Annotated in this window: 47 protein-coding genes (1 of these 47 running past the window's edge); 3 read left to right on the top strand and 44 right to left on the bottom strand. The window is 63.1% G+C overall.

Going from position 1 to position 57,671, the window contains the following annotated elements:
- Positions 1 to 125: 125 nt before the first annotated feature.
- Positions 126 to 1,166, bottom strand: coding sequence for an IS5 family transposase (locus IAE77_RS22575; protein ID WP_294231636.1), 1,041 nt, complete (start codon positions 1,164 to 1,166; stop codon positions 126 to 128).
- Between the two features lie 131 nt (positions 1,167 to 1,297).
- Here IAE77_RS22575 and IAE77_RS22580 point away from each other — a divergent pair, with 131 nt between their 5' ends.
- The gene (locus IAE77_RS22580; protein ID WP_294231638.1) at positions 1,298 to 2,542 is read left to right on the top strand and encodes a restriction endonuclease subunit S; all 1,245 of its coding nucleotides are present in this window, start codon (positions 1,298 to 1,300) and stop codon (positions 2,540 to 2,542) included.
- A gap of 39 nt (positions 2,543 to 2,581) precedes the next feature.
- Here the strand turns inward: IAE77_RS22580 and IAE77_RS22585 are convergent, their stop codons facing one another.
- The 11 genes from IAE77_RS22585 to IAE77_RS22635 all read right to left on the bottom strand — a co-directional run bounded on the left by IAE77_RS22585 (position 2,582) and on the right by IAE77_RS22635 (position 17,496).
- Positions 2,582 to 3,301 carry a hypothetical protein gene (locus IAE77_RS22585; RefSeq protein WP_294231641.1) on the bottom strand — a complete coding sequence of 240 codons (720 nt, stop codon included), beginning with the start codon at positions 3,299 to 3,301 and terminating at the stop codon, positions 2,582 to 2,584.
- Between the two features lie 29 nt (positions 3,302 to 3,330).
- On the bottom strand, positions 3,331 to 3,837 hold the full coding sequence (locus IAE77_RS22590; RefSeq protein ID WP_294231643.1) for a hypothetical protein: 507 nt from the start codon (positions 3,835 to 3,837) through the stop codon (positions 3,331 to 3,333).
- 528 nt (positions 3,838 to 4,365) lie between these two features.
- A complete protein-coding gene (locus tag IAE77_RS22595) occupies positions 4,366 to 5,451 on the bottom strand; it encodes an acyltransferase (protein WP_294231646.1) in 1,086 nt (361 codons plus the stop codon).
- Between the two features lie 99 nt (positions 5,452 to 5,550).
- Positions 5,551 to 6,876 (bottom strand): glycosyltransferase family 4 protein, encoded by a 1,326-nt coding sequence (locus IAE77_RS22600; protein ID WP_294231648.1) that lies wholly within the window; start codon positions 6,874 to 6,876, stop codon positions 5,551 to 5,553.
- Positions 6,876 to 7,940, bottom strand: coding sequence for a polysaccharide biosynthesis/export family protein (locus IAE77_RS22605; protein ID WP_294231651.1), 1,065 nt, complete (start codon positions 7,938 to 7,940; stop codon positions 6,876 to 6,878). Before IAE77_RS22605 ends, IAE77_RS22600 begins: the two co-directional genes overlap by 1 nt.
- Positions 7,941 to 8,195: 255 nt before the next feature.
- Complete coding sequence (locus IAE77_RS22610) at positions 8,196 to 8,879, bottom strand: response regulator transcription factor (RefSeq protein WP_294231653.1); 684 nt, start codon at positions 8,877 to 8,879, stop codon at positions 8,196 to 8,198.
- A 107-nt stretch (positions 8,880 to 8,986) separates the two neighbouring features.
- Positions 8,987 to 11,998: a polysaccharide biosynthesis/export family protein gene (locus IAE77_RS22615; RefSeq protein WP_294231655.1), complete on the bottom strand. Its 3,012-nt coding sequence runs from the start codon at positions 11,996 to 11,998 to the stop codon at positions 8,987 to 8,989.
- A gap of 55 nt (positions 11,999 to 12,053) precedes the next feature.
- Positions 12,054 to 13,184, bottom strand: coding sequence for a glycosyltransferase family 1 protein (locus IAE77_RS22620; protein WP_294231657.1), 1,131 nt, complete (start codon positions 13,182 to 13,184; stop codon positions 12,054 to 12,056).
- Positions 13,181 to 15,160, bottom strand: a complete 1,980-nt coding sequence (locus IAE77_RS22625) for a WecB/TagA/CpsF family glycosyltransferase (protein WP_294231659.1) — start codon at positions 15,158 to 15,160, stop codon at positions 13,181 to 13,183. Before IAE77_RS22625 ends, IAE77_RS22620 begins: the two co-directional genes overlap by 4 nt.
- A 60-nt stretch (positions 15,161 to 15,220) precedes the next feature.
- Positions 15,221 to 16,285 (bottom strand): hypothetical protein, encoded by a 1,065-nt coding sequence (locus IAE77_RS22630; RefSeq protein ID WP_294231661.1) that lies wholly within the window; start codon positions 16,283 to 16,285, stop codon positions 15,221 to 15,223.
- A complete protein-coding gene (locus tag IAE77_RS22635) occupies positions 16,282 to 17,496 on the bottom strand; it encodes a glycosyltransferase family 4 protein (protein ID WP_294231664.1) in 1,215 nt (404 codons plus the stop codon). The genes IAE77_RS22630 and IAE77_RS22635 overlap by 4 nt, the downstream gene beginning before the upstream one ends.
- Before the next feature lie 125 nt (positions 17,497 to 17,621).
- On the opposite strand from IAE77_RS22635, the gene IAE77_RS22640 reads away from it, so the two are divergent.
- Positions 17,622 to 19,445 (top strand): ATP-binding protein, encoded by a 1,824-nt coding sequence (locus IAE77_RS22640; protein WP_294231666.1) that lies wholly within the window; start codon positions 17,622 to 17,624, stop codon positions 19,443 to 19,445.
- Between the two features lie 389 nt (positions 19,446 to 19,834).
- Here the strand turns inward: IAE77_RS22640 and IAE77_RS22645 are convergent, their stop codons facing one another.
- The 32 genes from IAE77_RS22645 to IAE77_RS22800 form a co-directional block, all read right to left on the bottom strand.
- Entirely contained in the window at positions 19,835 to 20,683 is an 849-nt protein-coding gene (locus tag IAE77_RS22645) for a glycosyltransferase (protein ID WP_294231668.1), read from the bottom strand.
- A complete protein-coding gene (locus IAE77_RS22650; protein ID WP_294231670.1) occupies positions 20,680 to 21,969 on the bottom strand; it encodes a glycosyltransferase family 4 protein in 1,290 nt (429 codons plus the stop codon). The genes IAE77_RS22645 and IAE77_RS22650 overlap by 4 nt, the downstream gene beginning before the upstream one ends.
- Positions 21,970 to 21,976: 7 nt before the next feature.
- The gene (locus IAE77_RS22655) at positions 21,977 to 23,536 is read right to left on the bottom strand and encodes an oligosaccharide flippase family protein (protein ID WP_294231673.1); all 1,560 of its coding nucleotides are present in this window, start codon (positions 23,534 to 23,536) and stop codon (positions 21,977 to 21,979) included.
- Positions 23,537 to 23,673: 137 nt separating this feature from the next.
- Entirely contained in the window at positions 23,674 to 24,396 is a 723-nt protein-coding gene (locus IAE77_RS22660; RefSeq protein WP_294231675.1) for an FkbM family methyltransferase, read from the bottom strand.
- Between the two features lie 14 nt (positions 24,397 to 24,410).
- The gene (locus tag IAE77_RS22665; protein ID WP_294231677.1) at positions 24,411 to 25,598 is read right to left on the bottom strand and encodes an alkaline phosphatase family protein; all 1,188 of its coding nucleotides are present in this window, start codon (positions 25,596 to 25,598) and stop codon (positions 24,411 to 24,413) included.
- A gap of 20 nt (positions 25,599 to 25,618) precedes the next feature.
- Positions 25,619 to 26,005, bottom strand: coding sequence for a response regulator (locus tag IAE77_RS22670; RefSeq protein ID WP_294231679.1), 387 nt, complete (start codon positions 26,003 to 26,005; stop codon positions 25,619 to 25,621).
- Positions 25,992 to 27,755, bottom strand: coding sequence for a SpoIIE family protein phosphatase (locus IAE77_RS22675; RefSeq protein WP_294231681.1), 1,764 nt, complete (start codon positions 27,753 to 27,755; stop codon positions 25,992 to 25,994). The genes IAE77_RS22670 and IAE77_RS22675 overlap by 14 nt, the downstream gene beginning before the upstream one ends.
- A gap of 12 nt (positions 27,756 to 27,767) precedes the next feature.
- Positions 27,768 to 28,052 carry an STAS domain-containing protein gene (locus IAE77_RS22680; protein WP_294231683.1) on the bottom strand — a complete coding sequence of 95 codons (285 nt, stop codon included), beginning with the start codon at positions 28,050 to 28,052 and terminating at the stop codon, positions 27,768 to 27,770.
- A gap of 5 nt (positions 28,053 to 28,057) precedes the next feature.
- On the bottom strand, positions 28,058 to 29,362 hold the full coding sequence (locus tag IAE77_RS22685) for a sugar transferase (RefSeq protein ID WP_294231685.1): 1,305 nt from the start codon (positions 29,360 to 29,362) through the stop codon (positions 28,058 to 28,060).
- Between the two features lie 3 nt (positions 29,363 to 29,365).
- The gene (locus IAE77_RS22690; RefSeq protein WP_294231687.1) at positions 29,366 to 30,121 is read right to left on the bottom strand and encodes a sugar transferase; all 756 of its coding nucleotides are present in this window, start codon (positions 30,119 to 30,121) and stop codon (positions 29,366 to 29,368) included.
- 70 nt (positions 30,122 to 30,191) lie between these two features.
- The gene (locus IAE77_RS22695) at positions 30,192 to 31,439 is read right to left on the bottom strand and encodes a glycosyltransferase family 4 protein (protein ID WP_294231689.1); all 1,248 of its coding nucleotides are present in this window, start codon (positions 31,437 to 31,439) and stop codon (positions 30,192 to 30,194) included.
- Positions 31,440 to 31,504: 65 nt separating this feature from the next.
- Positions 31,505 to 34,468, bottom strand: a complete 2,964-nt coding sequence (locus tag IAE77_RS22700) for an ATP-binding protein (RefSeq protein ID WP_294231691.1) — start codon at positions 34,466 to 34,468, stop codon at positions 31,505 to 31,507.
- Complete coding sequence (locus tag IAE77_RS22705; RefSeq protein ID WP_294231693.1) at positions 34,465 to 35,022, bottom strand: heme NO-binding domain-containing protein; 558 nt, start codon at positions 35,020 to 35,022, stop codon at positions 34,465 to 34,467. The genes IAE77_RS22700 and IAE77_RS22705 overlap by 4 nt, the downstream gene beginning before the upstream one ends.
- A gap of 138 nt (positions 35,023 to 35,160) precedes the next feature.
- Positions 35,161 to 36,363, bottom strand: a complete 1,203-nt coding sequence (locus IAE77_RS22710) for a glycosyltransferase family 4 protein (protein WP_294231695.1) — start codon at positions 36,361 to 36,363, stop codon at positions 35,161 to 35,163.
- Positions 36,360 to 37,967 carry a VanZ family protein gene (locus tag IAE77_RS22715; protein ID WP_294231697.1) on the bottom strand — a complete coding sequence of 536 codons (1,608 nt, stop codon included), beginning with the start codon at positions 37,965 to 37,967 and terminating at the stop codon, positions 36,360 to 36,362. Before IAE77_RS22715 ends, IAE77_RS22710 begins: the two co-directional genes overlap by 4 nt.
- The gene (locus IAE77_RS22720; RefSeq protein ID WP_294231699.1) at positions 37,964 to 39,073 is read right to left on the bottom strand and encodes a glycosyltransferase family 4 protein; all 1,110 of its coding nucleotides are present in this window, start codon (positions 39,071 to 39,073) and stop codon (positions 37,964 to 37,966) included. Before IAE77_RS22720 ends, IAE77_RS22715 begins: the two co-directional genes overlap by 4 nt.
- A complete protein-coding gene (locus tag IAE77_RS22725; protein ID WP_294231700.1) occupies positions 39,070 to 39,528 on the bottom strand; it encodes a DapH/DapD/GlmU-related protein in 459 nt (152 codons plus the stop codon). Before IAE77_RS22725 ends, IAE77_RS22720 begins: the two co-directional genes overlap by 4 nt.
- Complete coding sequence (locus tag IAE77_RS22730; RefSeq protein WP_294231702.1) at positions 39,509 to 40,708, bottom strand: glycosyltransferase family 4 protein; 1,200 nt, start codon at positions 40,706 to 40,708, stop codon at positions 39,509 to 39,511. Before IAE77_RS22730 ends, IAE77_RS22725 begins: the two co-directional genes overlap by 20 nt.
- Positions 40,709 to 40,721: 13 nt before the next feature.
- The gene (locus IAE77_RS22735; protein WP_294231704.1) at positions 40,722 to 41,876 is read right to left on the bottom strand and encodes a glycosyltransferase family 4 protein; all 1,155 of its coding nucleotides are present in this window, start codon (positions 41,874 to 41,876) and stop codon (positions 40,722 to 40,724) included.
- Positions 41,873 to 43,228 carry an O-antigen ligase family protein gene (locus IAE77_RS22740; protein ID WP_294231706.1) on the bottom strand — a complete coding sequence of 452 codons (1,356 nt, stop codon included), beginning with the start codon at positions 43,226 to 43,228 and terminating at the stop codon, positions 41,873 to 41,875. Before IAE77_RS22740 ends, IAE77_RS22735 begins: the two co-directional genes overlap by 4 nt.
- A gap of 5 nt (positions 43,229 to 43,233) precedes the next feature.
- Positions 43,234 to 43,893: an acyltransferase gene (locus IAE77_RS30965; RefSeq protein ID WP_345781009.1), complete on the bottom strand. Its 660-nt coding sequence runs from the start codon at positions 43,891 to 43,893 to the stop codon at positions 43,234 to 43,236.
- 7 nt (positions 43,894 to 43,900) lie between these two features.
- On the bottom strand, positions 43,901 to 46,111 hold the full coding sequence (locus IAE77_RS22750; RefSeq protein ID WP_294231708.1) for a glycosyltransferase: 2,211 nt from the start codon (positions 46,109 to 46,111) through the stop codon (positions 43,901 to 43,903).
- Entirely contained in the window at positions 46,108 to 47,070 is a 963-nt protein-coding gene (locus IAE77_RS22755) for an ATP-grasp fold amidoligase family protein (protein ID WP_294231710.1), read from the bottom strand. Before IAE77_RS22755 ends, IAE77_RS22750 begins: the two co-directional genes overlap by 4 nt.
- A 13-nt stretch (positions 47,071 to 47,083) precedes the next feature.
- The gene (locus IAE77_RS22760; RefSeq protein WP_294231712.1) at positions 47,084 to 47,968 is read right to left on the bottom strand and encodes a hypothetical protein; all 885 of its coding nucleotides are present in this window, start codon (positions 47,966 to 47,968) and stop codon (positions 47,084 to 47,086) included.
- A gap of 20 nt (positions 47,969 to 47,988) precedes the next feature.
- The gene (locus IAE77_RS22765) at positions 47,989 to 48,921 is read right to left on the bottom strand and encodes a hypothetical protein (protein WP_294231714.1); all 933 of its coding nucleotides are present in this window, start codon (positions 48,919 to 48,921) and stop codon (positions 47,989 to 47,991) included.
- Between the two features lie 2 nt (positions 48,922 to 48,923).
- Positions 48,924 to 49,562, bottom strand: a complete 639-nt coding sequence (locus IAE77_RS22770; RefSeq protein ID WP_294231716.1) for an acyltransferase — start codon at positions 49,560 to 49,562, stop codon at positions 48,924 to 48,926.
- A 3-nt stretch (positions 49,563 to 49,565) separates the two neighbouring features.
- Positions 49,566 to 50,468 carry a glycosyltransferase gene (locus IAE77_RS22775; RefSeq protein ID WP_294231717.1) on the bottom strand — a complete coding sequence of 301 codons (903 nt, stop codon included), beginning with the start codon at positions 50,466 to 50,468 and terminating at the stop codon, positions 49,566 to 49,568.
- Between the two features lie 17 nt (positions 50,469 to 50,485).
- Positions 50,486 to 51,646, bottom strand: a complete 1,161-nt coding sequence (locus IAE77_RS22780) for a glycosyltransferase family 4 protein (RefSeq protein ID WP_294231719.1) — start codon at positions 51,644 to 51,646, stop codon at positions 50,486 to 50,488.
- Between the two features lie 20 nt (positions 51,647 to 51,666).
- Entirely contained in the window at positions 51,667 to 52,509 is an 843-nt protein-coding gene (locus IAE77_RS22785; protein ID WP_294231721.1) for a hypothetical protein, read from the bottom strand.
- 16 nt (positions 52,510 to 52,525) lie between these two features.
- On the bottom strand, positions 52,526 to 53,842 hold the full coding sequence (locus IAE77_RS22790) for a hypothetical protein (protein WP_294231724.1): 1,317 nt from the start codon (positions 53,840 to 53,842) through the stop codon (positions 52,526 to 52,528).
- Positions 53,843 to 53,886: 44 nt separating this feature from the next.
- A complete protein-coding gene (locus IAE77_RS22795; RefSeq protein ID WP_294231726.1) occupies positions 53,887 to 55,266 on the bottom strand; it encodes a UDP-glucose 6-dehydrogenase in 1,380 nt (459 codons plus the stop codon).
- 25 nt (positions 55,267 to 55,291) lie between these two features.
- Positions 55,292 to 56,284, bottom strand: coding sequence for a UDP-glucuronic acid decarboxylase family protein (locus IAE77_RS22800; RefSeq protein WP_294231728.1), 993 nt, complete (start codon positions 56,282 to 56,284; stop codon positions 55,292 to 55,294).
- Positions 56,285 to 56,532: 248 nt separating this feature from the next.
- On the opposite strand from IAE77_RS22800, the gene IAE77_RS22805 reads away from it, so the two are divergent.
- Positions 56,533 to 57,671: the 5' portion of an O-antigen ligase family protein gene (locus IAE77_RS22805; RefSeq protein WP_294231730.1), read on the top strand. The gene runs 319 nt beyond the window's last position; 1,139 of the gene's 1,458 nt are visible here — the first part of the coding sequence; its start codon is at positions 56,533 to 56,535; its stop codon lies beyond the right edge, outside the window.

The following is a 57,671-nucleotide window of genomic DNA, read 5'->3' on the forward strand; positions in this document are numbered from 1 at the left end:
TTGCTGACCATCTCTCGCTTCATTTGGCGGTTGGAGGCCTTTGTTGGTCAGCTTTTTTGGTGTGTGGGTGCCTTCAGGTGTGATCTTTGCACCTCTGGCGCGGCTTTTGAGCGTGCAGCCCGGCTTTAGCCAACCAGGCAGGCGTAGCGGTCCATGTTGTAAACCAGGTTGCTGAGGTGGTTGTGCTGCGTGGCTCGTTTCAACCCGATGCTCCGACACCAGTCGGCTCCCATGTGCGCGAGCCTCGCGAAGATGTGCTCCACCCGCACACGCATCCGGCTGATCGTGTGGTTGGTCTGTTGTTCGGCCTCACTCAGCGGGTGACCACGCGTGGCTTTGCGCATGAGGAACTCCTGCGCGTTGAGTTTGATGAGATGCTCTTCATGCTCGGCGCTGTGGTAGGCGCTGTCGGCGAGCACGGCTTGGTCCTTTTCGTCGAGCAGTTCCTCGAACACCTGGCTGTCATGCACGCTGGCGGGCGTGGTCTTGGACTTGAGGATGAGCTTGGTTTTCAAGTCGGCCTTCACGTGGTTCTTCCATCCAAAGTGGGCCTCGTTGTTCTTCTTGGTCCAGCGTGCCTCGCTGTCTTTCTGACGGCCGACGGCGGGGTTGGTGTCGAACTCTTCGGGGCGTTCGCCCTGCTTGATGCGCTGGTTTTGCCCGCGCTCGTTGCGCTGGCGCGGGGCTTCGGTGAAGCTGGCGTCGATGATGCTGCCTTCGTGCGCGACGATGCCTTTGCCTTCAAGCATCAGGCCAAAGGCGTCAAAGAGCTTGCGTCCGCCTTCGCGGCCATCGGCCTCGATGCGCTGTTTGAAGTCCCAGAGCGTCTTGGTGTCGGGAATGTCGTCGCCGATGCGCAGGCCGAGGAAGTTTTTAAAGCTGGTGCGGTCGAAGATTTGCTCCTCGGTGGCGTCGTCGCTGAGCCCGTGGAACTTCTGCAGCACGAGGACTTTGAACATGAGCACGGGGTCGAAGGGTGGCTTGCCGCCTTTCTTCCAGTCGCGTGTGGCATAGCCGGTGAGATCCTCCAGCAACGGGCGGAAGCTTTCCCAGGGGATGAGGTCGCGCAGCTTGAGGATGCCGCTGGTCCTGGCGGCAACGGCCTGCTCGTGTTCGATGGCGCTGAAGAGTCCGCCTCCTCGTTCGGTCTTGCGGTAGCGTGTCATGACTCTTTACATCGCTCACAATCCACCTTCTTCAAAGCGCTGCCTGGGAAGTTGAGGTTTCCAGAGGTGCCCTTAAATCCAAGACGATAGATCCATCCGACTATCCTGATGAGGTCTTTGAGCTGTATAGCGTGCCCACGTTTCCAACTCGCACCCCCGAGTTGCTAGCTGGGCGAGCTATCGGTTCTACCAAGCAAGTCGTTGAACCGGATGATGTGCTGATCTGCAAGATCAACCCGCGCATCAACCGCGTCTGGAAGGTGATGCCCAAGACCGATAAAAGGCAGATTGCTTCATCAGAGTGGATAGTGATGCGAGCCAATGGCATGAACTCCGAGTTCTTGCGCACCTACTTTTGCAGTCAGGAGTTTCGTGAGATTTTGTGCGAAGACCTCACGGGAGTCGGTGGTTCATTAACGCGTGCCCAACCCAAACGGGTTGCAAAGTTTCGAGTGCCCCTCGCTCCCCTCGCCGAGCAGAAGCGGATCGCGGACAAGCTGGAGGCGGTGCTGGGGCGGGTGGACGCCTGCCGCGCCCGCCTCGACCGCGTCCCCGACCTCCTCAAACGCTTTCGCCAATCCGTCCTCGCCGCCGCCACCTCCGGCCAGCTCACCGAGGATTGGAGGGAGCCATCACGAGGAAAACACGTTGTAAATGACCTTCCTGAAGGTTTCCCGGACATAGACGCATTGTGGCATTGGCAGAGGCTTGAAGATTTGTGCGACCACGTAGTGGACTGTCCTCATTCGACACCCAGTTGGACTGAAACTGGACGACTCTGCGTGAGGACCACAAACTTCCGGCCGGGCAGGTTAGATTTGTCTCAACGCCAATATGTATCGGACGAAACATTTCAGGCACGAATTGAACGGCTGAAACCAGAGCCCGGCGACATTCTCTACAGTAGAGAGGGCGGTATCCTTGGGATCGCATGCATGATCCCTCCGGGAGTCGATCTGTGTTTGGGGCAACGCATGATGTTGTTCCGCACTTCAACTCGCTATGAGTCTGCTTTATTAATGCACTGGCTGAATAGCCCATTCGTCCTCCAACGAGTTCGAGAACTCACGGGAGGAAGTGCGTCACCACACCTTAACGTTCGCGATATTCGCGCTCTGCCGGTTCCCGTTCCCCCACTCGCCGAACAAGCCGAAATCGTGCGCCGGGTGGAAGCGCTGTTCGCGCTGGCGGACCGGATCGAAGCGCGACTGGCGACCGCGCAGCGCCTGGTGGAGCGCCTCACCCCCGCCACCCTGAGCAAAGCCTTCCGCGGCGACCTCGTCCCCCAAGACCCCAACGACGAACCCGCCTCCAAACTGCTGGAGCATTTGCCTGCGGCATCTAGAAACGCCGCAAACCTCACGAAGCGACGTTAAGTCCAAGCACCGCGAGGCCAGCTCGCTCGGTTGATTCGATCACCAAAGGTTGAGTGCCTGCCTTAGGATATGAAGCCACCCTTTAGGGGCTGGCAGGCTGGACTCATTTCCCACATCCCGGTTCGCCGAGGTTTTAGTTCGCAAGGATTTGATTCCGAAACGAAAAAGGAGAGGTGCTATGACAAGTGCCGGTGGGAGAAATAACCAATACAAGTATCTGATTTGCTCTGGGCTAAAGGAGTGCAGGAACTCAAAAAGCGCCATCCAGCTATCCTTGCTCATGGCGGCTCCTCCGATGACCACCAGACACAGAAGCAAGATAACAAAACACAGGAGCACGATGACCCCGCGCAGGATCATATCAGAGTAGCAGACATGCTTTGCGACAGTGGCATTCATCCAGTTGATGCTGTTTTGGGTGTCGGACCTTTTGATGTCTTGCTGAGTGTCGCTGGTGCTTTTTTGATCCTCTCGAGCACTATTGGAGCGCTCGGTCTGAGCCTGGGATTCGGCAGCCATTTTTTCAATCGCCAGGCGCGCCGCCTCATTGGCTGATTTGGCGGCCATTCGGTCGCAGTATGCCCGCACAACCTGTTCCCGCATCGGCTCGGTGAGTTGAGCCAGGATGTCAGCCGAAGGGAGCCCGTCATCGCAGGGGGATGCGGTTTTGGTTTTGGCGGCCCGCTTTGACGGCTTGCACAACCTCTTTGAAGAGCCGCGTGGTGCGGCTCCATCCAGAGGTGGTGTGTTGGTGTCCATAATCTATGCAGGGTGATCCTTCGAATCGGTCATGGTGTTTTGGGTGGTGACTGAGCGAGGGCGGCATCGCGATAGGCCAAGGCCTCCTTTTTGCCTGCGGCGGTGAGACGGAAGAGGAGGCCGCTACGCCCCACGCTGGCGTCCAGCAGCTCAATGGCTGGCGGCGTGCGCTGCGCATGGTAGCGTACAAGCATCGAGGGATTCGAGAGGGTCAGATTGAGTTCGGCCAGAAGACTGGTGATCATGCCGACGCGGACATTGGCATGGCCTTCCTGCTCCAGCTGCCAGGTGGTGCAGAGGAGACGGATCGGGGCTGTCCATGCTGGCTCTGCAAGCCACAAGCGGTCTGCGTTAGGCGCCTTGAAGATGCTATCGAAGCCTCTGCTGGCAGCCTCCGCTTCGTAGAGACTGATGGCCTGCTCCACTTGCGCGTCGTTCAGCTTGCCAAATTCCAGGAAAGCCTCGCGCCCCTGGGGGTCAAGCGGCGAGTCCAGCCAGGCGCGTGGCTGGTCAACCAAGCCGATTCGCCAAAGCATGAGGGCGAATAGGACCTGCTTCTGGTTATGGGTCAGAGACAAGTACGCCACCAGGAACGACCAGGGGAGGTCGCGACCTGAAGATGGAGTCGAAGCCATGCGCTGCCCTTACCGAGCGGCAGTTTGTGCGCAACTAAATTTTGTGGAATTCAATGCAAGGCGTTTGGAGGAAATACAAACTAGGGTAGTCCGAGATTATTCGGATGAATCGGTTTGTCTATGAGAATTTCGAATAAAACTAAGGAAAATCGAAATGTTTGAGGAGGGAGCCGCAAAAAATGTACAAACGTTTTAATAAGATGCGAAAACAATGAAACATAAAAACAGGGCAGAATCAGGTTTGATTGAAGGGTTCTGCGAGGATGGCAGATAAAGAATGAACCTTTCACGCTTTGTGCCGTTCCAGCAGCCACAGATCGCTTCGATTGCTTGATTCAGGGAACAGACTGGGCTTCGAAAAGCGAAGATCTTTCCTGTCACCCGTCAGCTTTCAAAACGGCGTATCGCTTGGCCAAAGACGGCGGTTGCTCACTTCGCCGCAAACCGCTTCTTCAGCTTCGCGCAGGGCTTTTCGATTCCTTCGTGCATGAGCCAGGCGAGGAGGAGAGAGAGCACGAAGGCGGTGACGCCTTGGGCGAGCTTGGAAATCGGTGCGTGGGTCTTTAGGACGGCCAGGACGAGGGAGTGGACGAGGTAGAAGGCATAGGAGAGGACGCCGACTTTGCGGACCCAGGGCCAGTTGAGGAAGCGGAAGGGCAGCCAATCGGGATGGCGGATGACGGCGATGAAGACGGGGACGAGGGCGAGGCCTTGAACCGTGTAGCGCCAGGTCTCGCGGAAGGCGACATCGCGCAGGACGAAGCTGCCAAGCAGCACGACGAGGCTGAGGGGCAGCAGGACGAAGAGCAGGGGGCGACGCGGCAGGCCGCCGGGATCGAGCGCGGGATTTTGCCAGACGGCGAGGGCGCAGCCGAAGAGCAGGCCGTCGAAGCGGGTGTCCGTGCCATGGCAGGTGCGCGGATGATGGCTGCTGCCGTTGTGGAGGTCGATCACCTGCCAGTGATGCACGAGCAGCATCCGCCACGCGAGCACCAGCCCGGCGAGGCCCATGAGGACGATGAACTGATGCCTGCGATCCGGCAGAAGCTTTCGCAGCCCGAGGTAGAGCAGCGGGAAGAGCAAATAGAAGTGCTCCTCCACCGCGAGCGACCACATGACCTCCGTGCCCGCCGGCTGAAGCCCGCCGTTGATCTCCCAAAAATTGGAAATGAAGCCCGCCTGCGCCGCCATGGCCTGCCAACTGAAGCCGCCCTCCACCCAGCCCTTTGCCGCGAGCAGCGTGATGACCGCCAGCACGAGGTAGAACGGCGGAAAGATGCGCAGCGCCCGGCGCAGATAAAAATCCCGCAGGTTCACCCCGCCCGTGCGTTCGCACTCCATCCGCATCAGCGTGGTGATGAGGTAGCCGCTGAGGAAGAAGAACACCGTCACCCCAAACAACCCCGGCACGACATGCGACAGCCCCGCATGACTCAGGAACACGATCCCGATCGCGACCGCTCGCAAGCCGTCGAGGGAAGGGATTTTGAAGAGACTGGGAGACTTGGAGACCATGAGACTGGGAGACTGGGAGACTGGGAGAAGGGAGAGGTTCTCTGTTCGCTGTTCTCTGTTGGTGCTTCGCGTTGAGAACTGAGAACTGAGAACTGAGAACTAGGAACCGCTCCCCATCGGCGTGCCCCAGTCGGGCTTGGTGGGGCGGTGGCCGAGGAGCCAGTGATAGACTTCGACGATCTGTTTCGCCTTGGCGGGCCAGGTGTAGTAGGTGCGGACGTGGTCCTGGGCGCGGCGGCCGGTTTCGGCGAGCATGTCGCGCTGGGTTTGGACGTTGAGGAGGAGGTCTCGCAGGCGCGTGATGATGTCGTCACGCGTGGTCATGGGCAGGACGAAGCCGGTGCCGGGCGGGACGAGCTCGGGCGGGCCGCCGTGATCGAGCACGACGGGCGGCACACCGAGCGCCATGGCCTCCAGCACCGCGCCGCCGCCGAACTCGCGGATGCTGGGGAAGACAAACAGATCGCTCTCGCGCAGTCGCGGACCGAGCTTCGCATGATCGATCCAGCCTTCCATGCGCACGGAGGCCGTGAGGCCGAGCGATTCGATCATCGACTGCAAGCGGCCGCGCTCGGGTCCATCGCCAATGATGTCGAGCGTGGCTCCACCGGCCTTCAGCAAGGGCGCGGCGGCTTCGAGTAGCATGTCCACGCCCTTCAGCGCGACGAGTCGGCCGACGAAGGAAAGGCGCAGCGGCTGCTCACTGCTCAAATCGGGGGCGTCACGCGGCGTGAGCGGGAACTTGGCGAGATCGACGGCATTCTCGGGGATGAAGACGCAGCGGTCGCGCACGTTTTCCGGCATCTCCCGCAGGGTGGTGCGTGAGGCGGTGAGGATGGCGCTGGCGCATTCACGCGTGGCGGTGATGCCGGGCGTGAGTTTGTAAAGCGCCCGCAGCTTGCCGGCGGCATCGCGTTCATTGCGGCGCAGCTCGTCAAAGCCCTTCGGCCAAGGCACGCCGCCATTGAGCGGGCCGAGGGCAAAGGGCATGCCGATCTTCTTGAGCCGCGGCGCGATCCAGCTCGGTGTGGTGGGTGAGAGGGGCAGGATGCGGTGGACGAGATCAAACTCGCCCGCTTTGAAGCGCGGCTCGAACTCGCGCCACAGCGTGCGCTCGAAGAAGGGATAGACGAGATTCGAGAGCAGCGCGTAGAGGCTCCAACTGAAGTTGCTCTTGCCGCTGAGCTTGTTCGTGAGGCTCCACGAGAGGTGTTGGAGGCGGCGGTTGTTGATGGCGGTGAAGTCCTTGCCCTCGACAAGGCCCGCCTTGATGAAGTCATCGCGATTGCGCCACTCGGTGACGATGTGCGCATCGGTCTCCGCGGCGATGGCCTGCACGCAGGACCAGCCGACGAGCGCGGCGCTGGTGAGCGCGGGATTCGCCGCCTCGGCGATGAGGAGCGGGCGGATGCGTTTCGTGCTCATCAGTTGCTTCCTCCGCCGATGTTGACGTTCAAGCCGATGCTCTGCGCATTCGGTGCGCCTGCGTGGCTGCCTTCCGTGGCGGCGACGAGGCGCACGAAGGTGTTCACGGCTTCTTTGGCGAGGTGGATGGGCGAGATGCTGCCCGCGCCGGGCACATAGACGATGTCGCCCGGCTCCAAGGTGACGTTGGTGGCCTTGCCGGTCATGATGTCGAGCGCATTCACGGTGGCGATCTTTGGCTCGGTGAGCGAGCCGCGGATGATGGAGACCTTTCTCAGATCGGCATCCGGCCGGATACCGAGACCGCGACCGAGCGCGGACATGAGATTCATATCGCTCATGAAGCCGATGGGCCGTGGCTCGGTGACGGCACCGAGCACATAGACTTCATTCGTGAGCGCGGAGGGCAGATAAACATAGTCATCAGGCTCCAGATAGACGTTCTGCGTCATATCGCCCTCACGCACGAGCTTTTGAAAATCTACGGGCAGCATGCGGCCGCGACGGATGAGGAAGCTGTGCTGGAGATCGGCGAGCTCCTCGGTGGTGCCGGTGAAGCGGGAGGTGAAGAGCCCGCCCGCCTGCGAGATGGCATCCAGCACGCGCATGGGCTGCTTCAGCGGGTAGATGCCGGGGGCATTGAGCCGCCCCAGCACCCACACGCGCTGGCTGACGGCATCCCGCAGCGTGACGGCGACCTGCGGCTGCTTGTAGTACTTCGTGAGCTGGGTTTCGAGCTCGGTCTGGAGCTGCTGCGTGGTCTTGCCTGCCACATCGAGGCCGGGAAGCAGGTCATAGTAGATCTTTGCGTCCGGCGTGACGAAGGTGTCGGTGCGCGTGCCGGTCTCGCCGAGGATCTCGATCTCCAATTTGTCGCCCGGGCCGAGGGTGTAGGCTTTGTCGGGTTTTTGGAGCCACTGCGGGTCGATGGCGGCCTTCGGTGCGGATTGGGTGAAGGCGGGGGCGGCTGCGGAGTCGTCGCGGGCGTCGAAGCGGGGGCCTTTGACCAGCGAGCAGGAGGAAAGGATGAGAAGCAGTGGCAGGGAGCACGGTTTCAAGAACATGCGGAAACCGTCGCGAAGGGCGCGGGTGGGACAATCCCCGCAGGTGAGGGAGAAGGAATGACGAATGACGAATGACGAATGACGAATGACGAATGCGGAAGAGGTGGAGAGTTGGAGGCGACGGGAAGAGGCACGGTGAAGCGTGAACAACGTACTTCCAAGCCCAGGGGCGAGGCGCATCGATGCTCCGTCTCAGGAAGCGCGAAGGATGAAGCGCGTCCCTATCCTGATCTCTCAGCTCTCCCGCTCTGCGGCTTACTGCTGGTGCTCGAGATACTTGATGACCGCCTCGGTGCGGGAGCGGACGTGGAGCTTGGCGTACACGGCCTTCAGGTAGTCGCGCACGGTCTCGTAGCTGATGCCGAGGTCGTGGGCGACCTCCTTGGGGACCATGCCCTGGGCGAGGCGTTCGAGGATCTGGCTTTCGCGGGGCGTGAGGCCGGGGATTTCCTTTTTCTGCGGCACCACGGGCTCCTGAAAGCTCTTGATGAGCAGGCGGGCGATCTCCTGGCTGAGCGGGGAGCCGCCCTCGCTGGCCTGACGGACGCCGGTGGCGATCTCATTGGGCCGGGAGGACTTCAGCAGGTAACCGTTGGCACCGGCACGCAGCGCGGCGAAGACCTTGTCCGGATCATCGTGAATGGTGAGGACGACAAAGGCGGTGTTGCTGAGTCGTGGCGACATCTGGCGGATCAATTCGATGCCGGAAACCTTCGGCAGCTCCAGATCGACGATGACGACGTGCGGCCGTGTCTCGGCGATGGGTTGGGCGGCTTCCTCGGCCGATTCCCAGGCTCCCACGAACTCAAAGCCGTTCGACGGTTTCTGAATCAGCTTCTTGAGGAACAGACGCAGAGTGGCGTCATCCTCGACAACGCCGACGCGCAGTGTCTTGAGGGTGCTGGAACCGTTGCTGGAACCGTTGATGGAATCGAACATGGAGAAACTAAACGGCATGGCAGCCTGGGCAGACAACGCTTTTTTCCTAAACCTTGTCGTAGGCGAGGGTAAGACTTGGTTAGATTGCGCAAGCAATGAGGGCAGATTCACCGGATCGAGGGAAGAATGGGATTCTGGATGTAGGGGCCGATGTTGTGGTTCGTCCAACTGGAGACCGCGCCTTGCAGGAAGGCATTGATGGCGAGGTTCAGCAGCTCCTCCGCCCGCGCCCAGGGGCGGTCGGCGATGTAAACGATGTCCTTCGGCTCCAGGCGGAACCCTTTGTCGCGGGCGGTGAGCACGTCGTCCATGTCCACCACGAAGCGCTCCGGCTTCTCCAGCGAGCCGCGGACGACCAGCACCCGGCGCGTGTAAGCCTTCTGTGTGAAGCCGCCTGCGGTGGTGATGGCGCTGTGCACGCTGGTGTGGGCCAGCAGGCCCTGCGTGCCCTGCATCTTCACATCGCCGAGGACGTAGATCTCGTTGGAGTTCGCGGAGGGGAAGTAAAGGTAGTCGCCCGGCTCGACGGGGACGTTTTGCGTCATGTCGCCATGCAGGAAGAGCGATTCGAGATTCACCGGCACGCGCTGCTGGCCGCGCATGAGGAAGCTGCGGCCGAGATCGGCCAGTTCGACGGTGTTTTGCTGGAACAGACCGGTTTCGAGGCCTCCGGCCTCGGCGACGATCTCCAGGATGCTCATGGGGCGGTCGAGATTGATCGCGCCTTTCTTCACCACTTTGCCAAGCACGTAAACCTTGCGGCTTTGAAAGGTGAAGGGCGTGACGACGACCTTGGCGTTGCGATAGTAGCGGCGCAGTTCGGTGGTGAGCTTCTCCCGCAACTGATCGAGAGAAAGGCCGGCCACGTGGATGTCGCGAGCCTGGAGGTAGGTGAGGCGGCCATCGGGGCCGATGGTGATCTCGGAGCGCTCGTGGCCCTGGAATCCGGGCATGTGGATGTTCACCGCGTCGCCGGGGCCGAGGAGCAAGGGCTGGCTGGCGGGCGCGGCGTGGAGGAAGGTCGATGAGAGCACCAGCAGCGCCGCGAAACGTGCGAGGGCGAGCGGTTTGAGCGTGGGCGCGTGGTCCAGCACCGCGGCGACGAGGCGGCAGCCGGCGTCCCGATACATGCGCAGCGCGTCGCTGACATTCTGCACACGGGCACCGCCGCTGCTGCCAGCCCAGAGGAGATTGGGCAGACGCTCGGCCACGAGCAGGGCCTCCGGCTGCTCCACGGACGGTAGAGTGATGAGGATCACGAGCTGCGGTGTGGTGCGCCACACATTCATCGCGGCCAGCCACTGCTGTCGCTGAGCGGCGTTCCAGCTCCAGTCGTCACCAACGCGGAGGGAGCACACGCTTTCAGGCGATTCGCGCAGGTGCTCGATGACACGCTCCGGCTCGCGCAAGGCCTCGTCGATGTCCACGTCTCCTTCAGGCGAGATCGTGAGGCAGCCGAGGCCGCGGCGCACGGCGGCCATGGCCAGCATGCGCGTCATGCGCGTGGCGGTGGCCGCGTCGTCGGCATGCATCAGGCCGCACAGGGTGGCCTCGCCACGGGCGGGAATGACGAGCATGGGCTGCAGCCGTGTCCAGGTGCGGAAGGCCCAGGCTTCCTCGCTTTCATGAAGCTGGCGCTGGTCCTGAGGCAGCAGACCGATGACGGGCACGCCGGTGGCGCGTTTCAGATCACCCGCGCTGCGGATGCGGCTGTCGAGGAGGGTGAAAATGATCGCCAGCAGGGCCACCACGCCGGCTCCTGCGGCGAAACCGCCGCCCGTGACCATCGCGAGCTTCTGCGTGGGCTTCACCGAGAGCACGTCCTGCGGACGGTCCATGGCGAAGAGCTTGAAGTAGCCCTGGGCATCCTCTTCAAACAGCGCCGCCTCACGCTGGCGGCTGGCCAGCAGGTCGCGCGACGCCTTGAGGGTCTGCTGCTTGGATTTGATGCTGGCGTATTCCATCGCCTTGCGCGGGAGCTGGGCCAGGCGCTCGTTCAAGCCGCTGCGCACGGTGTCCAGCTTGCCGAGCTGCTCCTGCATCACCTTCTTCTCCGACCGGAGGCGCACGAGTTCGAGATAAAGGCTTTCCGCCACCGCGCTTTCGCCGGGTTTGGGCGGGGCGTCGGCACGCGGGCCGAGGTGCTTCATCTGCTCCTCCATGGCGGCCAGCTTTTCACGCGCCTCGATCATGGTGGGATGCTCGTCGGTGTAGCGCACTGCGAGCTCGGCCACCTGACGACGTGCGGCGTCGAGACGCGCGGCGTTCGTGTCCACCTTGTCGAGCTCCTTCTCCACGCCCTGGATGCGCAGGTCGAGCGTCTCGTGATCGAGCTTCAGGGTCTCGTATTTCAGCGTGAAATTGCCCAGTTCGCCGAGCCACGCGTCCATCTGCTTGTCCGCATCGACGAGCTGCTCGCGCTTCGCGTAGGCGAGCAGTTCTTCATTCGCCTTCACGAGATCGGCATCGGTGCGCCCGATCTGCTGCTGGAGGAACTCGCGCATCTCCGTGGCAGAACCGCGCTGGAGGTCACGGGCGAGCATCAGCACCTCGGAGATGTAGGCCTGCAGGATCTCGAGGGAGGCCTGCGCGCTCTGATTGCCCGTCATGCTGATGGAGACGACCTCGGTGTTGCGTTCCGGGGCGATGACGAGGCCGGAACGGATCACGCGTTCATCGTAGCGGCCTTGCAGGCGCTTGGCGGCCGCCTCGACGACGTTGCCGTTGTACATCAGCTTGATGAAAGTCGGGATCGTCATGTCCCGCGGGCGGAAGGATTCGCCGGAATCGGACTGGCGGAAGGCGGCCGCGGCCTCCTGCTTGATCAATTGCGCCCGGGCGGTGTGGAGGGTCTCAAAGCGGTCATAACCGACGACAAACATGCCCGCGGCCAGGGCACCGCCTGCGACGAGCATCAACCACCAGCGACGCACCAGCGCGTCGATGAGCCGCAGCGGATCAAACGGCAGCTTGATGGACGCCGCCGCAGGCGCGGCCGCTTCCACGGCCGGTTCCAGGTCGAGCATCACCTCCGCGCGTCTCCGGGCCAGCGCCCGACGCCGCAGCACGCGGGGGCGCAGATGGTTCGGGGATGAAGGAGTGAGGGCTAGGTCTGACATGGTCCTCAAAAGTGCGCCTCACCTGTGGCGGGGACAATCCCCCCAGGTGGGGGAATCATCCCAGATAAGCCGCCATCACCTGGGCGGCGTTTTCCCCCCAGTCAAAGCGTCGCGCATTTTCCAAACCAGCTCGCACGAGGTTCTCGCGACGCACGGGCGAGTCGGCGATGAAGCGCATCGCCTCCGCGATGTCGCCTGCATTGAGCGGATCGACGATCTGCGCGGCATGGGCCACGACTTCATCGAGCGATCCGGAGATGGAGCTGATCACCGGCGTGCCGCAGGCCATGGCCTCGACCGGCGGCAGGCCGAAACCTTCGAACAACGAAGGATAGATCATGCACGAGGCGGCGCGGTAGAGGTCCGGCAGCACCGCGTCCTCGACAAAGCCGGTAAAGCGGATGTCGGCGGCGTTGGGGGAGGCTTTGGCGGCCGCATGGATGTGCTCCGCGCCGTGCCAGTCGCTCCCGGCCAGCACGAGCTGCCACGGGCTGTCCGAATGCTTCTTGAAGCGGTCGAAGGCCTCGATGAGGCGCACGTGGTTCTTCGCCGGATGTTCAAGCCGTGAGACGTAGAGGAAGAACGGTCGATCGAGCTGCCAGCGTGAGCGCACCCTTTCGTCGGCTGCTTGCGGGTCGCCAGGATTGAACCGGCCATGATCGATGCCGTTGAGGATGACCTTCTGCTGCTCCAGCGGGATGCCGAAGAAGCGCTCCACGTCACGCGCGGTGTTCGTGCTCACGGTGATGATCTGGTCCTGCCGTCGTGCGAGATGTTTCACCACGACGCGGCCGTACAGCATGCGGGCCAGGTCGTATTTGCCCCGCACATGGAAAGGGGCCAGGTCATGAATCGTGGAGACGAGGCGGCTGGGAGCGGCCCGCAGCATGCGGCGGTAGCTGGGCACGTGCATCACATCGATCTGCTCGCGTGCCAGCCAGCCGGGCAGGATGGTTTGATGCCACAGGATGTTCTTCACGGCCGGACGCCAGCGTTCGGAGACGGGCACGATTTTCATGTGCTCACGGGCGAAGTCGAACAGCGGCAGGTCCTCCTCCAGCACGAGAAGGTGAAACTGCGCCTCGTGTGCATGCGCCATCAGCGCCCGCGTGAGCGCCAGCACATACTGGCCCACGCCGCTTTTGCCGCGCTGCATCACGCTGGTGGAGAGGGCGATCTTGATCATGGGCGGGCGGATTTGTGGAAGATCAGCGAACTGGTCAGCTCCAGGATGGAACCGCAGCCAAACACGGCGAGATCGGCCGCGTAGCGCTTCAGCAAACGGCGTGGCTCCTGCAGCAGGCGGAAGACCCATTCGAGGCCGCATCGGCGCATCCACACCGGTGCGCGGCGCATCGAGCCGGCCAGGAAGTCGATCGTGGCCCCCACGCCGACGCTCACCGGCACCCCGAGCGCCTGGTAGTTCCGCGCGATCCATTTCTCCTGCTTCGGACAGCCGAAGGAGACGAGCAGGATGTCCGGTGCTGCCTCGCGGATGCGGCGGTTGATCGCGTCGTGGTTCATCTTGTCCAGGGGCGCGAACGGCGGGGAGTAAGCGCCCGCCACCTCAAGCTCCGGATACTGCGTCTCCACATTCCGCACGGCTTCGGCGAGCACGCCACGCTCGCCTCCGAGAAAAAAAACGCGCCAGCCTGCCTTCTCCGCCTTGGCGAGCAGTTCGGGAACGAGGTCGGATCCGGCCACGCGCTCCGGCAGCGGCCGCCCGAGCCATTTCGAGAGCCAGACGAGCGGGGTGCCGTCGCAGACGACCATGTGCGCCTTGTCGAGGATGCGCCGCAGCTCCGTGTCGCGGGAGGATTGCACCAGGAAGTCCACGTTGGCCGTGGCGAGGTAATGCGGCTGACGGGAGGTCACCATGTCGCCGATGCGTTCGACCGTCTGCGCCATGGTGACGACATCAAAGGGCACGTCCATGATGCGGATCTGGCGACGGCGGTCCGGTTCGAAGCGTGATTCGATGGCGCGGCACAGTTTCGCGCCGATCTGACGCCAGCCGAAGCGTTCCCGGGCCGTGCGGATGCCATTCACGCGCAGATGCTCGCGCAGGGGTGGATTCTGCAACGCACGGACGATCTGATCCGCGAAGGTTTCAATCGTGTCCGCCAGCAGGATGTTGGTGTCATGCTTCAAATCGAGGCCTTGGGCACCAATCGTCGTCGAAACGACCGGCGTGCCGATGGCGAGGCTCTCGACGATCTTCAAACGTGTGCCGCCGCCGATGCGCAGGGGCACCATTTGCAGCCACGAGCGACGGTAGAAAGGCCGCACGTCCTCAACGCTGCCCGTGACGGTGACGCCGGGCCGCGTGGCGTAGGCCTGCACTTCCGGCAGGGGCGATTTGCCGACGATCAGCACCTGGAGATTCGGCACGGCCTTCAACACGCGTTCGTGAATGCCGCTGAAGAACCAGCGCAGCGCATCCACATTCGGCGTGTAGTCCATCGCGCCGCAGAACAGCACCGTGGGCTGTGCGGCCAGGGGGCCGGGTTCCGGGTCCGCTTTGAAGTAGTCGAGATCGACGCCGTTGGCGATCACCTGGAGCGGCACTTCCTGGCTGATGCGCTGACGCACAAAGACCTCGTCATCCGGTCCGCACAGCACCTGGAGCTGGCTGCGCCGCGCCACCTTGCGCTCAAAGAGCCACATCTTGGCCAGATGTTCGCCGGCGAGGAACTTGTCCTTGATGTTGTGGGTGTTGAACGCGGCCTGCTGCGTCTGGAACTGCAGATCCACGCGGCTGCGGTCGATGCTGAGCGGGATGTCCTTGTGCTCGTCGAGGAAATACTGGGCCAGGACGATGTCGCACACATGGACGAGGTCATAGCGCCGGCTTTTGACCTGCTGGCGGATGACTTCGGCGATGTGCGGGAGCTGCCAGTGGCGGATCGACGAAGGGGTGAGGTTGAGAAGACGGTTCGGGAACAGTTTGGGCCACTGCGGATGCTGGAAGGGAACGAAGGTCACCTCGCGGCAGAAGGCTTCAAACACGGGCCGGTGTTCCAGGCGCTCGCCATTCTCGCTCAAGGCGATGAGGTCCACCGTGTGTTCGCGGGCCAGCTCGCGCAGGAGGTGGAAGGTGCGCTGATACGTTCCGCGGTCGATCGGATACGGAATGTAGGGGTAGATGACGAGAATGTTCATGGGGTGCGTCTTCATTCTGCGTGCTGCGACTCAGCTTTGCATCGCCCGCAAGTGAGGGGGCTAGTTGAAGCGATGCCAGAGGGTCGTGTAGGACTGGATGCGCTGGCTGGTGACTGGAAGGTCGTCCCACAGCATCAGGCACAGCGCGTGCAGCAGCGACTCACGTGGATGCCGTTCGATCGGCTGCGGCACGCCAAGCGGCACATGGGGCATGCGCAGGTGCTGAAGGATGTTCTTCCACAATGGCTGCTCCGGGCACTTGTTGTCGCCGTTGTGGGCGTATTCGCAGATGGAGGCGAAGGGGGTCCGCAGCCGACGTCCTTCGATTTCGAGGAAGAGGCTGTGCGCAAGCGCGGCAACCTCCGCATGCAGTGTTGCGAGGTCCTCCCGGTTCTGCGTGGAGCGCTGTGGATGCAGTTTGAACTCCACGCCGATGGCGTGATGCCGGCGCAGGGCCGCATCCGCCTGGAGGCGCTGATGCCTCTCGCGACAGCTCCAGTGATAACGGCCTTCCGCCGCCAGCAGCGCATCTCCGAGCGCGAGCTGGGCCTTGGCGATGTTGCGGGCGACGAAGTCGGCGTCGTCGGGTGTGAAAACGCTGCGCTGGAGGCGCTCCCGGGCGAAAAGCAGACCGGAGCAGCGGTTGAAGAGCAGGCGCGTGGCCTCGCGCAGCGGAATGAGTGACGCGTCGCGATGATGCGCGGTTCCTTCGAGCAGCCGGTCATCGCCAATGAGCCAGCGATGGCCCATGACGAGATCGTAGTAGAACATGCTGGTCTGCGCGCGGCGCAGTTCGTCGGCGGAGATCACCTTGAACTCCACTTCCACGCCGGCGGAAGGCGTCAGACGTTCTCCGAGCGCGTGCAGCTTCTTCTTGAAACGACGCTCGTTCAGAAACGTGCTGCCGCGGACAAAGACGAAGAACTCGATGTCGTTGTAGGGCTCGTCACTGCCCGCTGTGCGCAAAACGCCGCCTTCTCCGCGGCCGTAGCCACCGGCGAGGGCGAGGCCTTCGAGCTTCGCGGCGGGGATGAGCGCTTTCACGCCTTCCCGCACGTCGTCGCAGACTTTGGCAAGGTGCTGCTCCAGCGCGTCGCTGCCATCCAGGGTGAAACGAGTGCTCATGCGGCCAGGAATTCCTCCACTTGGTCAACGATCGGCTCCATGGCGAAGCGGCGGCGGACCTCCTCGTGGCCGTTGATGGTGATGCGGTTGCGCAGCGCGGCATCTTTTTGCAGCAGGCGGATGCGCTCGGCCAGATGGCCCGCATCGCCCGCGTCGTAGGTGAGTGCGTTGTCGGCATGGCGGAAGAGCTCGCGGCTTCCGCCGGTCAGTGTGCCGATGACCGGAAGACCGCAGCTCATGGCCTCCAGCGGTGTGAGCGCGAAGGGTTCCTCCCACTCCGAGGTGAACAGGAGGGCATCGTGGCTGCGATAGATCGCCGGCATCTGGTCCGGCGTGGCGCTGTGCCAGGAGACGGGCAGGTGATGCTCCTCGGCGAAGCGTTTCAAGCCGTCCACGTAGCTGGCGTCGCCCTTGCCATAGACACGCAGTTCGCCATGAAAATTCTCCTTCAGCAGCGCCAGCGCACGGAGGGCGGTGTGGATGCCTTTGTCCTCCGCCAAACGGCCGACCCAGAGCCAGCGCCGTGGATCGCGCAGGGCGGGGGAGCCGCTGAAGTGCTCCGTATCCACCGGGCAGTGGATCACACCGCCATGACCGACATCGTAGCCCTGCTGCGCGGTGAGCTCGCGAAGCCGGGCGCTGGTGAAGTAGAGACGTGGAAAGCGGATGTCGCTGACCGGGTTCGTGGGGGCGAGCGGACTGAGACGTCGCTGGCGGCCCAGCAGGGTCCACACCAGGCGCTGCGCCTGGGCACCGAGCGAGCCTTCGCGGCGGTTCCACCAGTCGAGCCACACATCCGCCTTCAGGCTGCGGAGGATCCAGTGATCGCTCACATCATACACCACGCGCACGCCCAACTGCTGCAGCGTGAGGCAGAGCGACTTCGAAAGGCCGTTCATGCACCACACATGCACGACGTCCGGCCGGAAGTCCGCGATGTGCCTGCGCAGCGTGTCATTGTTGTGAATCTCCAGGTGCTGGAGCTCGCTGAGCGGCAGCCAGGGGTGCCCGTAGTAGCCATGGACGCGGAGCTGGCGGTGCACATGCGGCTGACCGGCCGGTGGCGGGGCGGAGTCGAGGCCGTGATCGCTGGTCAGCACGCGGATTTCGTGACCCCGGGCCTGCAAGGCCTCGGTGATGGCGGCGCAGCGGAGTTCGTAACCGCCGACGTAGAAGGGCGGGTAGAGATTGGTGAGCGTGAGGATGCGCATGGGGCAGGAAAGCACCGGGACGCTCAGGGCAGGAGTCGCGGCTGTCAGTCCCCCCAAGTGCGGGTGCATTGATGTGGAGGCACTTTCGCAAAGCGTGCTTATGGTGTGCCTCTGTTCATCAAACCGTGCCCGAAAAACGCCTCCCAACTGCTGCTCCACCCTCCCACCAGCTCCCCTGGCTCTCGTGGCATCCCGGCCTCGTCGGCCTGGTGACGTTTCTGCTGGTGGTCGTGCCGTTGCTGATCGCGGTGTGGAACATGCATTCCCAGGCGGACCGCATTCTGAAGGCGACGATCCAGGAGCAGCTCCTGAGTTCGGCGCGGGTGCTGGCCCAGTCGGTGGATCCTGATGTCCACGCCACCTTGAAGAAGGCGGAGCAGGAGAAGTCACCGCAGTATGAAGCGCTGGTGCGTCGCATGGAACAGGCCCGTTCGACGATCGACACCGTGCGCATGATCAAGTTCAGCTACACCTGCGTGCTCGACGGTGATGACGTGCGTTTCGTCGTCGATACCACTCCGGAGGGCGATGCCGACCACGATGGCACGGAGGACAAGGCGCACCTGATGGAGCTCTACGAGCACCCGAGCCCCACGCTGCGCCATGTTTTGCTCAACGGTGTGGCCATGGTGGACCAGAAACCCTACTCCGACCGCTGGGGCACCTTCATGAGCGCCTTCGCGCCGATCATTGATGCCCGACGCCAGGTGGTGGGCGCGACGGGCGTGGACGTCTCCCTGGAAGATTTTGAACTGCAACGCTCCGGTCTCCGCCATGTGGCCACCTTGAGCGCCTTCGGCGTCATTTTCCTGGCCTACCTGGCCGGTCACGGCATGGCAGGCTATCACAGTCGCCTGAAAAGCTCGGTGCAGAGCCTCATGAAGGCGAATGAGGCGGCGATGACTGCGGAACGGGTGAAGAACGACTTCCTCGGTGCGATGAGCCATGAACTGCGCACGCCGCTGAACGCGGTGCTGGGCATGTCGGAGATGCTGGCGCAGACAAAGCTCGACGCCTCGCAGCAGGAGATGATCACCACGGTGCAGCGCTCCGGCGAGTCGCTGCTGGGCACGCTGACGAGCATCCTGGAGTTCACGCAGCTCGATGGCGGGCGCTCGCAGGTGAAAGCGGAGGAGACACACCTCGACACGCTGCTGCAGGAGGTGCAGAAGCCCCACGAGGCGGCCCTGCGGGAGAAGGGATTGACCGTGGTCCACCAGATTGAGGAGAACTGCCCGCCTTTCTTCACCGCGCAGACGGCCCTGATCCGCCAGGTGCTGTCCCACCTCGTTTCAAACGCGATCAAATTCACCGACACCGGTGGAATCGAGATCCGAGTGAAGGCCACGAGGCATGACACGGGCGGCGGCAGGCTGCACTTTGAAGTGCGGGACACGGGCATCGGCATCGCGGGGCATCATGTCACGCGTTTGTTCGAGCCGCTGTTCCAGGCCGATGGCGGCACCACGCGCCGTCACGGCGGCACTGGCATGGGACTGGCGCTGTGCAAGCGGCTGTGTGATGCGATGAAGGCCCACATCTGGGCGGAGTCGAAGCCAGGCCAGGGCAGTTCATTCCACGTGGACGTTCCTGTGGAGGTCTTCCGCACCATCGTGGTGTCCGCCAGTCCGCTGGCCTTCGTCTGGACGCATGATTCGACGGCCCGCATGCTGGCCACCCGTGTGATCGAAAAAAATGGCAGCGTGGTGCACGCCGTGAACTCCCTGGGAGAGCTGAAAAACCACGCGCAGCTCACTGAGGCCGCGTTTCTCGTGATCGACGCTCATGAGGCTTCGGCAGAGACGGTGGCGGAGCTTCGCGGACTCGCGAAGGCGGCGCGTCTGATCGTCATCCACGGCCAGACGGAGCCGAACAGCCATCCTGCGGCCGATGTGATCGTGCCCGCGCCGGTGAAGCCGGCGGATCTGCGCAAGGCGCTGGAGTTGTAGCTCAGTTCAGGAGAGGCGACAGAACGCTCGTATCCCGCATTCCTCACCGCACTGGTCACAGGCTGCGGCAACCTGTGATCTGGCTCGGATACGATTACGAGGATCCGAGGCGGTGTTTTGAAAGTCTCCCTGCATGTGCCGCAGAGCGGCAGCGGTCTCGTAGCCCGGCCTTTCAAGGCCGGGAGGCCTTGCGCGACATGCCATTGATCTCAGACCGCGTCGCAGTGCGACGCTCGAACCGTCCATGGGACAGTGGCAGGTTCGCGTGTCGCTCTGCGACACATCCTGGCAGGCGAAAGTAATGCGCTTTGCCATCTTCCCGGCCTTGAAAGGCCGGGCAACGCCACGGTCGTCGCGCCGCGACTTTTCTGCACGTTTTCAAACACGAGCTACGCGGTGCGGAAGCCGGTGTATTTGCCGAGGCGCTGATTCCAGCGGATGCGCAGCGCGTGGAGGAACTCTGACAGGCGTTTGTTCCGCCTGCACCAGCGCAGATCGTGCCGTGCGTCGCTCAGCAGGCCGAGCAGCACGGTCTTGGTCCAGCGGCGGTCCTTCGCGGAGATGCTTCCGGCCTGGGCAAAGGCACGGGCGTCGCCATGGGCGCGTTTGCGGGCCTGGGCGGGGGTGTAGTTGTGGCTGTGCATGGCCACGGACTCGGGCACGTAGCGGATGTGGTAGCCGTTCGCTTTGCACCAGCGCGTGTATTCGTCGTCTTCGGCGTATTGCAGATCCTCGCGGAAGCCGCGTTGCGCCCACACGTCCTTCCGCAGGCCGCTGCTGACCATGCTGAAAAAGTGATCCCAGGTGGAGGATTCCCGCTGCGGGCCGAAGCAGCGGTCGTAGTCGCAGGCGAAGACGGCCTCGCAGTCCGGGCGGGGGATCTGGCGGCTGAAGCACGCGGCGGTCTTTTTGTCGAGCAGTGCATCAGCGAGCGGTCGCAGCCAGTTCGGCCCTTGGGGCGTGGCGTCGGCGTTCAGGAACAGCACGCGGTCGGATTTCGCCAGGCGCATGCCGTGGTTCATGACTCGGCTGGGATTGTATTCCTGCGGCGTGATCTGGATGAAGTGGGCCGGGCTGGCCGCGTGGATGAGGTCCTGCGAGCCATCGCTGCTGCCGCTGTCGATCACGATGAGCTCAAAGGGCGCGTAGGCCTGCGCGGCGAGTGCGGGCAGTGTCTCCTTCAGCGCCCAGGCCTCGTTGTAAGAGCGCATGACGATGCTGATGAGGGGATCGCTCATGAGATCGTGTAACGGGGTTTTGAAACCATGACGGGTGAGGCGCTGCGGCGGCTGACAGCATTCGAGAGCTCGTCGTAAACCCTGGCGACGCGTGCGGCGATGGTGGGCACGTCATACTTTGCCAGCACCTCGGCCAGGGCTTCCTCCCGCAGGTGACGATGCTTGGCATCGTCGTTGAAGACGGTGTCGATGGCCGCGTGGAAGGTGGCGGGCACGTTCAAATCGTAAAGCAGGCCGGTGCGGCCATGATCGATGAGGGTGAGCGGACCGGACGTGCGTGTGGAGATGACCGGCGTGCCTGCGGCCCAGGCTTCGAGGATCACGATGCCGAAGGGCTCCGCCCGTGAGCTGAGCACAAACGTGCGTGCCTGCTGGATCAGGCCAATCAGCTCGGGGGAACCGGATTCGAGGCCGCCCGTGAGCAAAACGTCATTCGGCAGGCCGAGGCGATGGATCTCGCGATGCAGCTCCTCGACGACTTCCTGCGTGGTGCCGGCACCGATGAGCACGAGCATGGCCTTCGGGTGGCGTTGCCTCACCTCCGGGAGTTGGCGCACGAGCCAGGGAAGGTTCTTCGCGGGATCCAGGCGGGCCACTTTGACGATCACGTCGCGTCCGGCGATCTGCGGGAAGGCCTTCAAGGCCGCTTCCCGATGATCCACGGCATACTGGGCGGCGGGGACACTGTGCGGCTGCACGATGATGCGCTGTCGCGGATACTTCTGCTGCAGCAGCTCGGCCTCACGCGGGTTGCAGGTGAAGATGGCGTCCGTGAGCTCGAGCACGCGGCGGCTTTGCACGAGCGCCCCGAGGGCTTTGCCCCACTCCCAGCCACCACGGAGCGGCGCGGTGAGTTTTTCGCCCACCTCAGCCGGAACATCGAGCGCTCCGCCATGCAGCGTGACCACATGAGGGATCTTTTTCCATCGAGCCACCCGCAGGCCGATGCCGGCGATGCGGTTCAGGGCGTGGCTGTGAATGACATCCGCCTTTTCGCGCAAAAGATGGGCTCCGAGGTCGAATGAGAACAGATTCCCGCCCCAGGAGACGAGTTCTTCCCGCTGCCGCTGGCTGATGCCGAGCACCGGCACGAAGGCGTGGTAGCGTCGCACGCGTGTGCCGGTGCAGCGGATGGGATCACGGGAGCAGGGCAGGGAATGACGCGGCGCATGCACGGTCGAGGTGACGTCGTGGCATTGCAGGCCTTGAATCAGGCGCAGCACGGCCGTTTCGGTGCCGCCCCATTGAGCGGGCTCGTATTTGCGGAGGATGTGGGAGATGTGCATGGGCGACTCAGGCGGTGGCGAGCACGGGTTTGGCGCGTTTCTTGAAGAAGCGGGAGCGGATGGCCGCGCGCTCCTCATCACCGAGCGCGGCGATCCACAGCGTGAAGGCGGTGGCCAGCGCGGCGAAAGAGCCTGCGCACATCGTTTGCAGCCAGGGGTGACCGTGAAACACGCCCAGATGCGGTGCGGCGGCAAAGATGAGCACGGCGGGCACGCAGCACAGCGCCGGTGCGAGCACGGTCTCGCGCAGCAGAAGCAGCGGCGGCCTGCCGATGTCACGCGCCATCCACGGCCACAGGCGCAGCCAGCCGAAGTAAAGCGTCGGGATCAGGGAGCCGACGGCCACTGCGACGACATTTCGGAAGATGAGCACGAGCGCGATGCTCAGCGCGAGGTTTGCCACCGCCTCGCCCACGCCGAGCCACATCAGGCGGCGCTCATGGCCGGTCATCATGTAGATGCGCTTGCTCACGCTGTGCGTGAGCGTGGAGGTGTAGAACCAGAACAGCAGCACCTGGGCCACCAGGAGCGTTTCATGGGCGATCTGGGCCTCGCCGGTCAGCAGGCGGAGCATGGTCTCCATTTCGAAGGCACAGAAGACATAGAGCGGTGTGGAGATGAGGGCGCTCCAGCGCGTGCCACGGTGCAGAAGGTCGCGCAGCGAGTCGTGGTCGCCGCTGGCATGCAGATGGGCGGCGGCGGGTGACAGCGTGTCCTGGAGCTGCTTCGTGAACTGCGCGAAGACTTCGGCGACCTTGGCCCCGGCCTGGTAGATGGCGATGGCACCGACAGAAAGCGTCGCGCCGAGCACCAGCTGGTCGGTTTTGCCAAGAATGATGTTCGTGGCGGTCGTGATGTAGGCGAAAATCGAGAACGCCATCGTCTCACGCATGACGCCGCGGGAGAACAGCCGCGGGCTCAGCCGCACCTCCGGCATGCCGCGCAGCGCGAAGAATGCGCTCAGAAGATCCGGCACCAGGGCGAAGAACAAGGCCGCGATCATGATGCTCATGAAGCCCCAGCCATGCCAAACGGCCCAGACGATGACGCCGAGACGCAGCAGCATTGCCACGGTGGTGATGTTGTTCGCCAGGGTGATGCGCTGCTGCCCGCGCAGGATCTCCGGGAAGATGCCCAGTGGAAACGCCAGCCCGATGGCGGCGAAGAACACGATCAGCACCAGACGAAACTCCTCATGATGCTGCGGCGACACATCAAACAGCCGCACGATGTGATGCGAGCCCAGGGTGACCGTCAGCGCCAGCACCAAGGCCACGCTGAGGTAGAAGAACAGGATCGTGCTGAGCACGCGGCTGAGTTGCGACCAGTCTTTCGAGACGGAGAGCTCCGCCACTCGTTTCTGGGCGGCGAAGCCGAAGCCGAAGTCCAGCAGGATGCCATAGCCGAACACGCTCCACAGCAGCGACCAGAAGCCGAAGGACTCCTTGCTGAAGTGCTGATACAACAGCCGGAAGGTCAGCAGGCCGACGACGATGCCGACAAAGGTCCGGAGGTAGTTGGAGAGCGCATTGCTCCAGATGCGGCGTTGGATGTCGGCGTAGGTCATGCGTGTCCGGAGTGTGCGGCCGTGGCCCCGCCGGAACAATCCCCCCAGGTGGGTGGTGAGCGCATCCCGATCAAAAAAACGAGACCGGAAGACTTTCGTCCTCCGGTCTCATCGCAGACCAACCGATGCAGAAATGGTCAGCGGATGAACAGCCAGGTGTTCTCCTCCACGGTGCGGGTGTGGAAGCCGAGGAAGTGGATTTGATTGATCACGGCCTTGGTCGCAGCCTCACCGACGATGCTGGGATGCAGTTCGATGATGATACGGGTGACGCTGGGCGGGATCTGGGCGAGGTCGAGGTGCGTTTCAGCGCCTTCGATGTCGCAAATGAGCGCCGTGGGCGGTTCCGGCATGCGTTGCACGAGACTGGGAAAGCTGAGAGACGGCACGGTGATGCGTTTGGCGGAACTTCCGGCGGTGACGATGCTGTTCTCCCAGAACTCGCCGCCGACATCGAGGCTGATCTCGCCGTCCTCGGCCGCGGCGGCGGCTTCGATGATGTCGGGCGTGAGTTTGTTGAGCTGGTAGTTCCGCTTCAGCATGGCCAGCGTGTTGGGATTCGGCTCCACGGTGACGTGATGCTTCACGCCGATCACCTTGCGGCAGAACAGGCCGATGAAGCCGATCGCGCCGCCGAGTTCGAGCACGACGTCCTTCCTGGTGAGGCAACGGTCGGCCAGACGACGTTCCTGGAACTCGTAGCGGCCTTCGAGGATGTGGTTTTTCATCAGCGGTGACATGCCGGAGATGTCGAGCGCGATGCCATGCAGCCGTGCACGGCGTTTCGCGGGCAGGGTTACTTTGAAATGCCAGCGGGTGAGGAAGTTCTGGAGGAAAGCCGGGAGTGCGAGGGTGCTCATGAATGGAAAAGGTTTCAGGCCGCGAGGGCGAAGGTGGATGCGGTGGCGCTGGAGCGTGCGGCGATGGCGTCGAGCATCAGGCGGTGGATGTGGGGAATGTGTGTGACGTCCTGCGGCACGTCCGGCGTGCTGCTGAAGAGCGTGGCGAAGCTCTGCGGATCATCGGGGTGATAGCCGTGCATGGCACGGATCGGCCGCTCACCCATGTGGGAGGGAACAATGAGGCAGCCTTCACGCACGAGGAAGATGAGCTCGCCAAAGCGGCCGTCCGCGAAATGAGTGCGCAGTTGTTTCATCTCCGCTTCCGGCATGATGCGGCCTTGCGGCACCTTCTCGAGCGCTGCGATGATGCGACGGCGTGCGAGGTCGCTGTTGAACCAGAAACGGGCCATGGTGCTGTCATAGACGACGTTGTAGTCCCGGCCGATGCGCATCCCGAGCCCGTCGATGACACTCATGAGGTTGAGATGCTCGTCGCAATTGGCCATGCCGTGGTCGCTGAAGACATGCAGGGTCACGCTGCGGTAGTGCTGGTGCGCGGCTTGCAGCGTCTGTGTGATCCAGGCCTCATATTCGGCGAGCTTCGTGTCGATCTCCGGTGATTGGTTGCCGACGCGGTGCAGCAGCCCGTCGAGACCGGCCCAGTATTGAAACGCGAAGTCGATGCGCTCTGCGGTGATGTCCGCGTTCAAACGGTCGCGGTTGGCCTCCTCGGACTCGTCGGGGTTGGTGACGAAGTAGGGCACTTTCGCGGCTTCGAGCTGGTCGAAGATGTTTTCCCCGCGGTTCATGCCCCTGGGCTTCAGCGGGCTTTTTTTCTCCGTGAAGTCGTAGAGGTGGATGCGCTGGAAGGGGATGTTGTAGAGGTCGAAGTAGCCCTGGAAGCCCAGACGGCGTCTGGCGAGCTTGGTGAGCAGGCGGCGCACGATGCGGCGGCTGGTAAGCGCCTTGGGCAGGAAGCGCAACCAGCGGAGCGAGCTGAAGGGCGAGTTCTTCGGGTCGTGGATGAAGTAGCACCAGTTCTGATGCTCGTCGGGCCAGCGTCCGCTCAGGATGCTCGGAACGCAGGTGCTGCTGTAACCGAACACGCTGCCGAGTCTCCGGCGGTGAGGCGCTGCCTGTGCGAGGAAGTGCGGGCGGGTCTTGATGATCTCCCACCCGCAGGCGTCGATCATGATGAAGAGGTCGAGGTGGTCTTTCATGCGGTGGGGGGACTGCTGGATCACGCACTGAGGACCAGGCCGAGCAGGCGCTGGATGTCCTTGCGCAATTGCGAGGGGCTGAAGGGCTTGGTGATGAACAGGGAGGCATCTTCAAAGCCGTGATGCTGGCCGCGGGCGAGCTGGCCGCGGGCGCTGAAGATGACGACGGGTATGTCCTGCGTGTCGGGGCTGGATTTGAGCTCACGGAGCGTCTCCTTCCCGTCCATGACAGGCATGATGTGGTCGAGCAGGATGATGCAGGGCCTCTCACGACGGGCAATGTCGAGCGCCTCTCGCCCATCGGTGGCGGTGAGCACCCGAAGGCCGAGGGGCCGCATGCTGAGCTCCGCCACACGGCGGATGTGCGGCTCGTCATCGACGATGAGGATGGGGCTATCGGCTGGCATGACTGAGTGACTGCGGGCAGGGAACGGGAAGGGTGGCATGGGCGCGGGCGAGGATGATGAAGGTCGCATCGTCCCGCACACGGGCGGACTCATGATAGACGCGGTGCATCTGACGGAGGCTATCGCGGGCCGCCCAGGCATCCAGCCCCGCAACTGAGGTGCTTCTCAGCCAGTGATGCAGCATTTCCCGGGTGATCTGAACCTCGGAACTGGTGCTGTCACTGAGGCCGTCGGTGTGCATGAGGATGTGCGTGATGCCTTTGAGATGGATCTCATGCTGCGGGAACACGTACTCCTCGCTGACGCCGAGCGGCGGGCCGTCGGAGCCGATCTCGGCCACTTCGACACCATCGGAGAGCAGCAGCGGGCCATGACCGGCGCCGCAGGTGCGCAGGGTGAGGCTGTCAGGGCTGAGGTAAGCAAGCTGCGCGGTGATGAACATGTCCGCACGGTCCAGTTCGGTGAACAGGCTGCGGTTGAGCTGGTACATCAGCTTCGCCGGCTCGGCAGCGAGGCTCAGGTGGGCGTGGAGATTGCTGCGGAAGGCGGTGGCGAAGAGGGCGGCGGGCACGCCTTTGCCCATCACGTCCGCGATGACAAAAAGACGCCCGCCATCGGCAAGCGGGATGCCATCAAGGAAATCGCCACCGACCTCACCCACGGAGGTGAGATGCCCGGCGCTCTGCACCACAGCGCTTTGCGGCAGTTCCACCGGCAGCAGCGAGCGCTGGATGTCCGCGGCGATCTGCAGCTCCCGTTTGATGAGGCGGGAGTGATTCGCCTCATCGCGACGACGCAGGGTGTGCAGCAGGGTGCCGAGGAAGTCCCCCAGGCTGCGCACGACATTGATCTCGGCGGCCTTCGGCTCCCAGTGGGCCTTGTTCACGCCAAAGGTGATCACGCCGATCACCTCGCCACCGCTTTCCAGCGGGTGAGCGACGCCGCTGACGGTCTGATGAAGATGAGAGAGCGGATCGGCGCCGTCGAAGGCCGAACTGCCATCGAACCACTGATCCTGACGGGAGATGCAGGCACGCGATTCCACAAGATGGGTGCTGCTGACATCGAGAAAGGGCGTGACGAAGGATGTCGCCGGCGAGACGGCGATGCGCTCGAGCTGCGTGCCGTCCGGCGTCATCATCCGCAGGCTGAGAAAGTCCGCCGCGGCAAGCTGCCGCAGCTCTTCCAGCCAGTTGGCCGCCAGGGTGTCCGCAGGAATGTCACGCGCGGCATCCGCGCCGAGCCGGAAGATGTTTGCCAGCATTTCATAGCACGCGGAAAGTTCCGCGGTCATGACTTTGAGCGTCGCGGCGGCATCATCGTCCTTCCGTGGAGGCGTGCGGCGGTCGCGCTGGAGATGCAGCACGTTTTCCTCGCGGCCGCGCAGGTAGCTGACGCGATCGGTGAGCGATTCGATGATGAATAGCCCGCGTCCGTGCTCGGATTCGTCATCTTCGGGCAGGCTGGCTTTCACCGGCCAGTCAAAGTCCGAGCTGTGGTCGGTCACCCGCACCTCGACGCCAGTGGTGGTCGTGGTGGCCTGGATGTTCAGCGGGCTTTCGCTTTCGCTGTGGACCACGGCGTTTCCTGCGGCCTCCGCCAGCACCAGTTCCCACTCGCGGCACTCCTCAGCGCCGAGGTTCTGGTGATCCAGCCAGGCGATGACTTCGCGCACAGCCTCATGGGCTGATTGCAACGTGGCTTGGAAGTCGATGCGGACACCGGAGCAGGACTGGCGGACGAGATGCATGGGGGACGGGGATCAGGCGTGGACGATTTCAAACACGCGATGCAGGCGTGTCAGCTCAATGAGCTGCGTGACGGCCGTGGAGGGATTCAGCAGCTTCAAGATGCCGCCCTGGGCGCGAAGCGTCTTGTGCAGGGAGAGCAAGGCGCCGAGGCCGGAGCTGTCGATGAAGCGCGTCTTGGACAGATCGACGGCCGTTTCCGTGGATTCGGGCGTGATGTCGCGTGCGACGCGGTCTTTCCAGGCGCGGGCGGTGGAGGAGCAGAGTTCAGCGGGTGCGGTGATGACTGTTGGGTTCATGAGGATCAGACTTGGCAGGTTTGGGGGATGTTTTTGTCGAGTTGGCCGGTGGCGGACTCGTGGGTGCCGTTCAGGGCCAGAAAGCGGGGCAGGCAGCGCAGGAGGATGCGCAGGTTCATGCGGACGGAACGGTGCACGCTGTAACAGGCGGCGTGGGCAAGGGCGGCCTCCGGTCCTTCCAGGCCATCGTCCGTCGCATCGGCGAGCGAGAACACTCCCGCGGGCGAGGCTAGCCAGAGCTGCTCGAATTCATCTCCCAGCGCCGCGGCTTGGGGCGCGGTGAGCGGGCGGTTGCCGACGAGGTGCATGTCACCACGAAAGACGCGCCAAAGCTCCGGCCAGCGAGCGAAAAGACTGTCGATGCCGTTCAGCGCATGCAGAGGCGTGGTGCGCGTGTAGCGATCCTGACGGCCGGGTGGCGGCAGGATGATCTGGCGTCGCACCACGGTGGTCTCATGCCGCATGAGCCTCGTCCGCAGCATGGTGAAGGCGGCCAGGGGCAGCGTGAGCACCATCAGCAGCAAGGCGAAGAGCCGCGTCATCCACGCGGACGGCTTGCCGCCGTAGTGCTGGCGCTTCAGGCTGGCGAGGAGGAACTCATCCGTGATCTCGACAAACGAGGCGAGGCGCCAGTTTTCGAGGCCGTCTCCCCACGCGAAGGAGTGCGAGACCTCGGTCATGGCGCCGACATACGTGTTCGGGCCGATCCAACTGCCGCGCACAGTGGACTGATGGTCAATGAAGGCCGCGTTCTCGATGATGGAGCCGCCCATGATGTGGACGTTTTCTCCGATGATGACACGTGGGCCGATCCATGCGGGGCCTTCGATGACGGCCGTGGAAGCGATGCGCGCACGCGTGCTGACAAACACATCCGAGGCCAGACGGCGCATGGTGAGGCGTGATTCGGGCTCCACGTGCTTGAACTTGCGCCGCATCACGTCGTAAAGGCCTTCGGTGCTCTCCCAGAGCGGCAGCGTGGGGCCTTCCGGCAGTGTTTCGAGCGCGATGACCGACGTTTCGGCATCCGTGGCGAAGAGCGTGCGGGCGGCCTCGATGGTCGGCTCCCGGGGCACGGGAATGATCGTGATGCGCAGGCCCCAGCGACCGCCGTCACCCGTGGCGCGGCGGATTTCCTCAGGACGGTCCGCCACGAGCAGCGTGACCTCCTTGACGCCGTCGATGGCCAGTTTTTCAAGCCACAGGTCGAGCAGCTCACGGCCCATGAAGGGCATGAGGGCCAGCGGTTTCATGCGGCGGGCGAAGCCGGCGCATTCGCGATGATCTGGAAGGATGACGACAGCTTTCATGGCTCACATGCCTTTCCCCAGCACAATGGCGGGCACGGTTTTCAGAAGGATCCACAGGTCGCGGAGGAAGGACTGGCTCTCGATGTAGCGCACGTCGAGCCGCACCTGCTCGTCAAAGTCGATGGAGTTCCGGTCGCCGATCTCCCACAGGCCGCCTTCGCGTTCTCCCACCTGCCACAGGCAGGTGATGCCAGGCCGCGCATGCAGGCGGCGGCGGTCGCCGGGCGAATAGAGCGCCACCTCACGCGGCAGCGGCGGACGCGGGCCGACGATGGACATGTCACCGCGCAGCACGTTGATGAACTGCGGCAGCTCGTCGATGGACGTCTTGCGGATGAAGCGGCCGACGGGTGTCACACGTGGATCGTTCTTCATCTTGAAGGTCACACCCTGCGCCTTGTCGTTTTGGGCCAGGAGCTCGGCCAGCTTCGCCTCCGCATCCACACACATGGAGCGGAACTTCAGCATCTCGAAGTGGCGGCCGAGCATGCCCACGCGCTTCTGCTTGAAGAACACCGGGCCGCCATCACGGCGGATGAGCAGCGCCACGATGATGAACACTGGCGAGGCGAGCAGCAGGCACACGAGGCTGATGACGATGTCAAAGAGACGCTTCACGGCGTGGGTGCCATTCACCACCGTGAGCCAGCTCCAGCGTTTCAAATGCATGCCCAGGCGCATGCGGAGACGGCCCATGCGGTTCTGCGCCTGCAGGAGACGTGCGGCTTGCTGTTCAGCGAGGTGCGATGTGTGAATCATGAGTGGATCGTGAATGATGGGGCGGTGTTTGTAACTCCCCGCAGGTGTGGGGAAGGGGGGGATGGTCCGTTCAGGCGGCGGCGAGCGCCGCGGGTGTCAGGACTTCCGAAACCGGGTGTGAAAGCCGTGGCGCGGCATGCTGCGCCACGTCGGTGAACATGGTTTCCAGATCGCGGATGTAGCCGTCGAAGTCGTAGCGCTCCGAAACGAGCTTCAGGCCGTTTTCACCCATCTCGCGGGCCTTGGCCTTGTTTTGCAGCAGCTCATCCAGACGCTGCGCAAACGCGCCGCGGTCCATCCACGGCACCAGATGGCCGTTGTGGCCGTCGATGAGCCAGTCTTTGATGCCACCGGCGTCAAAAGCCACGACGGGCAAGGCATAGCGCATGACTTCGAGCCCGATGGTTGCGATAGGCTCCGGCCACACACTGCTCAATGCGACGACACTGCATTCGCGGTAGTAGGCCTTCAGTTCCTCCTGCGGGATGAAGCCTTTGAAATGTACGCGGTCGCTCAGGCCCAGATCGCGGCTCAACTGCTCGCAGTGGGCCTTGTGATTGCCATCGCCGAGGATGATGCATTCAAAGTTGCTTTTCACCTTCGCCAGCGACTCCAGCAGCACGTCCACACCTTTGCCACGGATGATCTGGCCGGCGTAGAGGATCAGATTGCGGTCGCTGAAGCTGCTGCGGAGCGTGGGATCACCCATGCGCGGCACGGGTGCGTGGATCTCAATGCGGTTCGCGTCAAAGCCGTTCCGCAGCAGTTCATCACGCATGTAGGTGGTGACGACGACCATGCGGTCAAAGCGGCGGTTTAGCGCGATCTCGCGCTTCTTCTGGCGATAGCTCAACCATTTCAGCGGGAGGCTGCCGCCGCTGTTGTTTTTCACCACGCATGCGCCGCAGCCGAAGACGCAATAGAGCGAGGCGGCACGCGTGCAGATCTCACGGGAGAAGTAGTGATACTTGTAGCTCCGCATGCAGTAGATGTCGTGGTCATGCACCATGCGCACGAGCGGCACATTGCTGTCCACCAGCGCCTGGATGACATCGAGGTCGGCCATTTTGTGCACATAGACGACGTCCGGCCGGAAACGCAGCACGGCGTCCTTTGTCTGTGCCGCCGCCGTGCTGCCGGAGAGAGGAAACGTGTGGGTGAAGACCTGCCTCCAGCCGTTCTCGTTCTTTCCGGTGCCAGGACCGTGAAGGATGGCGATGTCGTGGCCGCGTTTCGCGAGTTGTTCGGCGGTGATGAAGGCGTTGGCCTCGGCCCCGGCCAGGGCGCCGAAGCGTTCGTGAACGTAAAGGATCTTCATGAGGCCGCGAACATGCGGCCGTGCGCAGGCGCTTGAAATCCCCGCAGGTGGGTGGTGGTTCGCCGCTACTTCGACCAGGCGGTGAGCGCGGGCGCGGCGATCTTGAAGGCCTGCTTGATCTGCTCCACCAGCGCCGGCTGGTTTGTGCGCGCGCCTTGCTCGGCGAGTTGTTCCAGCTCGCGGCACAGCGCGTGCAGTTGATTGAGTCCGAAGAGGCTGCTGCTGCCCTTCAAGGCATGCGCCACGCGGCGGAGCGAGTTCTGATCGTCAGTCGCGGCGAGTTTTTCGAGCTCCTGGATGCGTTCCGGCGTGTCTTTGAGCCAGTTCTGGACGAGCTCGGCCGTGTCTTCGCGGCTCAGCTCCTCGATGAGTTGTGAAATGGCCTCCTGCACGGCGGATTGGTCGTCCGGCGCTGAATCCGGCCCTGGTTCGACGATTCTCGTGTTCTCCAGCACACGGACATGACTCAGTGCTTCGGTCAGAGCCTTCGCACGCAGCGGTTTTGAAACGTAGTCGTCCATTCCGGCCGCGAGACAGCGTTCACGCTCGCCCGCCATGACGTTCGCGGTCATGGCGATGATCCGGCACCGCGGGCGCTTCCACAGCGCGGTGGATTCGATCTCGCGGATGGTGCGCGTGGCCTCGTAGCCGTCCACGCGTGGCATGTGGCAGTCCATCAACACGGCGTCATAGACACCGCTGGCAAAGCGGTCCACCGCCTCCTCTCCATCGCGGGCGACTTCGGCGGGATAGCCGTGTTTTTCGAGCATCATCATGGCCATGCGGGCGTTCACCTCGTTGTCCTCGACCACGAGGAGTCGCGGCCGGCTGCCTGTGCCATGGGCAGGCACCGTGGCGGCGGTGTCCGCGGCCTGCGGCTCCGGCTCGGCATCGGGCATGCCTTGCGCGATCTTGAGCGGCAGATGGAACCAGAAGCGTGAGCCGGCGAAACGTTCGCTCTCCACGCCGATGCAGCCGCCCATGAGCTCCACAAGGCGTTTGCAGATGGCCAGGCCGAGTCCGGTGCCGCCGAAACGACGGGACGACGAGCTGTCCACCTGGGTGAAGGGCTGGAACAACTGGGCCTGCTGCTCCTCCGACATGCCGATGCCGGTGTCTGCGACACTGATCTCGAGCGTCACCGGCCCCTCGGCCGGCGAGGTGAGACGTTTGACGTCGATGCGGATGTTGCCCTCGTCGGTGAACTTGATGCCGTTGCCGACGAGGTTCATGAGGATCTGCCGCAAACGGCCTGGATCGCCCACCAGCGTCGGCGGCACGTCAGACGCGATGTGCGTGATGAGTTCGATGTCGCGCGCGGCCGCCTTGTGGCGCAGCAGATCCACCACGCCGCGCACCACATCGTCCATGCGGAAGGGTTCCTCGACGATCTCGAGCTTGCGGGCCTCGATCTTGGAGAAATCGAGGATGTCGTCGATGATCGTCATCAGCGACTCGCCGCTCTGTCTCACGGCATCCACCATCTCCCGCTGCTTGGGCGCGAGGTCGGTGTCGAGAAGCAGGGAGGACATGCCGATGATGCCGTTCATGGGAGTGCGGATCTCATGGCTCATGGTGGCCAGGAAGTCGCTCTTGGCGCGTGAGGCCGTCTCCGCGGCTTCCTTGGCCTGCAAAAGCTGATGTTCCGCCGCGCGGCGGACGATGTACTGGCCGATCTGGTTGCCGATGCCGGACAGCGACTCCAGCAGCGAGTCATCGGGGTCCAGGAAGTCCCGGCTGAAAAACTCGACCGACGCGATCGTGTCTCCGCCGGCCATGACCGGAAACGACAGCGCTCCATGCAGGCCGCAGGCAGCCACCACATCGGCGCGGGCGAAGGGCTCCGGCTGGGTGGCAAAGTCGCGATACCAATGGGCGCGGCCCGTCTTCCACACGAGGCCCGGCAGGTCCTCGCCGGATTCGAAGACCACTTCCCGGCTGCGGGTCGCGAACGCCTCCAAATCGACTGCCGGATCGTGCCACAGCTCGGCCAGGCGCATGTTTGTGAAGGTCGGGTCCACCATCCACATTGCTCCGGCGGTCCAGCCGAGCTTGGTGCAGATCATCTGGATCACCTTGGCCGCCGCCTGCCGCATCGTGTCCGCCTCCGCCAGGATGCGGCTGGCGGAGAACTGCATGGCACGACGTTGTTCGTCGAGGCGGCGTTGCGTGATGTCGCTTTCGATCGCCATGAAGTTCACCACCTCGCCCTTGTCATCATGCATGGGCTGCACTTCCACGGAGACCCAGTAGCGTTTTCCGGAGCGATGGTAGTTCAGGACCTCGGTGCGGAAGCTCTTCTTCTCCGCGATGCACCGGGCCATGTGGGCGATGGTGGTGGGATCGGTTTCCGGTCCCTGGAGCAAGTCTCCCGGCTTTCGGCCTTCAGCCTCCGCTTGGGACCAGCCGGTGATGCGGGTGAAGCCTTCATTCACCCACTCGATGCGTCCTTGGGCGTCGGTCACGACCACTCCGTTGTCGGTGCGTGCGGCCACCAGCGCCAGTTTGCGCAGGCTTGCCTCCTGGGCTCGTAGCTGCGCCCGTTGTTCGGTGAGACGTTTGTTGAGCTTCTGCAGATCATCCGTGGCCATCCGCTGGGTCTGCAGCACCTGCAGCAGATCGATGGTCTGGTCGTGCACGGCGAAGTCGCTCATCGTCAGGCCGAAATCGTCCACCTGGTCCGGGTCGCTGAGCCACGGACTGCCGAGCAGCACGCCGTGAGGTGGGTCGTCGAGAATGATGGCCTGGCCGCGCAGCACCCGTTTCGAGTGCTGATCTTCCAGAAGGAACAGCCGGTCGGTATGACCCGCGGCCATGGCGTGGGTGAAAACACCTTCCGGCTTTCTCGAGACGAACAGATCCGGAAGGCGTGCCCCAACCACAGCGTGCGGGCAGAATTTCAGCAATGACGGCCCGGTTTCGAGGATCACGTCGTTGTCATCCCACACGAAGTAGAAGGGAAACGCACGGAGGAACTCCCGTGTCGGGAGGCTGCTGATCACACTGGAGGTGTCCGGGCGGAGCTTCATGCGGCGGCGGAGGTCCAGCGAACCTCGAAGACATCGTGATCAGCGCCTGCGGCCTTGGATTCGACCAGCGTCGCCGTGGCGGGCGTCTTGTAGAGCTTTCCAAGGCCCTGCACGAGGCCCACCACGAAGTCCGTCAGCCCGGAACGATGGGTAAGGTAGTGCAGGCGCAGCGAGTTGTCACCGATGTCCGAGCACTCGAAGCTCGGCGGGCGGAGGTTCGGGTAGATCATGGTCACCCGTGTGTGGAAGTTGGGCAGGTTGAGGAGGAACTCCTTCAGTGACTGCCCGCCGGAGCGCATCATCGCCCCGTAGCTCTTCGCGGCTGTCTCCAGCACCCAGTGCTCGCCGAAGGCGATGAGGATGTCGCGTGCCGGGGCGCCGAGGATGTCGGAGGCCGCGCTGACCAGGTCGTAGGTGATGTCGTCGGGATAGGCCTCGTTGCTCACAAACACCTCCACATCCACGCCGGCTTTCGCCTTGATGGCTTCCCATTTGCGTTCTCCGAACTGGGTGACGACGAGATCTTCGATGGCTTTGTTGACGAGTCCGTACATGGCGATTGAGGACACTCATAAACGAAGGAGATCCCGCGTGCACGGCCTTCCAGCCGATTCCCCGCATTTGAGGGGGAAAAAGAAAGCCCGCATGGCGTCGGACACCATGCGGGCTTCGTGAGTGGAGGAAAGGCGGCTCTATCGCGTGCCGAGCAAGGCGTGCCTCAGCCAGTCGGGATCGCAGTAGTCGGAAAATGATTCGTCCTCAGGCGAGGCGAAGGAGAAGCGCTCCCACTCCGACTCCACGAAGGTGCGGAAGTTCTGCCGGAAGGCGCTGGTGCTGTAGGCCTCCGCATTGCGGCGGCACTCACGGGCGTCCCAGGTGCGGGTCTCGAAGTCATCCACCGCGCAGATCAGCGAGGGGACGGTCTGCTCGTCAAAATACACGCCCGTCTTGTTCTCCACGACCGTTTCCAGGGCCCCGCCTTTGCCGAAGGCGATGACGGGCGTGCCGCTGGCCTGGGCCTCCAGCAAAATGATGCCAAAGTCCTCCTCGCCCGCGAAAACGAAGGCCTTGGCCCTCTCCATGTGGTCCTTCATGACGTCGTTCGGCTGCCAGCCCATGACCTGAACGTTCGGACCGGCCATCTTGCGCAGCTTCTGAAGATCCGGGCCATCACCGATGACGACGAGCTTCTTGTCCGGCATCGCGTTGAACGCGTCGATGACGAGATCGATCCGTTTGTAGGGCACGAGGCGTGACGCGGTGAAGTAGAAGTCGTCCTTCTGCTCCCGCATCTGGAAGCGATCCACATTCACCGGAGGATACACGACCGTGGCCTGGCGGCGGTACACCTTCTCGATGCGGCGGGCGATGAAGCGTGAGTTGGCCATGAAGGCATCCACACCGGCCGCCGTCCGGTGGTCCCACACGCGGATGCTGTGCAGCAGCCAGCGCACCAGCCAGGACTTCAGGCCGAAGTCGAGCCTCGACTCCTGAAGATACTGGCTTTGCAGGTCCCATGCGTAACGGATGGGAGAGTGGCAGTAGCAGAGATGGAGCTGACGCGGGCCGGTGATGATGCCCTTGGCGAAGGCGTAGCTGCTGGAGATGACGAGATCATAGCTGCGGAAGTCGAACTGCTCGATGGCCAGCGGCATGATCGGGAAACAGTGGCGGTAGAAGCGTTTTCCGCCCGGAAGCCGCTGCACGAAGGAGGTTTTCACCTCACGGCCTTTGAGGAAGGCGCGGTTCTTCTCATCGAGGGCGTCGATGAGCGTGAAGACATCGGCATCGGGATAAACCTCCAGCATTTGCTCGAGCACACGTTCAGCACCGCCATAAACGGGCAGCCAGTCGTGGACGATCGCCATGCGGCGTGGATGGAAAGGAGAATTCATGGGGAAACTTCGACAGGTTGGAGAGTTGAAGGCGCGTGGGTTTCCGTTGGCGAGGCACAGGAAAGGATGACGTGTTCGATCTTCGCACGCACGGCCTCCAGGCCGTAGGTGTCGCAGGCGGTCTGCCGGGCTTTGGCGGCGAGGCGCGAGGCAAGAGCGGGATGATCACTCAGACGGCGCAAAGCGGCGGCAAGCTCCGCCGCGGATCCGGGCGTGACGAGCAGACCCGTCTCCTCATGCGTGATGATCTCCGCCGCGCCACCCGCACGTGTGGCGATCACCGGTTTGCCGGCCAGCATGCCTTCGACGATGACGCGACCAAACGGTTCGGCGATCACGGAGGCGTGCACGATCACATCAGCGAGGTCAAAGAACGCCTGCGTGTCCTTGCGGAAGCCGGTGAGGTGAACGCGGCCGGTGAGTGCAGGTTGAGCCGCTGTTTCGCGCAGTTGGGCGGCGTATTCGCGATCTTCAGCCGTGAACAAGGCGTCGCCGAGGAGGATCGCATGCGCATCAGGCACGTCACGCAAGGCTTCGAGCAGGACGTGCTGGCCTTTCCACGGCGTGAGACGTCCTGCCATCAAAACGATCCATGCATCCGCCGGCAGGCCGAGGTTTGCGCGCAAAGCGGCCTGTTCGGCATCGGTGGAGCGGTTTTCCGTGAGTTTGAAGCCGTTGGGGACGACGACCACGTTTTCAACGTGCCCTCCCGCATCGTGGACCGCCGCTTTGGTGGCTTCGGAGTTCGCGATGACCGCATGTGCGAACTGATTCGCGCAAAAGACGAGCGCGAGGCGGTTCATGGCGCTGAAATGACCGGCGGAGATGATGTCATGCAGATGGAAGACGAGCTTCCGTCCGGCGAGAAAGGCCGCGGGGCCGCCGATGATCAGCGCCTTGGCCGTGTTGGCGTAAACCACATCGAACCGACGGGCGAGGAGGGCGGTTTGCAGCACGCTTTGCACCAGTTCCGGCACCACTTGTAGCACGCGCAGCCATCCAGCCTGCTTGTCCACGGCTGCGGTGCTTCCAGAGAGCGGCAGCACCTGCACCTTCACTCCATCCTGCTCCAGGGCCTCGCGGAATTCGCCATCCTGATAGAGCAGCACCTCGCTGTCTGCCGCACGGGCGATGGCAAGATCGAGCAGCATCAGTTCAGCGCCGCCGAGACGGCCGGTTTGATCGACAAACAGCACCTGCGGCGAACCGGCGCTCTCGTTGCGACCGCAACGAAGCTGCACCCACAATCCGCCCACGCAGCCGATCACCGCGCCGAAGAATCCGGCCACCACATCCGCCAGATCCATCGCACGGCCGGGAATGTGCGTCTGGGCGATCTCGACGAGGACATTTCCAACCGTGATCGAGCCGATGATCCAGGCCAACGCACGCCAGAGACGCCTTTCCGGGCTGAACGCCAGCCAGGCGGCGGCGGCCAGAAGGGCAAAGGCGATCAGATTGAACCAGAAGTCCATGCGGTCGAGATACTGGGACCATTCCACCGGCAGGAAGGTGATGCGCCGCTTCTGAATCGTCGGCTTCAACGCCAGCCACAGCCCTGAGGAGAGCAGGACGGCCAGAATGATGCGTGCGCGGCATTTCATGAGTGTTCCGGCCTCCAGCCAGCCGAGCGATAGACGTCGCAGACACGGCGGGCGACGCTTTCCCAGGTGAAACCGTGCAGCACATGCTCGCGGCAGGCTTCACGCGAAGGAACGCGCAGCGAACCGTCCAGCCACCCACGCAAACCGGCGGCGATGTCATCCACGCCCGTGCCCTTCAGCACCAGATCGCCGTCGAGACCACGCACGGTGTCAGGAAGGCCGCCCACGGGCGTCACGAGCACCGGAGTGCCGCAGGCGAGGGATTCGAGCGAGATCAATCCGAAGCCCTCCAGGGCGGAACTGGGCACGATGGAGAGATCTGCGGCGGCATAGACGGAGGACAGGCTGCTTTCGGGGATGAAGCCGAGGAACTGCACCTGTTTGGACAGTCCTTTGTGGAGAACCAACTGCTCCAGCTCCTCGCGCAGCGGTCCCTGGCCGCCAATCATGAGCCGCGTGTCGGGATGATCGGCGGTGGCCTGCGCAAAGGCTTCGATGAGGTTCTCCAATCCCATGCGCCGTGCCAGACGACGCACGCAGACGATGATTTTCTGCTTCTGCGGCCACACGAGCCGCTGCCTTGCCTCCAGAACATCCATCGGCTGGAATTGATCGACCTCCACGCCGCCGGGGATGACGTGCACCCGCTCTGGCGAAACGCCGTACTCCTGGCAAAGCACGTCACGAAAAGCGTTCGACAGCACGATGAAGCGGTCCGCGCGGTGATACACCAGACGTTCGAGCATGCGTTTGCAGAACACCGCGTGCATCCGGCCGCCCTCGCGTTTTGACTCGCTGGCCCAGGGGCCGTGAAAGTGCACGACATGGCCGTCCCAACGGCGGCCGAGCAGGGCTGGCAACGCATACAGCGCGAAGTGGGAGGCGAGCAGCTTGCCGCGTTTCGGAACCACGGCCTCGCGCACCGCCTTCCAGCGTTGCATGAGGGAGCGGTTCACCGGACCGAGGCAGGTGGCCTTGTGCGAGTCGCCAAAGCCATAGGCGCGGACCGTCACGCCCAGGCGGGCCAGCGTGCTGTTGAGCGCGTTGAAATAACGGTCCACACCTCCAGCGGAGGCCTTCAGATGCATGCCAAGTTGAGCAATCATGAGTTTTGCGGCACATCGCCGATCTTGCGGGCGGGATTCCCGGCCCAGACTTCGTGAGGAGGGATGCTTTTGGTCAGCACCGAGCCGGCGCCGAGCACGGAACGGCGTCCGATGGTCAATGAGGTGTTCGGACGTGCCACCACGATGCTGTGCGCGCCGATGGTCACGTCGTCTTCGAGGGTGATGAAGTGTGGCGAGCCGATCCAGGTCTCGCCAGCCAGCGTCACATGATGATAAACGCGGCAACGATGGCCGATGCGCACCTGCGGGTGCATCACCACGCCGAGCGCGTAGTGCTCCAGGCTCACGCCTTTGCCAACTTCCGCTTCGGCCGGGAGCAGGCACTTGTGCAGGGCGAAGTTCACGGCCTTCACCATGCGTGCGGTGAGTTTCCAGCCTCGTTGGTGGAGCTTCCGGCTCCACTTCCAGAGCGATTCAGGACTGCGCAAGGGCATGACGGGCGGAGACAAAACCAGCACCGGTGTCAGATTGCGGACGGGGCGTGATCGAGGCGTTTTCAAAGGCACCGATCATCCGGCGGGCGACCGCAGGCAGCGAGATCTCGCGTTCGACCCACTGACGGCCCTGGGTGGCGAGTTTCTCACGCAGTTCAGGATCGGTGATGAGCCGGCGCAGCGCCTCGGCAAGCCGTGCGGGCTTGCGCTGCGGGAAGATGAGGCCGCCTTCGCTTTCGCGGATGAGGAAGGGGATCTCGCCGGAGTTCGAGCCGATCACCGAAGTGCCGCAGGCCAGCGCTTCAGGAATGACGCGGCCAAATTGCTCCTCCCAGTTCGGCTGCGTCTCGGACGGCAGCACCAGGATGTCCATGGCGGCGAGCCAGCGGGGTGTTTCACCATGTGGGACGTAGCCGGTGAAGGTGACGCGGTCTTTCACACCTTCATGTTCCAGCAACTGCTCGAGCTGCGGCTGGAACTCGCCGGTGCCCACGAGCACCATCTTCCAGTCGATGTCCCGCAGCATGCCGAGCGCCATGGCGAGGGTGCGCAGGCCTTTGGACTCGATCAAACGGCCGACATAACCGATGGCCGGGCTCTTCGATTTCGGAAAACGCTCCGGCGGTGTCTGCTTCAGGCGCGGATGATAACGCTCGGGATCGAGTGGCAGCGGGCAGATCGTCTGGTGCCCTTTGAAGCCCTTCGCCTCGATCACGTCCGCCACATGCTGCGTGATGGGCAGGGCGAAGCTCGACGAACGATAAACCATCGACTCCAGCCACGAGAACGGCGGCGGATACTTTTTGTGGATGTTCTGGCAGGAGTAAAAGCCGAACGGCACGCGGATGGAGTGATTGTTCGCACGGCAGACCTGCGCGGTGGCCAGCGCGTAGGGCTCGTGGTTCATGTAGATCACATCCGGCTTCAATTCGTTGAGGAAGCGCTGCCAGTTCATCCGGTAGGCGTGGAAGATGATGCTGCCATTGCGCCAGACGGCGCAGCGGATGACGGAGCTTTCGAGCGCCGGGTCCGGCTGCTGCTGCAGGGCGTTGCCAAACTCATCTTTCCACTGGTCCGGGACGACCAGCGTGATCTTCCAGCCGGTTTCACGCTGGATGCGTGCGTAGATTTCCTGATTCAGCGCCGTGGCGCAGGAGTGGCTGACGACAAGAAGGTGCATAAAAACGTGGGGTTCAGTTGCAGGAGTTGAGATGGGCCTGGTAGGCGTCCTCGGTCATCTGGGCGACGCGGTCCCAGGTGTAGTTGAGCTCCACGCGCTCGCGTGCGTTGGCGCCCATGGTCTTCAAATGCTGCGGTTGCGCGCAGAGGCGGCGCAGCACCGTGGCGATCTGCGCGGGATCGTATTCGATGAACTCCCCGTTCTCTCCCGGGGAGATGAAATCCTCCGTGCCGTTGATGCAGGTGGCGACGACCGGCAGGCCGCAGGCCGCAGCCTCGATGGTGGCGAGGCTGAAGGCCTCATACCAGCTCGGGAAGAGGAAGAGATCAGCCGCGCCGAGCGCGTGGGGCATGTCCTTGCGGAAGCCGCCGAAGATGATGCGGTCGTGCGCGTTGGCATCGTGCGCCATCTTGATGAAGCGGGCACGATCCGGGTCGTCACCGGCCACGAACAAGGTCAGCGGCACGTCGTGGAGCAATCCCATGGCCTGGATGGCGAAGTCGAGGCCTTTGCGCGCCCATTCACCACCGGCAAAGATGGCCATGACGTGATCCTCGGGCACGCCGTAGGTTTTCCGCCAGGCCTGCCGTGCCGCCTCCGGCAGCGGTTTGAAGCGCTGCGTGTCCGCCGCGTTTGGCACGATGCGCATCTGCGCCGGACCGATGTCGTAGTGCCTCGTCAGCTCGTTCGCCACGCCGCGTGACACCGGCAGGAACATCGGAGCCGTGCGTCCCGGCTTGTGCTGATACAGCCGCTTCTCGGCCGCGCAGGTCGCGTTCAGATACATCCAGCGCGTGAGACGACGTGCCGGGGAGACGCGTTCGTGGTGGCCGAGGCGTTCAAGGATCTGCTTCTTCGCCGGCTGGATGTTCTGGATGGTGATCACATTGCCGCGCTGGGTGTTGCAGCCAATGGTGTGGACGATTTCAAACTCGCCGGGACGCACGCGGCGGTTCACTTCGAGGTAGTAGGAGCCGAAATCGATCACCTCCGCCCAGTTCACACCGGGAATGCGGTGCCAGGCGATGCGGGAGAGGTCCAGGTCCTCCGCCTTGCGTGCGTAAAGATGCACTTCGTGCCGTTGGGCGATGCGTTCGGCGACTTCGTTCACCGCGCGGGCGCTGCCGTCGCGCCGGTTGCAGTTGATCATGGCGTAGGCGATTTTCATGCGTGTGTGAGGATGGGTTGAGGGGTTTCGAAGAAATGGGGGACAGGCTGCGGGACCGGGCGCGGCTGCGGCACCGGGCGTGTGAAGCGGTTCAGCGAGATGCCAAGGAAGACCCAGAACAGCGAGAAGCCGCCGAAGACATTCCCGACGTAGAGGAACACGAGGCAGCCGAGGAGCACGGCACGGCCGGTGAACAGGAAGGGATCGCGGCTGCCGAGGCGGATGCGGCGTGTCAGCTCGCCCCAGATCTGCGCCATGGCGGCGAAGAAGGCCAGTCCGCCGATCCAGCCGAACTGGCTGAAGACCTCGATGTAGCCGCTGTCGCACCAGCCTTCCTTCACACCGCCACCGATGCGCCCGGCACCGAAGCCGGAACTGCCGAGCCCGAGTCCGAGTGGATGTTGCAACACCCACGGAATGCCGGCGGTGAAGATCTCCAGCCGTCCCTGATAGGAGCCGTCCTTCTGGATGTCCTTCATCGTGTCGAAGCGCTTCGTGATGCGTGAGGCGCCGGGCATGTGCTCCAGGCCGTAGCTGGCACCGATCGCCAGCAGGCCGGCGAAGAACAGCACGCGGCCGAGACCGCGGCCCTTTGACAGCGCGGGCTGGAGAATGGCCACCAGGCCCACGATGATGAACATGCTGCGGCTCATGGTCAGCACGACGACTGAGAACAGCAGGACGATCGTCAGCCAGCCGCCGAGAATGCGCCAGCGTGAGTGCAGGATCATCGGAATGGCCGCCCAGGCCAGGAAACTGGCGCAGGGGCCGCGTTCATGCATCGTCGAGAACACGGACATCTCCGTGGGCCGGAGCTGGCCGAGATAACCGACGAAATTCACCTCCGTGACCCAGAAGGCATCCCACACCGGGATCGTGAGGTATTGAAACCAGCCGTAGAGCGCCACCAACAGCGCCGAGTAGCCGGAGGATTTCAGCCAGCGGTCCGCCGTGCGGCTGCCGACCGGCGCTGTGGCCGCAAACAGGAAGGCGCCGAAGCCCGCCAGCCACTCGCCAAGCGAATACACGGCCCCGATGCCGGCATTCATGAAGCCGATGACCATGCCGTGCCCGAGAGCCACCATGATGAGCATGGCGACGTTGCGACTGCGCGGTGTGAGTTGATGGAATCGCGAGAATGCCGGGATCAACAGCAGGGCGCTGACGATGAGCGGCGTCAGGCTGATGGTGGAAAGCGGATTGAAGGCCCCGTTGAGGTAATAATCGACGAGCCGCCGGATGCCGCGGTTCAGCGCGACCACGAAGAAGGCGTAATCGAGCAGATAACTCGAACGCGTGGCCGCCAGATACAGGGCGGGCAGGATGATCAGGAGTGTGACGAGCAGTTCCATGCCAGTTACACGGTCACTTGCGTGGGACGCGGCGATTCGACGTCAGCAGCCGCTGGTGCGGCGTGGCGGAGACGCGGATTGCGCCCGATCCAGGCCATCACCGGCGCAAACCAGGATGACGGGATGTAGTCGAAGCGTTCAATGTCGCGGGTGCCGATCTCCTTCGCGGGATTTCCGCCGACAACGGCGAAAGGCCGGACATTTTTGACTACCACGGCTCCAGCAGCCACGACGGCACCACGGCCGATGGTCACGCCTTTCAAAATCAGCGCATCGGTGGCGATCCAGGCGTGATCCTCCACCACCACCGGTGCGAAGACGTGGTCGTAGGTCGGCGAGTGGATGTCGTGGGAGCCGGTGATGATTTTGACGCCGTCATTGATGACCACGCAGTCACCGATGCGCACCGGCGCGTGAGTCTGCATGCGGGTGACGCCAAGGCAGCAGCAGTCGCCGATGAAAAGGTTCGCGGCGTTCCCTTGCACCGTGAGCTTTGAAATGACGGTCAAAGGCCTGATCTGCGCACCCTTCATTCTCCAGCGCAGCGATTGCAGGCAGTAACCGAGCAGCGATGGCAGCGTCCAGACACGTTTTGCCCACGTGCGCAGCCACTCATGGCTGAAAAGAGCGGGCCGGAGCCGGTGACGCAGAAGAAACGTGATCATGACGGGATCAGCGGGCTGAGGCGGTGATGGCACTCTTCGGAAGAGCGTCACCCTCGTGTTTGTAGCCGAGGCAGAACCGCAAAGCGGCCATGCGTCCGGCCCAGGTGGCGGCGAAACGCTGCCGTGGCATCGAATTCGGCCGCAGGATGAAATCCACGGCGCGCAAGAGGCCGGGACAGACGTGACTGCCGATGGCGAACTGCCAGAGCGGGATCATCCAGCGCACCAGACCGCGTCCATGCTTCAAGGCGACGAAGGTCTCGTTGTAGGCGATGTCGCTGGTGCCTTCGAAGTTGAAGATGCCGCGATGCACGGTGTCGCCATCGTGACGTGGGGCGACGTTGTGGATGATCCGCACCGTGGGATCGAAGATCATTCGCAGGTTCTGGCTTCTGGCCTGCAAACCGAGCGCGAGCTCCCAGTTCACCTGCGCGCCTTTGCCGCGCAGTCCCGCTTCAAAACCGCAGCGGCGGAGGAAATCGCCTTTAAAGAGGCAGTTCGAGCCACGCAGCACCTGCACGCAGCGTGCGGTGCCACCACCGCGATGATGTCCGCCCGTCACGCGGCCGAACCAGTGGATGTTGCCCACGTCCTGCACCAGCGGCTCGCTCTGACGCATCTCCGGATAGTCCATGAGCATGTCACGTCCGCCGGCAGCGACGAGATCGCCGCGTGAGCGGATGTGATTGAGCATGCTGCGAAGCCAGTGGGGAGGAATCTCCACATCATCGTCAAGCAGGGCGATGTGATCGGCCCGGCACTGAGCGAGGCAGGAATTCATCGAGCCGACGACACCGACGCCGCGCGCCTCGACAGCATTCACGGGCAATGAGGATGCGAATTCGGCGATCACGACCGGAGTGAGGTCATCATCCGCCCGAACGCCGATCCAGATGTTGGTGGCCGGCAGATCTTGGGCCTTAACCGCCTGCAGGCAGCGACGAAGGTCGTCCGGACGCTTCAACGTGGGAATGATGATGTCGATGCTTTCCATGGTCGGGACGGAGGCTTGTGGCTGCATGCGGTGAAGGATGTTCGTGAGTTGCGTCGTCACGCGGGCCAGATCGAAGTGCTTCTCGGCCACGGCATGCGAAGCAGCGCTGGTTGCCGAGGTGGTGGCGGCGATCTGAGCCAGCGCGTCGGCAAAGGTCTCAGGTTGGTCGTCGGCGAGATGGATGTCGCGTTCGCAGAGATAGTCCGCGTTGCCGTTGGTGTGTCCGACAATGACCGGAAGGCCGCAGGCCTGGGCTTCGGCGACGGACGAACCGAAATTCTCTTCGTCGCTCGGCTGTGCGAGCACATCATGCTGTCGCAGCAGCTCGGGAACCTCCTTGCGTGGCAGGTTCTTGATCCAGCGCAGGCGATCCGGGAACGGAAAGGCATCGATCAGCTTGTCGTAGCCGGGAACGAAGCCCGTTCCGCCGACGATGGTGGCTTTGACGTGCAATCCGCGGCGGATCGCGCACTCCAGGCCGCCCAGAAAGAGATCGAGACGCTTGCGTGGAATGATGCGCCCGAGCCAGAGCAGGCGGAGCTCGCTGCTCTTGCCCCGCGGCGTTGCCGCAGGCTGGAACATGGCGAGATCGATCGGATAAGGCAGTGTCGAGATGTGGTCGCCCGGGATGCCATAGATCTCATGCAGGGTCTGTTGGGACTGGCGGCTGCCGACGATGATGTGATCGGAGTGCTTGAGCTGCGGCAGTCCGAGGGAGGAGAGACGAAGCCGTGCCAATGCGAGCCACTGGGCGGCTTTGCCCAGACCGGCGAGGCGTTTGATCTCGGCGAAACGCGAAACAATCGAGCGCGCGTCGGTTCCAGGCGGTCCCTGGGCAAAGCTGACGGCTGGAAGGTTCGGGATGCGGCCGGGTGCGTAGTCGCCGAGCCAGAGGCAGAGATCATAACGACGGCTGCGATGCTCGTGACGGATCGTTTTGAGCAGCAGGCGCGTGTAAGTGGCGCAATCGAAGCGACAGGCGAGAAAACCGAGAACAGGAAGGTGCTGCACCTTCGCCCGGAAGCGATCCGGTGCGACGTTGTCCGTGCTGATGAAGCGGAAACGCTCGTGTTCGCCCACGCACGGCCGCGGATCGACGAACGAGGGCTTCGAAAAGAAGTCCACCGCGTGCCCGGCGTTCAGCAGCGAACGCAGCAGGAGCGCATTGGCGGAGGCCACGCTGCCTTCCTGGGCCGAGACGTAACCGCAGACGGCGATTTTCATGCGCAGGAACCGATTGGGAGCGAGGGGTCAACCACCGCAGTGTCGGCGGACGACGGCTGGAGCCAGCGGCGGCAGAGTTCGGCATCGAACGCGGGAGGATCGAAGATTTCGAGCCCGCTGCCGGGGAAGAAGGTCATCTCGCCGAAATAGACACCCGACTCGGTCTGGTAGAGGTCCACACGCACGAAGTTCTGATCCTTGGACAGACGTTGGGCGATGGCGGCCATGGCTTTCAGGTCGCGTGGAGGCGGCGCTTCGTGGTCGTAGCCCTCATGCTGGAGCCGCACCGGCAGACGGAGCCAGTCCTTGGTGTAGAGACAGCGGCGGTGATCGATGAAACGGCCGGTGTCGTGCTGGATGAACGCGATGCGGCCACGGAAGCAGAAGAACTTGTAATCCTCGGGCACGAGCCGGTCGCAGGGGAGGAACTCCTCGACGATGATGCCGGGCTTCAGATGGCGATAACTGGGCTCACGTGATCCCTGGAAGTACTCGGCTGCCATCCAGCGGCGGAGTTCGCTTCGTTCCTCGTCAGTCAACCGGCGTGGCTCGCGGACGAGGATCGTCATGCCGGAGCCGTGCGTGCCTTTGACCACGCAGCGGGGCAGAACGTCATCAAACCAGGCATCGGAGGCGTCCTGCGTGTGATGCAGTGTCCGGGCGATGCGGCACTCCTCGGCCGCACCTTTCATGGCAGCGGCCACGGAGTCCTTCACGAGTTGCTTGTCCACCCACTGCGCGAAGGAGATTTCCTTGGGCAGGGTGACTTTGCGGGCGAACAGCCACTCATTCAGCGTGCGCGGGGAGCGCAGGCGTGGGCGGAAGCCGTAGGTGCGCTTGAACACGCGAAACGACAGCAGGTAGGTGGCCCAAGGCGTGTCCGGCAGCACCTTGGCGAGCGTCTTGCCGATGAAGCCGCTGTAACCGAAGGCGCGCAGGGCGGGTTGTTTGAAGAACATGGCGTTTTTGGGTTCAGTGTTTCCAGAATGGCGTCCATTTCGGTCCGAAGCCGAGGCGGTTGCGCAGTTGAGTGACGAGCTTGCCGAACATGAACTCGCTGAAGCAGCCGAAGCTCAGCAGCACCGACGAGCGCACGGAGAGTTTCCGCGTGTATTGATGGAAGATGGGGAAGGGGAAGCCCGCGCCGTTCACCACCCAGCGCTTCCGCCAGTCAAAGCGGGCGGCTTTCGCGGCGGCGGCATCGGTGGCGTTGTGCGCGGCCCCGTAATGGGCCACGAGGGCGTCATCCGCGCTCAGGAGCGCCACGCGATCATGGAACTCCGGCTGGCGGATGACGTGATTGGTGGCCACCTGGTCGCCGCCGAAGCCTCCGGTGGCCGTTTTGCACACGGCGAAGCAAGCGAGCGAGAATTCGCGCATGTCGCCGGCGTAGCCGCCCATGACGCCGGCGCAGTAGATCTCGGCGTCCAGCAAGGAATCGACCAGATGCGGGAACAGACTTCGCAGGGAGCGTTCGTTCCACCACTGGTCCTTGTAGCGCAGACCTTCGGAGGCGATGAAAAGGCGCTTGTCCTTGAGCGCACGGTCCATCACTACGGAGGGATTGACCGAGAAGGCCACGTCACGCACGTCGGCCACCATGATGCGGTCATCCGGGGCGCAGGTTTCGAGGAAGAGGGCGATGTCGCGGCGGCGGTCGCGGTTCACATCGTTGTCGCTCCGGGCCTTGACGACGATGACGCCTTTGCGTTCGAGCTTGGTCAGCAGGGCGGGCTCGAGGTGCTCGTAGCAGATCATGACGATCTTGCCGGTGAAGCCGGATTTGATCGCGGAACGGTGCCAGCAGCACACGTCTGCCCAGTCGTGGTAATCAATCGCGCCGATGAGGTAATCCATGTTGTTGAGGAGGTGGTGGGTTAAGCCGAGGCGTTTGCGGTTGCGTAGGGCGGGTAGGACTTTTTGATCTCCTGCCAGCGCAGCAGTGTTTTCACCGCCAGCGGCTTGCGCGCATGGCAGAGCGCAGGAAGGGCGGTGGTGAAATCACGCAGGGCCTGGAAGAAGAGCGGCAGCCACTTTCCGCCGGTCCATTCACGGGCGTAACGCAGATGCCGCGCTCCCTGGACGAGGCGCAGCAGGAAGGTGCAGGCCAGCAGCGGCAGCGGTTCGTGCAGAACGGCCTGATACCAGGCATTGCGCGCGTTCAGCATGGCGCGGCGGCGGTTGCTGCGGGCCACGGGACTCGGATTGTGGCAGATGCAGGTGTCGGGCAGATAGACAACCGCGTAGCCCATGTCGAGCTGGCGGCGGCAGAATTCATTCTCCTCGCCATAGATCTGGAGCAGCGGCTGGAAGCCTTCCAGCTTGTGGTAAACATCCGCTCGGACCAGTGCGGCGCAGGTCATGAAGCCGCAGGTGAAGCAGGCGTGCTCCACGGGAGCCGGTTGCGTGTAGGGCGCGAGTTTGCCGTCTTCCGTGGACTGCGGATAAGCGATGGAGCCGACGGATGAGTCATTGAGAAGGATGTGGAGGCCTTCGTCGATGCCTTTGCGCTCAAGGACGAGCGAATCGTCATCAAGGAAGAGGTAAACGGAGCCGGTGGCACGTTCAGCGAGCTGATTGCGCCCCAAGGTGGGGAAGACCGGTTCATCGGACGAGATGATGTGCAGGCGGTTCCGCACTCGGGAGGGCAGGGAATCGAAACAGTTGTCACGCCAGGGATGCGTCGGCGCGTTTTTGAGCAGGAGCACCTCGTGGAGCAAGTCGCCAAGCCGGGAGAGGCTTTCGAGGCAGCGGGTGACTTCGTCGAGGCGGTCACCGCAGATGATGAGGGCTGAGATCTCGTGTGCCATGATCAGGAGTGGTTGGTTGAGGATGAGCGGACAGGGCGTGCGGGCACGCCGGCCCAGGTTTCGCCGGGAGGAATGGAGCGGGTGACCACCGAGCCTGCGCCGATCACCGCTCCATCGCCGATGTGGACGCCTTTGAGCACCACACAGCGGGCGCCGAGCCAGACGTTGCGGCCGAGGATGATCGGCGCGACCGCGAGCGGCTGGGCGTTCATCGGTTTCGCGACGTCCAGGCCGTGATTGCTGTCCACAAAGGTGCAGTTGGACGCGATGAGGCAGTCGTCGCCGACAAGGACCTTTTCGCGGATGTTGAATTCGCAGCCGCGACCGATGAAGACGCGATCACCGAAGATCATGGAAGGTCCGGGCATCCAGTGGTGCGAGTAGTTGAAGAACACATCCGGCTGCAAGGTGCAGTCGCTGCCGAGCTGGATCTGATGCGGCCAGGTGATCTGAATGCGGGGCATCTGCGTTCCGCTGCCGATGCGTGCACCGCGCAGGCGCAGGAGCAGTTTGCGGATGAATTGCACAGGCGATCCGGTCAATTCCAGGCGTCGCCATGCTCGTTGGAGCGTCGCAACGGGAGATTCCGAAGATGCGGCGGAGATCGCCGTGAACATCGTGCGAGTGCTGATTTCCGACATGGCTCAAAAGCCGAATTTCGGCAGAGGGCGGGCATTGCTGCGCCAGAAGCGGCTGCGGGGGGCGCTCATCCACTTCCACACCCAGCCGGGTGTCTGGCACAGGACGAGAAACCACTCGCCAAGGAAGAGCATCAAGGCGCGGCGGTTTTCAGACGACCAGTGCTGGCCGCGAAAGCGGGACTGGATGACACGCAACGCATGCCAGGGCAGACGCCAGGCCACGGTGAGGCCGGAAGCGCCCTGATCGAAGGCGAAGATGACTTTTCCTTCCCAGCGGCGGGCGAGTTTCGCCACGTCGGGCACCGGGCGGAGCGGATGCACGGCCTTGGCGTCTGGAACGAACTGCACTTCATAACCCGCACGGGTCAGCCGGGCGCTGAGATCCGTGTCCTCGGCATAAACACCGCCGCGATAGCGCTCGTCGAAGCCCTCCATCAAACGATAGGTGGCGGAGCGGATGGCGAAGTTGCAGGAGCAGGAGAGATACGTGAGCGCACGAAGCTTCTGCGGAGCCTCCCAGAGCAGCGATGGCGGCTGCGGATCGCGTCGCGTGGCACCTTCGAGCACGCAAAGGCTGGCCGATGCCGGGCGCATGGCGGCGAGGTAGGCCGGGACGAGGCCTGGCTCCGGCAGCAGATCGTCATCCAGAAAGATCAGCCATTCACCGCGTGCGACAACGGCTCCGCGATTGCGATTCGCGGCGGGCCCGAGGCGTGGACCCTGAACCCAGCGCACGGCGGGAAACTCGGCCGCAAGCATGTCGCGTGAAGCCGCAGTCGCGCCGTCGTCGGTGACGATCAACTCGACACTGCCATCCGCCGGCAGTTGCGTGACCAGCTTTTCAACGCAGAGCCGCAGATCGTGGGTGCGGTTACAGGTGGGGATGATGATGGAGGCGAAAATCATGCGCGTGGATCGTCCGTTCAGTTCAAAGAGCTGATCTGCCAGGCCTTCAGGTGGCAGCTGACCATGTTTGCAGTCGTGTAGTGCAGGAGCTGATGACGAAGCCCGGCGAGACCGACGCGGTGACGGTGCTCCGGGTTTGTCAGCAGCCGCAGCAGGCTTGCGGCCAACTGCTGCGGCTGCTGATCAGCCCACACACCTGTGACATCATCTTCGACCAGCTCACGACTGGCCGGGGCCGTGCCACAAATGACTGGTTTGCCATACGACCACGCCTCCACATAGACGATCCCGAAGGACTCGTGGGCGGACGGCAGGCAAAAAACATCGCAAGCCGCGTAAGCGTCGGCTTTTTCCTGCTCCGAAGGGCAGCCGAGGTCACGAATGCTGTCTGGCGAGATCCGGGAGAGGCGTGTTTCATCGGGATCGCCCGGGCCGGCGAGCAAAAGGACGGCTTCAGGGCATTGACGCATCACCAGCGGCCAGGCGTCGAGGAGAGCTGGATAGCCTTTTCCGGAATCGCGACGTCCCAGGAAGAGTGCCGTCGGCCGGTCGGCGATTTCGAGGCGGGAGCGCAACGCGAAGCCGTCGCCATTGGTGGGGCACATCGGTGGCAGGCCGCAGCGGATCAGTTTGTCCACGGGAACTCCACGTGCGGCCAGATGCACGCGCTCATGCTCGGACTGGCAGAAGACGGCGTCAGCTTTCTGATACAGCCGCACGTCAAAGGCGTCATCGCCCCAGCTTTGTGGATGGACGGCGGGCCACACGGTGAAGGGAACACCTGCCTCGCGGGCTTCACGCCAGAGCGGATAGCCGATGATGTCCCAGCCTGTGCCGACGAAGTGAAGGACATCGACGTCTGCGATGGATGACTTCCAGGTGTCGTGGTGGTTCATCATCCGGCTGAGGGTGTCGGCGAAGCGGAGCAGGGGACCGCGTGAGGCGAGGCGGCTGACGAGGCTGCGCTGCCGCTGCCAGGTCGTCTGCGGCATCAGTTCAGTGGCCGGCCACTTCAAGGAGTCCACGGATGAGTCCTTGTCGGTCTGAAGGTGCTGCACGCTCAGAAAGTGGCCGTTGATGCGGCAGAAACTCTGCAAGCCGGAGGCGAGCTCACGCTGATAAGCGGCCAGACCGCCGACAGACGCCGGGTGGATGCGGGATGCGATGGCGACTTTCATGATCGTGCAGGTGGTTGCTGTCAGTTCAATACCGGCAGAGCGACGCGATGGCGCTGCATCTGGCCGAGATGCATGCGCAGCGGCTCCCAGTGGAACACCGCGTCTCCAGGACGCAGGAAGTGATCTCCGAGCAGGTCATGGCGCACAAAGAAGGCATCCGTGCCGGAGAGTTCGCAGCCGACGAGCGAGTAACCGCCTGACTCGGCGATGGTGCTGATGGCGCCGAGCGTGGCACCGAAGTGCGTGGAGCCATCCCAGACGGCGTTTGCGTCGTAAGGTGCGGACCAGTTGAGATCAGATGGCAGCATGCCGTTGTATTCGACGCTGAACACGCGTGGCTTCAGGGCGATCAACTCGCCGAAGATGTGGTGGGTGTTGTAGTCGATGTCGATGCTGAGGAGGTCGAGGTCGTCAGCGAAGCCGTTGTCAGCGAGGAGCGAGCGGCAGTTCTCGCGGTTCACGAACTCGCGGCAGATCTTCAGTTTCCTGCGCAGCAGCAGGGTCTGGACGCTGGTGGGAAGCTGCGTGTCGGGAGCGAGCCCGGCATCGACCCACAGGCCGCTCCAGCCTTTGAGCAGCAGCAGGTTGGTGTTGTTCTCCTCGGGAGCCGTGCCGATCTCGACGAAGCGGCCGCGGCCTTCGCCGATGCGGCGGAAGATCTCGGCGAGCATGCCATCCTGTCCGTATTGGGCGAAGATCTTCTGACGGAACGGCATCAGCGACTTCGGCTGCTGATACTTGGCGGCCTGCATGAGCTGGCATTCGAGCAGTTCGCACAGAAGGCTGGCGGAACGGGCGCTGGAGATGCCGGAGATGTCGATGTTGGCCTTCATCTGGCCGATTTTGGAGAGCACTTGTTTCATGAGTGTTTGGGGGAATTCAGAGCGAGGCGCGACCGCGCCAGCCGTTGATGAGGAGGAAGGTGTTGAGGAGCAGATTGCCGATGGAGCCCGCCCACATGAGCGCGATGGCTCCATTCACGGTGGACAGGTCGAGGAAGCAGGCGGCGATGGCCTGGCTGCCGAAAACGAGCAGCGGTCGCGTCCATGAGTGACGCACCCAGCCCTTCGATTGAATCGGTGTGGCCGCCACGGTGACGACGAAGGCAAAGACCTGGAAGGCGAGGAAGAAAACGAGCTCCTGCTGCAATCCGGCGTATTCCGGACCGAGCAGTCGCAGAAGCGGCTCACGCATGAACCAGCCTGCGGCAAGTATGACCGTGCCACCCAGCAGGGCGAGCAGACTGCTGCCCGTCCACATCTTCCAGAGGCGTTTCGGATCGTGTTCCGCAGACATGCGCGGCAGCAGCACGCCTGAGGCGATGGAGAGCGGCACCTGGAGGATCAGGGAGACGCGGCTGATGGCACCGAGATCGGCCACTTTGTCGATGTTGCCGACGAAACCGACGATGATCGCGGCGATCTGTGCCTCGAAGAGATAGGTGAGGCTGGTGGGAAGGCCGACGAGGAAGTGTTTCTTCAGGCGGAGCGTCGCGGCCGGATCGGGCTGCTGCTCGAAGGCGGCGTGCGCGCGCGCCTTCGGCAGCAGCCAGCCAAACACCGTCGGCAGCGGAGCCAGAACGGTGACAATCATGACAGTGACCGCGTCCGCCATCGCCCAGGCGACCAGCACGGCGAGGAGTGCCAGCCGCAGGGTGGAGTTCATGATGTTCTCCCACTGCGGAATCGAGTAACGGCGGGCGAGGCTCAACGGCGTGCTGAACATCTGCGCGGCAATGCTCATCGAGACGGAGATCAACGCGGCTCCCACGAGCAGCGTGGTCTTCCACACGGAGCAACCGCTGTGGAGTAGCAGATAGACGAACACCGGAATGCCCGCCAGCGAGCCCACCAGCAGCAGCGAACCACGGAATCGCGTGGCCGAGGCCAGCACGGAGCCGAGTCTGAGCCGGTCGCGGGCCGCCTCGCCAGCGAGCGGCATGAGTCCCGTGCCGATGCCGGTCACCGTGAACATGCCGAGTGCGGAGACGAGGTTGTTCGCCAGCGAATACCAGGCGTATTCGGTTTTGGCCAGCGAGCGAACGATGAAAAATGCCCCGATCATCTGGACGATCCGCCCGAGGATGTTCAGCGACGCGTAAGATGCCACGACGCGGAACGCGCGGCGCAAGGTCTGGAGCGCGGGCAGGCGAAAGCCCTGCCGTGGCGCATCCATCGTCTGTGGGGAGGCTTCCATCGTCGGGAAGCGATTGTCTTCAGCCGCGGCGGGCTGATTCCAGCCTACGCGGGCTGGTCGGTGGGCAGCGGCTTGCCGATGCTGTACACCTTGAAGCCGATTTCGCGGAGCTTCTTGTGATCGAGCAGGCTGCGGCCGTCGAAGATCCACGCGGGCTTGACCATCGACTTGTAGATCGCGTCGAAGTCGAGCTTGCGGAATTCATCCCATTCGGTCAGCACGAGCAGCGCATGGGCACCCTGGGCCGCCTGTTCGGCGCTGGTGGCGAATTCGACGTTCGGACTGGCCGGATCAATGCCGAGATCGGTGCACATCTGTGCCGTGGTGACCTTGGGATCGTAGATCGAGAGGGACGCCCGTTCCTCCAGGAGATCCTGGCAGACGTAAATGGCCGCGGACTCACGCGTGTCGTTGGTGTCTTTTTTGAAGGCGAAACCGAGGACGGCGATGCGTTTGCCGGTGACGGTGTTGAAGAGCGTGCGCAGGACACGCTCGGCGAAGCGGTGCTTCTGCCAGTCGTTCATCTCGATGACCTGCTGCCAGTAGGCGGCGACTTCAGGGAGCCCGAAGTGACCGCAGAGATAGACGAGATTCAGGACGTCCTTCTGGAAGCAGGAGCCGCCGAAACCGACGGAAGATTTGAGGAACTTCGGTCCGATGCGCGAATCGGTGCCGATCGCGCGGGCGACTTCGTCCACATCAGCGCCGGTCTTTTCGCAGAGGGCGGAGATGCTGTTGATGGAGGAGATGCGCTGGGCCAGAAAGGCGTTCGCGACGAGCTTGGAAAGCTCGGAGGACCAGAGATTGGTCGTGAGGATGCGCTCACGAGGCACCCAGTGGGCATAAACGCTCACCAGAGTCTCGACGGCGGCGAGACCCCCAGGAGTCTGCTCGCCACCGATGAGAATGCGGTCAGGTGCGTTCAAATCAGCGACGGCGGTGCCTTCAGCAAGGAACTCCGGGTTCGAAAGCACCTGGTGTTTGAGGCCTTTCTCGCTGGAGGCGAGGATGGTCTGGATGGCCTCGGCCGTGCGGACCGGAATGGTGCTCTTTTCGACGATGATTTTCGGCGTTTCGGCCACTTCCGCGATGGTGCGGGCGACGGACTCGATGAAACGCAGATCCGCTGCCTTGTGGGCGCCGACCCCGAAGGTTTTGGTCGGCGTGTTGACGCTGACGAAGATGATGTCGGCGTCGCGGATGGCTTGTTTGACTTCAGTGGAGAAAAACAGGTTTTTTCCGCGGGCGTTGACCACGAGATCATCGAGGCCCGGTTCATAGACCGGCAGATCCGCCGAATTCCAGGCGGCGATGCGTTCAGCGTTGAGGTCCACGACATCCACACGGATGTCCGGGCACTTGGCGGCGATCATCGCCATGGTAGGTCCGCCGACATAGCCGGCACCGATGCAGCAAATTCTCATAGAAGGAGGAAGGGGAGGAAAGGGTTCAGTTGAGGGCCATTCCGCGCACCGGCATCTTCATCGGCCGGGGCTGGGAGGCTGGGTTGTTGAGGAGTTGGGAGAAATAGGCGATGGTGTGGTCGAGCCCTTCGGACAAGGGGATTTTTGGCTCCCACCCGAGCTTTTGTCTAGCAAGGGTGATGTCCGGCTGGCGCTGCTTGGGATCGTCCGCCGGGAGCGGACGGAAGGTGATCTTGGATTTGCCACCGACCTTCTGCAGGACCAGTTCGGCGAGTTCGAGCATGGTGAACTCACCCGGATTGCCGATGTTGACAGGGCCGGTGAAATTCTCCGTCTCCATCAGCTTGAGGAAGCCGGAGATGAGATCGTCCACATAACAGAAACTGCGCGTCTGGCTGCCGTCGCCATAGATCGTGAGATCCTGGCCGCGCAGAGCCTGCACGATGAAGTTTGAAACGACGCGGCCATCGTCCGGGAGCATGCGGGGCCCATAGGTGTTGAAAATGCGCACGACACGGATGTCCACGCCATTCTGGCGGTGGTAGTCAAAGAACAGGGTCTCGGCCACCCGCTTGCCTTCATCATAGCAGGAGCGCGGGCCGATGGTGTTCACGTGGCCCCAGTAGCTTTCAGGCTGCGGATGCACTTCAGGATCGCCATAGATCTCGGAGGTGGAGGCCTGAAAGACGCGGGCGCGGACGCGGCGGGCGAGCCCGAGCACATTGATGGCACCCATGACCGAGGTCTTGATGGTCTTGATGGCGTTGTATTGGTAATGCGGCGGAGATGCGGGACAGGCGAGGTTGTAGATCTGGTCCACTTCCACGGTCACCGGCTCGGTGATGTCGTGACGCATGAACTCAAAATTTGGATTCCCCATGAGATGAGCGATGTTCTCCTTCCGGCCGGTGAAAAGATTGTCGAGGCAGATGATCTCGTTGCCTTCATTGAGTAGGCGCTCACAAAGATGGGAACCGAGGAATCCTGCTCCGCCGGTGATGAGAATGCGTTTTTTCATGGTGACTGATGATTTTTCGGGAAGGGGTGTGGCTTTCTGCGTAATGGGCGAGACGGTATCTATGAACAGAGTTGGCTAGTTGTCATCCGGCGCTCTTGAGATTCGTCCAAGCTGCCGCCATTGGTTGAGTCGCTGCTCCACCGGGGCTTTTGAATTGAACTGCCATAAGCATCCGATCCGGCCATGAGAACTCCACTCTCTCACGATTCAGATGCTCGTAAGAGTTGCCTTATCCTGCATAAGACCTTGTGGAATTGACCGACAAGAGGGGTGCGGCGCACATTGGGCGCATCAACCAGACCGCCCATCTTCTTCGCAATGCTGCACTCGTCCTGCTGGCGACCGGACTGGTGTTGCTGCCCGCATCGAACGCGAAGCTGCCAGTTTCCACGCATGAGACCATCTTATGGATTGTTGCCGGTGCCTTCGTTCTTTGGGCAGCGGCAAGGACGCTCGACTGGGATCCGCCCAAACCTCATGAGCGTGCTGTGTGGTGGCTGGTTGTGATGATTGAGGTGGCCGGGTGGCTGGTGACTGCCTGTCCCAGGGCGATGATCGAGCGTTCAACAGGGGCTCTCCTGGATCTGGATCGGGAAGGGTGGCGATCTTTCGGCACGATCGATCAAGCTGCCTCGGTGCCGGCGATGATCTCGATCTCGGTGGCATTGATGGGACTGGTGATGGCGCTGGATTTCGCCGCCGGAAGGAAGGGAAGGCACATTCTGGCGCTGGCGATGACCATTTCAGGAGCGGCGGCTGCAATCGCCGGCTTGTTCTGGCGGAGTCCGGCCGATTTGCGCTCGATGTGGCATGTGGCGCAGATTCCGGATTCTGTTTTTGGCTGGTTCTGGTATCACGGCAACGCAGCGGCGTTTCTGAATCTCACCTGGCCGGCCAGCTTGTGGCTCTGCGCGATCCTGATCCGCAACGGCCTGCGAAGGCCGCTCCAGCAGGTGATGCTTGCCGGCGTGGCGGCGGCGTTGCTGACGCAGATCATCGCGGTGTTTGTGAATGTCTCCAAAATGGGTCACCTGATGTTCATCCTGGAGGCTGGCTGGATGATCGTGACGGCTTTGTTGATCTGGCGGCCGAACGTGGCCGATCTTTTGTTTGGTTTTCGCCGGATCATGGTGAGCGCAGTCATTGCAGCCAGCCTGCTGCTGCTGGGCGCGTGGCTCGGCGGGGCAGGGGAAGGCATCACGCGGTGGAGTGTCTTCGCCGGGCGTCGATTTGATGACCCCGCCCGTCGTCATGCGGCGGCGATGGCGGTGCAGATCGGCATCGATCACGGCTGGCTTGGCGCCGGACCTGGAACGTTCGAATGGGTGTCGCCACACTATTCATCACTCGATTCACTGCTGTCGGGCGGGCACTGGCGGCATGCGCA

Origin of the sequence: Prosthecobacter sp. (assembly GCF_014879935.1) — a bacterium.
GTDB lineage: Bacteria > Verrucomicrobiota > Verrucomicrobiia > Verrucomicrobiales > Verrucomicrobiaceae > Prosthecobacter.

Excerpts from the sequence above, each read along its gene's own strand:
- IAE77_RS22720 (WP_294231699.1), bottom strand. The coding sequence starts at position 39,073 with ATGATTGCTCAACTTGGCATGCATCTGAAGGCCTCCGCTGGAGGTGTG.
- IAE77_RS22755 (WP_294231710.1), bottom strand. The coding sequence starts at position 47,070 with ATGTTCTTCAAACAACCCGCCCTGCGCGCCTTCGGTTACAGCGGCTTC.
- IAE77_RS22800 (WP_294231728.1), bottom strand. The coding sequence starts at position 56,284 with ATGAAAAAACGCATTCTCATCACCGGCGGAGCAGGATTCCTCGGTTCC.
- IAE77_RS22665 (WP_294231677.1), bottom strand. The coding sequence starts at position 25,598 with ATGAAAGACCACCTCGACCTCTTCATCATGATCGACGCCTGCGGGTGG.
- IAE77_RS22785 (WP_294231721.1), bottom strand. The coding sequence starts at position 52,509 with ATGAAACAAGTGCTCTCCAAAATCGGCCAGATGAAGGCCAACATCGAC.
- IAE77_RS22590 (WP_294231643.1), bottom strand. The coding sequence starts at position 3,837 with ATGCTTTGGCGAATCGGCTTGGTTGACCAGCCACGCGCCTGGCTGGAC.
- IAE77_RS22770 (WP_294231716.1), bottom strand. The coding sequence starts at position 49,562 with ATGTCGGAAATCAGCACTCGCACGATGTTCACGGCGATCTCCGCCGCA.
- IAE77_RS22700 (WP_294231691.1), bottom strand. The coding sequence starts at position 34,468 with ATGAAGCTCCGCCCGGACACCTCCAGTGTGATCAGCAGCCTCCCGACA.
- IAE77_RS22750 (WP_294231708.1), bottom strand. The coding sequence starts at position 46,111 with ATGAAAATCGCCGTCTGCGGTTACGTCTCGGCCCAGGAAGGCAGCGTG.
- IAE77_RS22790 (WP_294231724.1), bottom strand. The coding sequence starts at position 53,842 with ATGGAAGCCTCCCCACAGACGATGGATGCGCCACGGCAGGGCTTTCGC.
- IAE77_RS30965 (WP_345781009.1), bottom strand. The coding sequence starts at position 43,893 with ATGATCACGTTTCTTCTGCGTCACCGGCTCCGGCCCGCTCTTTTCAGC.
- IAE77_RS22650 (WP_294231670.1), bottom strand. The coding sequence starts at position 21,969 with ATGCACATCTCCCACATCCTCCGCAAATACGAGCCCGCTCAATGGGGC.
- IAE77_RS22585 (WP_294231641.1), bottom strand. The coding sequence starts at position 3,301 with ATGGACACCAACACACCACCTCTGGATGGAGCCGCACCACGCGGCTCT.
- IAE77_RS22730 (WP_294231702.1), bottom strand. The coding sequence starts at position 40,708 with ATGCACCTTCTTGTCGTCAGCCACTCCTGCGCCACGGCGCTGAATCAG.
- IAE77_RS22760 (WP_294231712.1), bottom strand. The coding sequence starts at position 47,968 with ATGGATTACCTCATCGGCGCGATTGATTACCACGACTGGGCAGACGTG.
- IAE77_RS22595 (WP_294231646.1), bottom strand. The coding sequence starts at position 5,451 with ATGGTCTCCAAGTCTCCCAGTCTCTTCAAAATCCCTTCCCTCGACGGC.
- IAE77_RS22685 (WP_294231685.1), bottom strand. The coding sequence starts at position 29,362 with ATGAAAGCTGTCGTCATCCTTCCAGATCATCGCGAATGCGCCGGCTTC.
- IAE77_RS22625 (WP_294231659.1), bottom strand. The coding sequence starts at position 15,160 with ATGAACATTCTCGTCATCTACCCCTACATTCCGTATCCGATCGACCGC.
- IAE77_RS22735 (WP_294231704.1), bottom strand. The coding sequence starts at position 41,876 with ATGAAAATCGCCTACGCCATGATCAACTGCAACCGGCGCGACGGCAGC.
- IAE77_RS22655 (WP_294231673.1), bottom strand. The coding sequence starts at position 23,536 with ATGACCTACGCCGACATCCAACGCCGCATCTGGAGCAATGCGCTCTCC.
- IAE77_RS22690 (WP_294231687.1), bottom strand. The coding sequence starts at position 30,121 with ATGATTCACACATCGCACCTCGCTGAACAGCAAGCCGCACGTCTCCTG.
- IAE77_RS22615 (WP_294231655.1), bottom strand. The coding sequence starts at position 11,998 with ATGTCAGACCTAGCCCTCACTCCTTCATCCCCGAACCATCTGCGCCCC.
- IAE77_RS22710 (WP_294231695.1), bottom strand. The coding sequence starts at position 36,363 with ATGAATTCTCCTTTCCATCCACGCCGCATGGCGATCGTCCACGACTGG.
- IAE77_RS22600 (WP_294231648.1), bottom strand. The coding sequence starts at position 6,876 with ATGAGCACGAAACGCATCCGCCCGCTCCTCATCGCCGAGGCGGCGAAT.
- IAE77_RS22660 (WP_294231675.1), bottom strand. The coding sequence starts at position 24,396 with ATGAGCACCCTCGCACTCCCGGCTTTCCTCCAGAACTTCCTCACCCGC.
- IAE77_RS22775 (WP_294231717.1), bottom strand. The coding sequence starts at position 50,468 with ATGATTTTCGCCTCCATCATCATCCCCACCTGTAACCGCACCCACGAT.
- IAE77_RS22680 (WP_294231683.1), bottom strand. The coding sequence starts at position 28,052 with ATGAACCCAACAGTCATCACCGCACCCGCTGAACTCTGCTCCTCCACC.
- IAE77_RS22795 (WP_294231726.1), bottom strand. The coding sequence starts at position 55,266 with ATGAGAATTTGCTGCATCGGTGCCGGCTATGTCGGCGGACCTACCATG.
- IAE77_RS22605 (WP_294231651.1), bottom strand. The coding sequence starts at position 7,940 with ATGTTCTTGAAACCGTGCTCCCTGCCACTGCTTCTCATCCTTTCCTCC.
- IAE77_RS22630 (WP_294231661.1), bottom strand. The coding sequence starts at position 16,285 with ATGAGCACTCGTTTCACCCTGGATGGCAGCGACGCGCTGGAGCAGCAC.
- IAE77_RS22740 (WP_294231706.1), bottom strand. The coding sequence starts at position 43,228 with ATGGAACTGCTCGTCACACTCCTGATCATCCTGCCCGCCCTGTATCTG.
- IAE77_RS22670 (WP_294231679.1), bottom strand. The coding sequence starts at position 26,005 with ATGCCAGCCGATAGCCCCATCCTCATCGTCGATGACGAGCCGCACATC.
- IAE77_RS22610 (WP_294231653.1), bottom strand. The coding sequence starts at position 8,879 with ATGTTCGATTCCATCAACGGTTCCAGCAACGGTTCCAGCACCCTCAAG.
- IAE77_RS22705 (WP_294231693.1), bottom strand. The coding sequence starts at position 35,022 with ATGTACGGACTCGTCAACAAAGCCATCGAAGATCTCGTCGTCACCCAG.
- IAE77_RS22725 (WP_294231700.1), bottom strand. The coding sequence starts at position 39,528 with ATGCCCTTGCGCAGTCCTGAATCGCTCTGGAAGTGGAGCCGGAAGCTC.
- IAE77_RS22645 (WP_294231668.1), bottom strand. The coding sequence starts at position 20,683 with ATGAGCGATCCCCTCATCAGCATCGTCATGCGCTCTTACAACGAGGCC.
- IAE77_RS22695 (WP_294231689.1), bottom strand. The coding sequence starts at position 31,439 with ATGAAGATCCTTTACGTTCACGAACGCTTCGGCGCCCTGGCCGGGGCC.
- IAE77_RS22765 (WP_294231714.1), bottom strand. The coding sequence starts at position 48,921 with ATGGCACACGAGATCTCAGCCCTCATCATCTGCGGTGACCGCCTCGAC.
- IAE77_RS22675 (WP_294231681.1), bottom strand. The coding sequence starts at position 27,755 with ATGCATCTCGTCCGCCAGTCCTGCTCCGGTGTCCGCATCGACTTCCAA.
- IAE77_RS22715 (WP_294231697.1), bottom strand. The coding sequence starts at position 37,967 with ATGAAATGCCGCGCACGCATCATTCTGGCCGTCCTGCTCTCCTCAGGG.
- IAE77_RS22575 (WP_294231636.1), bottom strand. The coding sequence starts at position 1,166 with ATGACACGCTACCGCAAGACCGAACGAGGAGGCGGACTCTTCAGCGCC.
- IAE77_RS22780 (WP_294231719.1), bottom strand. The coding sequence starts at position 51,646 with ATGAAAGTCGCCATCGCATCCCGCATCCACCCGGCGTCTGTCGGCGGT.
- IAE77_RS22620 (WP_294231657.1), bottom strand. The coding sequence starts at position 13,184 with ATGATCAAGATCGCCCTCTCCACCAGCGTGATGCAGCGCGGCAAAAGC.
- IAE77_RS22635 (WP_294231664.1), bottom strand. The coding sequence starts at position 17,496 with ATGCGCATCCTCACGCTCACCAATCTCTACCCGCCCTTCTACGTCGGC.